Below are 54,554 nucleotides of genomic sequence, written 5' to 3' on the forward strand. Positions count from 1 at the left end.
CTCGCCGACGAGCACCTCGCCGTCCTTCGTGAATGCGACGACCGAAGGGGTGGTGCGGAAGCCCTCGGCATTGGCGATGACCTTCGGCTCGCCACCCTCGAGGACGCTGACGACGGAGTTCGTCGTACCGAGGTCGATTCCAACAGCACGTGCCATGTGATTCTCCTTAGTTGCTGAGGTTGATATGGGTCTGAAAATCCGGGGCGATCAGGGAAACCTGAGTCGCGATGACTCAACTGTACTCCGACCTCCGGAGGCTGTCAAATGAAGTTGATACGACCTGGCTCAACTTTATCCTCCGCCCGTCCGAGGTGGCAGACTGAGGCTGTGCGAACGCCTGACACGGACACCTACGACGTGCTCGTGATCGGCGGTGGCCCTGCGGGACTGTCCGCCGCTCTCAACCTGGGGCGTTCGCTCATGCGCGTGCTCGTGGTCGACGCCGACCGCCCGCGCAACGCCGCCACCCTGAACTCGCACGGCTTCCTCACGCGTGACGGGGTGGCCCCGCACGAGCTGCGCCGCATGGCCCGCGACGAGCTCGCCGCCTACCCCAACATCGAGGTGCGCACACGCGTCAGGGTGCTCGAGCTCCGCAGGTCGGCGGATGCAGGGGCTGAGGCTTCGGATGCAGGGGACGCCCTCTTCACGGCATCCATCGGCCGCAAAGATCCCACCGACATGGTCACCGCCCGGAGCGTGCTGCTCGCGACGGGTCTGCACGAGACCCTTCCCGACGTCCCGAACCTCCGCGGCTTCTACGGCATCAGCCTGTTCAGCTGCGCGGCCTGCGACGCGTGGGAGCTGCGGGGGCGGCGACTCGCCCTCATCGGAGAGACGCCCGACCTCGCCGACCGCGCTCGACTCATCTCGCGTTGGACCGAGAGCCTCACCGTCTTCACCCTCGGAGCAGACACGGTCACGCGGGAGGAGGAGGCCGACCTCGCCTCGTCGGGAGTCGCCGTGCTGCGGCATCCGATCGCCGAGCTCGTCGGAGACCGCGGGCGCATCGAGGCGATCAGGCTGACCGACGGCACCGTCGTCGCCGTCGAGGGCGGATTCGTGCGGCCCGAGTGGCAGACCGATCTGTCGTTCCTGCACGGCTTCGCACCCGCGATCGACCGCGACGGGCACCTCGTCACCGATCGGTCGGGGCGCACCGACATCCCAGGGCTCTACGCCGCCGGCGATGCGGCGATCCCCGGCCCCCAGCAGCTGATCGTCGCAGCCGGCGCCGGCGCGAGGGTCGCCTCCGTCATGGTGCACGACGCGGTCGGCATCGCCACGGCGCACTGACTCGGCCGCCTCACCCGCGGACTAGGCTGACCGGCATGACGCGCATCTCGCAGGTCTCTCCGCTGGTCCGCCTCGCCGCCGTGTCGGTGGTCGCCCTGGCGGTGCTGCCGCTGAGCGGGTGCCTGTACGCGCAGATCCCCGTGAACACGCCCGACGGCGACGGCCCCGACCCCTCCCCGACCGCGATCCCGTCGGAGCAGCCCTCCGACGAGCCCTCCGAGGAGCCCTCCGGCGATCTGCCCTCGACCATGACCTTCGCAGACGGCGCCGACATCCCGGCAGCGGCGTACATCCAGTGGGGCGACGGGCTGATCGCCGACGACGGCTGGAAGATCGTCAAGCCGGACGACGGCAACGGAGGCTGGACCTACGGCACGATCGACGACACCTGCACGGCTCAGTTCTGGCAGGGCCTCATCCCCGATGTGCCGACGGTGACCGGCGACGACAGCGTCAGATCAGATGCCATGCTTGCCATGCTCCTCGGTGAGGCGGACGCCGCCGCGATCACCCCGCTGGCGACGACCGGGTCATTCAGCTATCAGGTCGGCGGCAACACCGACGTCGAGAACCGGCAGGTCGTCGGCGAAGCAGCCGAGCGCCAGTGGGCGATGGCCACGCGGGCCTTCACCGCGACGGGGGTCGGGCTCTACGTGATCGTCGACTGCACCGGCGGTGACATGCAGGCCACGATGGCCGAGGTCATCGACAAGAACGCCGTCGTCATCCAGTGACGCCGGCCGCCCGACATCCGCTCTGCTGAGCTCGGGCGGAACTCACTTGCCGCCGGGCGGGCCCACGAGCAGCAGGATCACGTACAGCGCGACGATGCCGACGGCGAGCAGGATCGCCAGAACCCACGGGCGGCGCAGGAACCAGCGCATGAGCCGGTCGTACCAGCGCGCATCGCGCGGGTCCTGCGTCTGCTCCAGTCGCCACTCGCCCGCCAGGCGGCCGGTGCGGTGCAGCCAGATCTCCATCGGGATCGTCGCGTAGGGAACGATGGCGCTCGCCACGGCGAGGGTCGCGACGCCGAGGTGCCAGCGCTGGTTGAGCGCGACGAGCACCGCCGTCGCGGCGTACGCGAGGAACACGAAACCGTGGATGCCACCGCCGATGGTGACGACGACACCGGGTGCGCCGACGGCACGGGCGATGATCGCCGAGATCAGGATGGTCCAGGTGATCGCCTCCGCGATCGCGAGAACTCGGAACAGGCGGTCGGGTGTGCGGAACACGGGACTCCTCGGGTGGGGGTCCGTCCAGCGTATCCGGAATAGCTATGCGCCCCCGGGCGTTGCCGAAGGCATGGTGACCGTCGACTCCGCAGCCCTCGGGCACGTGCTCGACTCCGTCGACCTCCGTGTCGGCATCGTCCGCCGCGTCGCCCTCAGCACCGGTGGCCTGCTGCCGATCCCCTCGGGCGCGGCCACCCTCGTCTACATCGCCGCGGGCTCGGTGCACGGGCATCCTCCACTGACCACCGGATGCCGTCTCGACGTCGACCGTGCAGCGCAGATCGTGACCGTGGACGATCGCCCGCTGCACACGAACCTGGTCGCCGGAGACGCGTTCCTGACGCTCGGCCGCGCGTCGATCGCCCTCGAGGCCGGCGAGGTGACCGACCTCGTCGTCGTCGACCTCGAGTTCTCCGACAGCGCCGCGATGATCGCCGCGCTCCTTCCCGATCCGATCACCGTCATGTCGTTCGCCGCGCTCGAACCCGCTGCAGCCGCACTCGCCGGAAGCATGGGACCCACCGATCCCGCCACGTGCCCCTCACGCCAGGGCGACCCGGTGATCTGCCGGATGATGGCGCAGACCGTGCTGCTCTCGGTGATCCGCGCGTGGGCGGCGAACGGCTGCGCGCCGGCCGGCTGGCCCTCGGTCTCGAACGATCCCTTCCTCGATCGCGTCGTCGAGGCGATCCATGAGCAACCAGGGCGCGACTGGACGGTCGAGCGCCTCGCGAGCGTCGGGGCGATGTCGCGGTCGGTGTTCGCCGAGCGGTTCCGCAGCGCGATCGGCCGCTCGCCCGCCGACTACGTCACCGAGGTGCGCGTCGACGCGGCGAAGCGGATGCTGAGCGAGGGGCGCTCGGTCAGCGAGACGTCGCGCGAGTTGGGCTACGCCTCGGACGAGGGGTTCAGCCGCGCGTTCCGCCGCCGCACCGGGATGACTCCGTCAACCTGGCGCGCATCACAGCTCACCGCGGTCCCGGCCTGAGCCCACCGTCCCCGAGCCCCGGTCAGGCGAGCTTCGCCGCCGCGACGCTCCGGCGGTTCGACATTCCGAAGAGCACGGCGCCGACCAGCAGAGACACCGCCCCGAGCACGTAGACGAACTCCACGTCGAGCGTGTCGACGAGCAGCCCGCCGACACCGGCGGCGATCGTGATCGCTCCCTGGAATCCCACCACGACGAGGCTTCCGCCGGCTTCGAGACGGTCGGGCGTGCGGTGCCCCACCCACGTGTTGATCACGAGCAGCCACGACGAGAAGAAGAAGCCCCAGACGAGCACGACGATCGCGATGCCGAGCACCGAGCCCGACAGGAAGATCATCGACAGCACCGACACGGCGATCACCAGTGGGGCGAACACTGCGAAGAAGCCGAAGGTGCGGTCGATGAAGAACCCGAGACCGAGGTTGCCGGCAAGGCCTCCGAGTCCGAAGAGGGCGAGCAGGAGGATGATCGTCGACGGCTCGATCTCGGGGATGCGCTCGAGCGCGAGTCGCACGTATGTGTAGGCGAGGAAGTGACCGAGCACGACGAGCACGTGCCCGACCATGCCGAGCCCGATGCCCGGACGACGCAGGGTGTCGACGAGGAGCCGGATGCTGGCCCCCTGCTCGGCCGGGACCGACGGGAGCATGAACCGCAGCGCGACGGCCAGCAGCACCATGAGCACACCCGCGATCGCGAACACCGTCTGCCAGTCGACGATCTCGCTGAGCATCACGCCGAGCGGCACTCCGGCGACGGTGGCGAGCGAGACGCCGGCCGAGGTGAACATGACGCCCCGCCCGAGGTGTTCTGGGCCTGCCAGGCGTGCGGCGACAGTGATCGACATGGCCCAGAAGGCGCTGATCGCGGCGCCGAGCAGGAACCGCGCGAGCAGCACGATGATCAGGTTGGGTGCGATCGCGACGATGAGGTTCGACACCGCTGCGGCGAGCGCCATCCAGACGAGCAGCGAGCGGCGGTCGAGGCGGGGGAAGATCAGCCCCACCGTCGGCGCCACGATCAGACCGACGAGCGCGGTGACCGTGACGGTCTGACCGGCCTGACCGGGAGTCACGCCGAGGGCGTCGGCCATCTCGGTGAGCACGCCGTTGGGCAGGAACTCGGCCGTCACGAGCAAGAAGCCCATCAGCATCAGCACGATGAGGCCGCCATAGCGGATGCTCTCGGTGCGGGCGGTCGTCACGGGTACGGGCGCGGTCGTCGTCATGGTTCCACGCTCGCAGGTGTCGGGGGCGCTCGCCCGACGCGGCGTCCACGGCATCCGACCATTCGTCCGGACCGCGCGACCAGACGGGAAACCCGGGTCTGGACAGCATCCGACCGCACCCCCTAGGCTCGACGACGCACCGGGGTTCTCCCGGAAGGCCCAGCGAGAGGAGTGGATGACATGAACACCGTCTCTGTCGTGCCCCTCGCCGACATCCTTCCTCTCGAGGCCTCCCGCTCCTGATCCGCGCGTGGCCTCCCTCTCTCGGAGCCACATCGTGTCTGATCTCTTCGCTTCTTCAGAAGCATCCGCCTCTTCTCGTCTTTCCGCTGCGTCGACGTTCGACGCCTCTCCTTTCGAATCCGTTCCCACGTTCGCCGACGTCGAACCCGGCGACCAGCAGCGCTGGACCACCTGGCCGGCGATCACGCCGTCGGAGCGTGGACCGCTCCCCTGGCCCGACTGGGTCGTGACGAGCGCCGGCGCGCTCGACACCGAACTCGGCATCCTCAAGACCGGCAAGGAGGCCGACGTGTTCCTGCTCGAACGCGCCGTGCCGGACGACCCGACCCAGCGCACTCTGCTCGCGGCCAAGCGATACCGCGACAGCGACCACAGCAGCTTCCACCGCTCGGGCGTCTACACCGAGGGCCGCAGCACCAGGAACACCCGCGACACCCGCGCCCTCGCGAAGAAGTCCGAGCACGGCCGAGCCGTCGCCGCCGCGCAGTGGTCGTTCGCGGAGTTCGACGCGCTGAGCCGCATGTGGGAACTCGGAGCGCCCGTGCCCTACCCCGTGCAGGTCAACGGCACGGAGCTGCTGATGGAGTTCATCGGCAGCGATTCGGGGGTCGCGGCGCCCCGGCTGGCGGCCGTGCGCAGCGATCGGGCCGAACTCGACGGTCTCTTCGACCAGGTCGTCGACCTCATGCGCATCTTCGCCACGGCGGGCTTCGCCCATGGCGACCTCTCGGCGTACAACCTGCTCGTGCACGACGGGCGCGTGCGGGTGATCGACCTGCCGCAGATCGTCGACATCATCGCGAACCCGCAGGGACTCGACCTGCTGCATCGCGACTGCGTCAACATCTGCGACTGGTTCACCCGCCGCCGCGTCGAGCGCGACGCAGAGGAGCTCTTCGCAGAGATGCTCGCGGCGTCGTATGCGTGAGCGGCGCCGTCGACGTGACCCTCAGTCGCGGCCGATGCGGGCGGCGAGCAGCGACACCAGCTCGTACACGACGTGGCTCGCCGCGATGCCGGTGATCTGCGCGTGGTCGTAGGCGGGTGACACCTCGACGACGTCTGCGCCGACGATGTCGCGATCGCTCAGCGCACGCAGGATCCGCAGCAGCTCGCGGCTGGTGAGCCCACCCGCCTCGGGCGTGCCGGTGCCGGGGGCGTGGGCGGGGTCGAGCACGTCGATGTCGATCGACACATAGAGCGGCTTGTCGCCGACGCGCTGCAGGATGCGCTGGATGCCGGCCTCGACGCCGTGCTCTTCGATGTACTCGCTCGACACGATCGAGAAGCCCAGGCGCTCATCGTCTTCGAGGTCCTGCTTCGAGTACAGCGGCCCTCGGGTGCCCACATGGCAGCTCGCGGTGAGGTCGATCAGCCCCTCCTCGCTCGCCCTGCGGAACGGTGTGCCGTGGGTGATCGGTGCACCGAAGTAGGTGTCCCACGTGTCGAGGTGCGCGTCGAAGTGCAGCACGGCGACCGGGCCGTGCTTCGCCGCCACCGCCCGCAGCAGCGGCAGCGCGACCGTGTGGTCGCCACCGATCGTGACGATGCGCTGCACCTGCTCGCCGAGCGCGAGCGCGGCGCGTTCGACCTCGGTCACCGCCTCGGTGAGGTCGAACGGATTGACCGGGATGTCACCGGCATCCACCACCTGCGCGACCGCGAACGGCGACACGTCCTGCGCGGGGTTGTAGGGGCGCAGCAGGCGCGAGGACTCGCGCACGTGCGACGGGCCGAAGCGGGTGCCCGGCCGGTAGCTCACGCCGGAGTCGAAGGGGATGCCGACGACGGCGATGTCGGCGCGAGGCACGTCTTCGATCCGCGGCAGACGGGCGAAGGTCGCGATCCCCGAGTACCGGGGATTCACGGAGGCGTCGATGGGGCCCACGTTCTCTGTCATGTTCAGTCCTGTCTCTGCATGGGGATGTGCACGAGCTGCACTCCGCCGGCGGCGATGGCGTCGCGGATGCTCGGCACGATGTCTTCTCGGTCGTCGACCCGGCGCCCCGTGGCGCCGAACGCGGTCGCGAGGGCCGCCCAGTCGGGCTGCACGAGGTCGACGCCGACGGGCGTCATGCCACGGTCGATCTCGTTCTGGCGGATCTCGGCGTAGCCGCCGTTGTCGACGCACACGATGGTCACGTCGAGCCGCTGCTCCACGGCCGTCACGAGCTCGTTCACGCAGAACATCAGCGCGCCGTCTCCGATCACGGTGACCACGGGATGCTCGGTCTGCGCGACCCGCGCACCGATGGCGGCAGGCAGGCCGTAGCCGAGCGTCGCGTAGGTGGGTGTGTAGAGCAGCGAGTGCGGATGCTGCGAGCGCAGCACGCTGCCGAGCGCCATGTAGACGATCTGCGAGGAGTCGCCGGCGACGATCGCATCGTCGGGAAGCGCCTCGGCGATGAGCTCGGCCAGCGCGACCGTCTCGGGCGCGGTGTCACGCATCTCGGCGTCGATCGCGGCGCGCTCGACCGTGAGGTCGCGAGCGGGGCGACCGCCGTCGGGCAGGAGCGCGAGCAGCGCGGCGCCGACCGCCGCAGCGTCGCCGACGATGCCCACGGTCGCGTCGAGGTTCTTGTGCACCTGCAGCGGCGAGATGTCGATGCGCACGACCGCACCGCGCGCCTCCAGCTTCGGCGCCCACAGCTCGGCCTCGCCGAGCTTCGAGCCGATCACGAGCACGACGTCGGCGTCCTCGGCGACCTCGCGGGCCGCGGCGAGACGCAGGTTCGAACCCAGCGACAGCGGATGCCGCTCATCGACGACCCCCTTGCCGTTGAGCGTGGTGAGCACCGGGGCACCGAGGCGTTCGGCGATGGTCGTGACCTCGTGCGCGGCATCGACAGATCCGCCGCCCGCGACGATCACCGGCCGCTGCGCATCCTGCAGCAGACGTGCGGCCTCGGCCAGCGCTGTGCGATCACCCGACACCCGCGGGGGCATCGCCCTGGGGTGGCGCGCCTCCGCGGGGACATCGGCCGGGGTCTCGAGCACGTCGAGGGGGATCTCGATGTGCACGGGGCGGGGGCGGCCGGTCCGGAAGAGCGCGAACGCGTCGTGCACGGCCTCGACCGCTTCGTCGGCGCTGGTCACGCGACGCGACCACTCGGCGATCGCGCCGACCATGGCCGTGGCATCCTTCGTCTCGTGCAGCGTGCCGACGTCGGCGAACTCCGACCCGAGCGGCACGCCCGGCGACAGCACGATCATCGGCCGCGACTCGCAGAACGCCGTGCCGATCGCGCTCATCGCGTTCTGCAGGCCGGGTCCGGACGTCGTGATCACGACACCGGGCAGCCCTGTCTGCTGCGCCCAGCCGTCGGCACCGTAGCCCGAGCCCTGCTCGTGACGGTTCGTCACCGCGCGGATGCCGAGGTCGGCGAGCGGACGGTACAGCTCGAGGTTGTGCGTGCCGGGGATGCCGAACACGGCGTCCACTCCGTAGCCACGGATGGTCTCGAGCACCGCGCGGCCGGCGGTATCGGCATAACGGTCGTCGCTCATGCTCGCACCCTCGCTCATGCCGTCGCTCATGCCGTCGCTCATGCCGACGCCATCGCCGCGGCAGCCACGTGGCGACGGGCACCGTCGACCCACGTCTCACGCACGGCGATCGACGAGATGTCGTCGGCGTCGACGGCCAGTGGGTCGTCGGAGAGGACGACGAAATCGGCGTACTTGCCGATTTCGAGCGACCCGAGGTCGTCTTCACGGCCGATCGAGACGGCACCTTCGATCGTGTGCGCGCGCAGAGCCGAGAGGGCGGAGACGCGCAGGTCATCAGGTCCGAGCGTGTGGCCACGACGGGTCACGCGGGTGACAGCCGTCTGAATCGCCTCGAGCGGGATGGGCTCTGCCACGGGTGCGTCCGACGAGATCGTGAAGGGCACCCCCGCTCGCTCGAACTCGCCGAGCGGGTTGAAGCGCTCGCCCGGAGTGCCGATCGCCTCTTCCACTCCCTCACCCCAGTTGAAGTAGTGCTGGGTCTGGTTGACGGGGCGGATGCCGGAGGCAGCCATCCGGTCGATCTGCTCGGGCGTGGGCAGGCCGCAGTGCTCGATGCGGTGACGCGCATCGGAGTCGGGGCGTTCGGCGAGCGCCGCCTCGATCGCCGACACGACCATCTCGATCGCGGTCGGCGACTGCGCGTGCGTCGCCGTCTGCAGACCTGCGGCGTGCGCCCTGCTGATCAGCGCCGCGTATTCGGCGGGCTCGTGGTAGAGCTGACCGGTGCGGCAGGGGTCGCCCACGTACCCGTCGGGGAAGTACGCGGTCCAGCCGCCGAGCGTGCCGTCGGCGTAGAGCTTGATGCCGGCGAAGCTGAGGTGGGCGTTTCCGAACTGGCCGACGAGGCCCATCTCGAGCGCCTCGTCGAGCAGGTGCGACAGCAGGTACATCGACACACGCAGCTCGAGGCGGCCCGCCTCGGCGAGGCGCAGGTACATGTCGAACTCCCGGCGCGTCACCTGGCAGTCGCCGATCGAGGTGACTCCCCCCGCGAGGAACCGCTGGGTCGCAGCATCCAGCTGACGGAGGTGCTCCTCCGGCTCGTCGGCGAGATGGAAGTTCGGTCCGTGGTGGCCGATCTTCACCCCGTGCACGCCCGTGAGGATGTTGCACGCGGCATCCGAGAGCTCGCCCGTCAGCTCGCCGTCGGCGTCGTGGAAGAACTCGCCGCCGTCCGTGTTGGGGGTGTCGCGGTCGACGCCGTTCTTCGTGAGCGTGTACGAGTTGACGACGCCGCCGTGGCCCGAGGCGTTCATGAGGTACACCTCGCGGTCGGTCGCGACCTCGTCGAGCTCGAAGCGGGTGGGATGCCGCTTCTCGGCGAGGTTGCGCTGCTCGTAGCCGTAGCCGCGCACCGGCCGACCGGCCGGCGCGTCGACCGCCGCGGCCTTCAGCAGCGCCACGATCTCGGGGATGCTGTCGGCCTTCTCGGGTCCGCAGTCGACCCAGGTCATCAGCTGCCCGAACATCAGGGGGTGCGCGTGCGCATCGACGAACCCGGGCACGACGACCGCGTCGCCGAGGTCGACGCGCTCGGGCACGAGCCCCGCACGGTCGGCGGCCGCCTGGCACTCGTGCGCCGTGCCGATCGCGACGATGCGGCCGCGGTCCGTGAGCATGGCGGTCGCGGTCGTGGCATCCGCATCCACCGTCTGGATCACGCGAGCCGTGACCAGCTGTGGCGTCGTCTGGGCGGAGCGGTCGAAGGGAGTGAGCTTTCTCATGGCAGCCTGTTCGCGGTCGTGTCGGTGCGGGCGGTGAACGATGCCGTGACCGGGGCCTCATCCGAGTGCTGCGGGGCGAGCTTCGTGCAGATGCCGGCGATCACCGCCATACCGGCGAACATCGCGAGGACCGACCAGATGTTGCCTGTCCAGGCGATCAGCTGCGTCGCGAACCAGGGCGAGAAACCGGCCCAGATCGCGGCACCGACGCCGTAGGCCAGCGCGATCGACGTGTACCGGGACTGCGGGCGGAACATCTGCGCCAGCAGGGCGGCGATCGGGGCGTAGGTCGCGCTCATCGCGATGCGCACCAGCGAGGCGAAGAGGAAGATCAGTGGTTCGACGCGCCCCGGGAGGATCAGCAGGAACGGGACGAAGGTGAGCACCGAGGTGATCAGACCGATGTACATCACGTTCTTGCGGCCCCACTTGTCGCCCAGCCAGGCGACCGGCAGAGTCACCACGAACTCCACGAACGAGGCGATCGTCATCGCGTCGAGGATCACGCGCTCGTCGATCGCGATCGGGTCGCCCGTCGCGTAGGCCGTCGCGAAGGTCGTCGCGAGGTAATAGCCACCGGTCGAGATGGGCAGGATGCCGATGCCGAGGAGAATCGGGCGCCAGTTGGTGCGCAGGGCGTAGGCCAGAGGCATCGACTGCTTGCGTCCCTCGATCTTCGCCTCGAAGACCGGGGTCTCCTCGACGCGGTAGCGCACCCAGAACCCGACGCCGACCAGCACGATCGACAGCAGGAACGGGATGCGCCAGCCGCCGTTGATGATGAAGTCGTCGCCGACGCGCGACATGATCGCGAAGATGCCCGAGGCCAGCAGGGCGCCGGCCGGGTTGCCGAGCTGCGTGAAGCCGCCGTAGAAGGTCTTCGACTTCTCGGGTGCGTGCTCGACGCTCATCAGCACCGCGCCGCCCCATTCGCCGCCGACCGCGAGTCCCTGCACGGCGCGGAGCAGTATCAGGAGGATCGGAGCGAGGATGCCGATGTTCTCGTACGTCGGCAGGCAGCCGACGAGCACGGTCGCCGCGCCCATCAGCAGCAGCGTGATGACGAGCGACGTGCGCCGGCCGAGCTTGTCGCCGATGTGACCGAAGATGATGCCGCCGAGGGGGCGGACGAGGAACGCGACGGCGAAGGTCGCGAAGGCCGCGGCGGTCTCGGCGAGCCGGTCGCCGCTCGGGAAGAACAGCGGGCCGAAGACGAGGGCGGCGGCGGTCGCGTAGACGTAGAAGTCGTACCACTCGATGGTGGTGCCGACGAAGGCGGCGAAGCCTGCGCGTCGCGCCTTGGTGTGGGTGGAAGTCATGTGTGACCCGCTCCTTTGCGGAAGATGTCGGATAGCGAAGGATGCTACGGACGCGTCGACGAGAGGACAAGGGCAGAACTCCAGCGTGAGGGTCGATTCACTGACGTTGTGTTCGCAGAGTCGCGCACAATGGGCCTACCCAGCCGTCGCGATGACTTCTACACTGCATTTATGCACCTGCGACAGCGCGTTCGCGGGAAACTGACGAATGTGGGCTGAACCATGGATTTCGACGCCGAACTCATCCGTGCTCTCCAGGAAGACGGTCGCGCCAGCATCCGTTCGCTGTCGCTGGGTCTCGGGCAGTCGAGAGCCGCGGTCGCGGCCCGTCTGCGTACGATGCTCGACGATCGCACCGTGCGCGTCGTCGCCGCGGTGGATCCGGTGTTCCTCGGCCAGCATGTGCTCGCGCACGTGTCGATCCGCACCGATGGAGCCGTCGAGATCGTCGCCGAGCACCTGCGCGACATGAGCGAGACCGTGCTCGTCTCGGCGGTCGGCGGAGCCCACGACCTCGTCACCGAGGTGCGACTGGGATCGATGGCCGATCTGCACGACCTGCTGGCGCAGATCCGAGCGATCGACGGCGTGCTGGACATCAACACGATCATCTACTCCACCGTCGTGAAGGGCTTCTTCGTCTCTGAGTACCACGGCGACGTCACGCTCGACACGGTCGACGAAGACCTCATCGAACGGCTGCAGTCCGACGGGCGGATGAGCTTCCGCGCGCTGGGCGAGGCCGTGCGCCTCTCGCCCTCGGCCGTCGCGACGCGGGTGCAGCGGCTGATCGACGGCGGGGTGATCAAGATCAGCGCCGTGGAGGCCAGGGGCCTCGCGCACCGACAGCTGTCGATGGGTGTCGGGCTGAACCTCAACCACGACGACGAGGCGGTGATCGAGGAGCTGAAGACCGGGCGAGGGATCGACTTCGCCGCCCGCACCCTCGGGCGCTTCGACGCGGTGGCCACACTCGTCGAGCCCTCGGCAGGGGCGCTGTACGCGAGTCTCGAGCGTCTGAGGTCGCTCGCCGGCGTCACCCGCATCGAAGCATGGCTGCACCTGGCCGTGCTCAAAGAGGACTACGCGCGGACGCTGCGCGAGCCGATGCCCCACCCCTGACGTGCGGCGCGCCGTCACCGTCCGTTCACCGCGCGCCGCCAGACTGCGAGCATGAGCGATTCCTCCCAGAGCAGCGAGGTGCCCGAGCCCGCCGCGACGGCGAACAGCGGCGCGGTCGGCGTGATCGGCCTCGACCTGCGTGGCGAGACCCCCGCGCCGAAGAAGCAGGTCTACTCGTGGGCGCTGTGGGACTGGGCGACGCAGCCCTTCAACACGGTCATCCTCACCTTCATCTTCACCGCCCTGTACCTGACCACCGAGGCGTTCCTGCCGGCGGAGATCGCCGGGCTCGACGCGAAAGACCCGATCCGCGAGGCCGCCGAGGCAGACCTCGCCTCGGGCCTGGGGCTCGGGTCGACGATCGCCGGAATCGCGATCCTGCTGATCGCACCGGTGCTGGGCCAGCGGGCGGATGCCGCGGGGCGCCAGAAGCTCTGGCTCGGGATCGGCACCGGAGCCCTCGTCGCGTGCATGTTCGGCCTGTGGTTCGTCGAGCCGACACCGACGCTGTTCTGGCTCGGCGTCGCGCTGATCTCGGCCGGATCCGTGTTCGGCGAGATCGCCGCGGTCAACTCGAACGCCATGCTGATCGGGATCGCGAATCCGAAGACCGTCGGGCGCATCTCGGGTCTCGGCTGGGGGTTCGGCTACATCGGCGGCATCCTCGCGCTCGTCCTCGTCGTCATCTTCTACACGTTCGACTGGTTCGGCCTGCCGGACGACGCGGGTCTGCCGTTCCGCATCATCGCTGTCGCGTGCGCGATCTGGGCCATCGTGTTCTCGATCCCGATCTTCCTCAACGTGCCGGAGCCGTCGCTCGGGCGCCCCGAGCGCAAGGTGGGCTTCTTCGCCTCCTACGGCCTGCTCGTCAAAGACGTCGTCGGCCTCTACCGCAACCCCGACACGCGCCAGACGTTCTGGTTCCTGCTGTCGAGCGCCGTGTTCCGCGATGGACTCGGCGGCGTCTTCGCATTCGGCGCGATCATCGCGGGTCAGGTCTTCGACTTCGCGTTCCTCGACCTCGTGATCTTCGGCATCGCCGCGAACCTCATCGCGGGTGTCTCGACGATCATCGCGGGGCGCTATGACGACCGGTTCGGCCCGAAGCGGATCATCCTCGTCTCGCTCGCCGCCATGGTGATCGCCGGACTCGCGGTGTTCTTCCTGGTGGATGCCGGAACGATCGTCTTCTGGATCGGCGGCCTGGTGCTCTGCGCCTTCGTCGGCCCCGCCCAGGCGGCGTCGCGGTCGTTCCTCGCCCGCATCACGCCTGCCGGCCGCGAGGGCGAGATCTTCGGCCTCTACGCGACGACCGGCCGCGCGGCGAGCTGGATGGCATCCGGCGCCTGGACCCTGCTGATCGTGCTCTCGGGCTCGACGTCGTACGGCATCCTCGGCATCGTGCTGGTGTTGGTCGCCGGCTTCCTGCTGCTGCTGCCGGTGAAGGCGACGCAGCGCGGCTGAGACGCGATGCGGGAGTAGCCTGACCGCGTGACGGTCATCATCGCTTTTCTCGCCAACATCCTCGTCGCGATCGCCAAGACGATCGCGGCGGTGATCACGTCTTCGGCGTCGATGGTCGCCGAGGCGGCGCATTCGTGGGCGGATGCCGGCAACGAGGTGTTCCTGCTCATCGCCGACCGGCGCGGCGCACGGGCGAAGGATGAGCGGCATCCGCTCGGATACGGCCGCGCGGCGTTCGTGTGGTCGTTGATCGCGGCGTTCGGGATCTTCACCGCCGGCTCGATCGTGTCGATCATGCACGGCGTGCAGGAGCTGTCGGAGACGGGCCCCGTGGAGAGCCCCGGAGTGGCATACACGGTGCTCGGCATCGCTTTCGTGCTCGAGGGGGCGTCGTTCACGCAGGCCATGGTGAAGTCGCGGCGACTGGCGCGCGAGCGCGGATCGTCGACCTGGGACTACGTGCTCGATACCAGCGATACGACGCTGCGGGCGGTGTTCTTCGAGGACATGGCCGCTCTGATCGGGCTGGTGATCGCGGCCGGTGCGATCGCGATGCACCAGATCACCGGGGTCGCCACGTGGGATGCCGTGGGGTCGATCCTCGTCGGAGCGCTGCTGGGCGTGGTCGCGATCATCCTGATTCGCCGCAACATCGCTTTTCTCGTGGGTTCGAATGCGTCGCCCGCGCTGCGCGATCGGGTCGGGCGCGCTCTGCTCTCGTCGCCGCAGATCCAGCGGCTCACCTATCTGCACATCGAATACGTGGGCCCGAACCGGCTGTTCATCGTCGCCGAGGTCGATCTGACCGGAGACGCCCGCGAACACGATGTGGCCCGGAGCCTGCGCGCGATCGAGCAGCAGATCGAAGCGCACGCGGCGGTCGAGACAGTGGTGCTGTCGCTCTCGGTCGACGATGAGCAGTCGCTGGAGTTCGGCGCAGCTGTCTGACCTCATCCGGCGCGCGCGAGGGCCAGCTCTTCCGGAAGGCTGAGCCGCGGAGTGCGCCATCGCTGTGCCGGGTCCCACCATCCCGGCCCCCGCACTTGCGGAATGCCGTCGTTCATGCGGATCTCCCACCCGGACGTGCCCAGACTTCGGTGGTGCCACCAGCACAGCGGAACTCCGTTGTCCGTATGCGTCGGCCCACCCCTGGCGTGCTCGGTGACGTGGTGGATCTCACACCACGACGCCGGAACATGACACCCCGGGATGAGACATTCCTTGTCGCGAGCGATGATCGCCCGCCGCTGATGCACGGTGAACACCCGATCCGTGGTCGTGATCCCGATGATCCGACCCTCATCGAAAACGACCCGTTGGATCGTCCCCGAGCATCCGACGTGTGAGGCGACACTCAGAGGCAACTGCCCCCATGCCCCGCTGACGCTCGCTTTGCCGGACCCGTTGACCAGATCCTTCGCGTCGACCGTCACAACCAGTGTCGGACCCGCGCCGCCGGGAGTGGGCATGTCTCTGTGACGGGCGGCGATCCCCAATGCGGCGGCGAGTGCGTCATGCCGCTTCTGCGCTGCCGTGCGGTCATCGATGACGGCGCGGGGATCCGAATTGTAGGGATCTTCGTCTCGGGATTCTGCCGCGTCGTCGTCGGCTGCGCTGCCATCGGTGGGGGTGAACGCCACCCCCGGCATCGGCGGCCCGTCACCCTTGGGGTTGTTCAGTGCATCGAGGATCAGCTCGAGCTGGGCCGCGACTTCGGGCGTCAGGTATCCCTTGATCGACCGCAGTCCGTCGCGCACCCGCCCGAGGGTTATCCCCCGGCGGCGGGCAGGCTCGTCGCCGGGCTCCTCTCCGTCGGGGTCGAGCAGCGCGACCAATGTCTCTGCAAGGAGGGTCAGCTCTTCCAGCGTCGGCGCCGGGCCCTGGACCTCCGCGCCGGGGCCGGCCTCTGGGTCGGGCCTGATGCCCCGCGCCGCACGGGCGAGACACTTGTCGGCGTTGAGTCGATCGGCGGCGCTGATGCGATACGACACCTTCTCGATCGGCTCCGTCGCAGCGAGCATCCCCGCTACTCCGATCGCACCGTCGAGCATCGCCTCTCGCAGCGCCGGCCACCGTGCAGGCAGTCGATCGCCGGAAACGATGTTCATCCTCCGCCGCACCAGATCGACGACCTTGCCGACGCGCGTCGCCCCGCGCATGTCTGTCAGCAGCGCGCGCTGCAGCAGTTCGTTCTGCGTGCGGCATCCCGTGGAATGGGGAAACTCCACCGCATCCCCCGTGGCGATCGTCTCGACCACCAGGGCCTCGACCCGCCGGAATGCTGCGCCCGCCGCCTGCAGCACCTCCACCCGTTCGGCGTCGGACAACGCGGCCAGCGCGTCGTCGGACAGCACCCGATCGAGGTCGGAGACGACCTGATCGATAAGGAAGCGAGTGCGGGATGACATGACTCCATCCAATACGGGGTCACCGACATTCACGCCGCAGAATCAGGCACTTTTTGACCAGATCAAAAGCACATTCCGGAACACTGGACTCGCGTTCCGGAACACCGGTGAACGATCGCGGAACGTCGATCGGCTGACCGCCCCTCGGTAGCCGCTCACCGACCGCCACTCACCGGCCGACACCGCACGCCATCTGAGGAAGTCAGCTCTCCCAGTTGTCGGCGAGCTTGTTCAGCAGCGTCGCGAGCTGCTCGCGCTCATCCTCCGTGAATGAGGCGAGCGCCTTGCCGAGAGCCTCGCGTCGCTCGCCCCGCATGCCGCGGGCGACCTTGCGCCCCTCATCGGTCAGCGCGATGCGGGTGCGTCGCGCGTCGTCGGGGTCGGCCTCGCGGCGCACGAATCCGTGCGCGACTCCCTGCTGCACGAGCCGCGACGCCCGGGGCTGGTCGACGCCGATGGCCGCGCCGAGATCGCTGACGCTGAGCGGAGCGGACGCCGCGGCGAGCGCCTCGAGCATCCGCAGGCGAGCCGGTCCGCCGAAACGTCCGGACGGGTCGTTCATCCAGGGCGGCATCCCCGGGTGCCCAGGGCGCCCATGCCCGGGATGCCCGTGGTCGGCGCGGCCGTCGTGGCCAGAGCGGTCATCGTGATCAGAGTGCTCGGAGTGGTCGGAGTGCGGCCCGCCGTGCCAGCCGTGCGGTCCACCCATGCCTCTCGAGCCGCGTCCACGCTCGCCGGGACGTCGTCCGCGCAGTCGGGACAGGGCGCGGGCAATGGCCTCGGTGGGGTCGTTCTCAGCGGCGCTCACAATTCGACTTTACATGCGACTTGACATGGATCATCACTGCATGTCACACTACATACACATGCATAGTGACAAGCACTTGCTCCATGACATCCAAGGACTTCACCCATGAACACCTCTGACACTCAGAACACAGACACCACCTCCCGCCCCTTCGGCTACTGGCTGAAGGCCGTCGACCGCCTGATGGCGGCCGAGTTCGCCTCCGCATTCGAGGGCGAGCACGCAAGCCGCCGCGACTGGCGGATCCTCAACATCGTCGATGGCACCGCACCTGCCCGTCGCCCCCTGAACGCCCACAAGCTGCGCGGCCTGGTCGAGCGCGGTTGGGTCGTCGCCGACGGCGACGGCTGGACGCTGACCGACGACGGCCGTGCCGCCAAGGAGCGCCTCGGCGGCATCGTCGACGGCATCCGCGCCAAGGTCACCGACGCCGTGAGCCCCGAAGACCTCGACACCACGCTGACCTCGCTCGAGCAGATCGCCCGCGCGTTCGGCTGGGACGAGGAGACTCCGCTCCCCCGCGGACGCGGTCGTCGCCACGGCTTCGGACCCCGCGGCTTCGGTCGCGGATTCGGCCCGGGACGCGGCTTCGGTCGCCGCCACGGCCGCCCGTTCGGACGCGGTCGCGGCTTCGCACCCGGGTTCGACTCCGAGCACGAGAACGGAGCGGATGCCGAACTCGGCGGCCACGACTGCGGGCACCGCGGGCACCCGAAGCACGACCGCTTCGCGGATGCACGCGCAGACCACGGTCACGGCCGCGCAGATCATGGCCACCGCCACGGCAGTCACGAGCATGGCCACGGCGGTCGCGAGCACGGCGAGCACCGCGTCGCACGGGCAGCGCAGCACGCCTACGAGCGCGGCTTCGATGCCGGCTTCTCCCGGGGTCGCGACGCCTGACGGCATCCGATCATCGAGAACGCTCCGCCTGACTCAGGTCAGGCGGAGCGTTTCTGCCTGCTCAGCCCGGTTCGTTCTGCTGCGGGGTCAAATGCGCATCCGAGAACACGGAAACCGATTCGTTTTTGACCCCGCTCGGCGTTTCCGCTGCTCTATTGACCCCGCCGGTCCTCCGCACGAAGCAACGCGGATGCTCCGAGGATCTCGACCCCGAGCAGGTGACCGTCACGATCGAAATCGAGGATCAGCTCGCCCGGCAGATCGTCGGGCAACGGCACCGGTACCTGACGCACAGCCTCACCCGCTCGGATCGGTCGCCCGATCGTCACGTAGGCGGCATTCGCCTCGGGGTCGTATCTCAGCTCACCCATGCCACAGCGAACCGGCGATTGCGCCGGGCTCACCGGCCGGCAGCGCGAAAGGCACGTTCGTACCGAGGTAGATCGCTCCCGCGATCGCCGCCCCGAGCAGCACGATGAGGAAGGCGAAGATCACGACCGAGAACGCACCGTACCCGCCGGACGTCGGCGCCTCGGGCGCGACCGACGGCTGCGCCCAGTCGTCTGCCACCGGCGCGGGCTGGTCGCCCGTGAGGATCGCCGGCTTCGGTCGCGATCGGCGCGTCGACGGAAGCATCGCCTCCGGCGGAGGCGGCGGGATCACCGCATCCGGAATCGCAGATTCGGCGGGAGGCGGCGGAATGACAGCATCCGGAATCGCAGACTCCGACGGGGGCGGCGGAATGACGGCATCCTCCGACCGGATGTACGGATCTCTGCTGTCACCGCTCATGTCAGCCCCCTACGGCTCCGACATCGGTCGTGCCGACGTCCGTCTTGTGGAAGTTCTGGAACGAGCGGGATGCCGTGGGCCCGCGCTGTCCCTGGTAGCGGTTGCCGTACGGGCCGGAGCCATACGGGTTCTCTGCGGGAGAGGTCAGCCGGAAGAAGCACAGCTGCCCGATCTTCATGCCCGGCCACAGCTTGATCGGCAGCGTCGCGACATTCGCGAGCTCGAGCGTCACATGCCCCGTGAACCCGGGGTCGATGAATCCGGCGGTCGAGTGCGTGATCAGCCCCAGACGGCCCAGCGACGACTTGCCCTCGAGGCGGGCCGCGATGTCATCGGCCAGCGAGACCTGCTCGAAGGTCGCGCCGAGCGCGAACTCTCCGGGATGCAGGATGAACGGCTCGTCGGGGTCGACCTCGATCAGGCGAGTCAGCTCCGGCTGATCGACCGACGGGTCGATGAACGGATACTTGTGGTTGTCGAACAGCCGGAAGTAGCGGTCGAGGCGCACGTCGATGCTCGACGGCTGGATCATCTCCGGCTCGTGCGGGTCGAGACCGATGTGGCCGGAGGCGAGTTCTGCTCTGATGTCGCGGTCGCTGAGAAGCACGGCCCCAGCCTAGTCACCACACGCCGCCGGCACTTTGGCCATGACGGGTCGTGCGGGTAGGCTTGCGTTCACCCGCTCCTCGGATGCGGGTACGGGGCTGTAGTTCAATGGCAGAACTTCTGCTTCCCAAGCAGATAGCGCGGGTTCGATTCCCGTCAGCCCCTCCATATATGTGACGCCCCGCTCGCTGTTCCCGCGACGCACTCCGGCACCTCCTCGTAGATCCATCACGGGTTCGCCTGCGCGTGATCAAGGGTGATGACGAGCTTCCTTGCCGATACGCCGCGGCGAAGGGTGTCGATGGCTTCTTGGATGACCGGAAGCCCGTGTCCTGCGATGTGGGCCTCCGGGTAGAGGTGGTGGCTGCCCGAGGCGAGCGCGGCAGGGAGATACCCGCCCCAGACGGCCGGCCCCACGGGAGAGGTGGCGATGGCGCTTCCCCAGATGAACGTTGCCCTGATGCCGCGAGTGCGACTGCGCACCTGCATGAGCGCCGTTCGCGTGCCGAGCGTCACGAAGAGGCGGATGCGGGCGAGGGAGAGACCGCCGCGGCGGGGTTGTTCGTAGAACGAGACGGGAGGGCTCGCCATCGCGATCCGTGTGGCGCCGGTGGCGCGCGCGATCCTCAGGCAGGGCTCGGCCGATCCCACCGCGACGGCGAGGATCCCCGCCAACGCGGAGCCGCCCACCGCTTCGATGATCCGATTCGCCGCTTCCGGGTCGCGATAGTCGAAGGCGGCTTCTGCTCCCAGCCGCCTCATCCGGTCATGGTTCTTCGCAGAGGCTGTCGTGATGACGCGATAACCGGCCGCTCGGGCGAGCTGGATCGCATTGCCTCCGACGGCTGTCGCGCCGCCCCAGATCACGACGACCTCATCGCGATGCGCCGCGTCTCCGAGACGGGAGTAGTCCAGTCCCAGCTGCTCCTTCTCGAACAGACCGGCCGCCGCTGTGGACAGCGCCAGCGGCAGGACGGCGGCATCCTCGAAAGCGGTGGTGGCCGGCAAAGCGGCGGCAAGGCTCGCGTCGACTGCGACATAGGTCTGGAAGCCGCTCTCGGAGACGGCATCCCGACCCTTCTCCAGTCCCATCGCATACGCCACGACTCGGTCTCCGACGACGAAGTCCTCCACGCCCGCTCCGGTCTCGACGACCACACCCGCGACGTCCTCCCCGAGGATCACCGGGTAGCGCAGCCATCCGTACATGACAGTGCCGTTGGACTGGATGATCGCGTCGAGCGGATTCACCGCCACCGCATGCACCGCGAGCAGCAGCTGCCCCGCCCCCGGCTTCGGCATCGGGGCATCGCGAATCGTCAGGTCCGCATAGGCGGAGTCGATCCACGCCGCAGTGTTGTCGCTCATTTCCTCTGTTCTCCGAATCTGATGACATCTCGTGTCATCACGCTCGAGCTTACGACAGTTCGTGTCATCATTGCTCTATGCCTCGTTGGTCACCGGATGCTGCGTTGCGGTTGGAAGCTGCAGCGATGAACCTGTTCACCGACCAGGGGTACTCGGGAACCACGGTTCCCCAGATCGCCGAGGCGGCGGGACTCACCACACGGACGTTCTTTCGCCACTTCTCCGACAAACGCGATGTGCTGTTCCTCCGAGATCGCGAGTTCCCCCGAGCCGTGAGCGACTTCATGGAGTCCATCCCGCACGAACGCGGCGGGACGGCGACCGTGCGCGCAGGCCTCGCATCCGCATGCCGAGGCCTCCAGGACTGGCGAGAGCAGATCGCACGTCGACGCAGCATCGTCCGCAGCGAACCCGCGCTGCACGAACGCGATCTTCTGCGCAGTCACTACCTCGCGAGCGCCATCGAACGGTCACTGAACCAGCGCGGCATCGCCCCTGAGCACGCACATACCTTGGCCGCCCTCGCCGTGACCTGTTTCGACCTCGCGATGGACCGATGGCTGGAAGGCCCCTCCGATCTCTCGCTCGAGGATGCCCTCGCTGCAGTGTGGACCGACATGCAGGGATGGATCAACGGGTGACATCGCCGGCTGGAGCGAGCGTGCTTCCGCGCGGCACGCATCGGTAGGTCAGAGGTCGTCCCAGGGAATGAACTCGACCGTCACGTCGTCGCCGTCGATCGTGTACGTGCCGATGAGATCAGTCGTGTAGTCGGCTGTGCCGGATCGGGACGAGGTTCCCCCCTCCGGCCGGTACCAGAAGATGACGTCGACCATGAACCGGTGCTCGGTCCGAAAGGTCACGTTGTACGGCGCCTGGATGACCCCGGTCGTCGACGGATCCTGTTGCCTCAGGAGCAGCGGGCAGACGGCATCCGCCGAGGTCCCGGGTTCGACACAGGCGTTAGCTTGCACGTTCGCCGCGTCCAGCAGAGCCGTCTGCAGCGTTTCCGTCGCCGCCACCGCGAGTTCGGCAGTCGACGCCGGCGGGATGGCTGCCAGCTCATCGGGCGCGACGGTGAAGTAGACACCCAAGTCGGGGCCGGTCAGGCCATAGACGGCGGGATACACCTGCAACGACTCCGACCGGGAGTCCGCCGACACTCCGGCGACATCTTTCACGGCGAGCTCGACCTCGGTGCCGGCGAGATCGACCTGCTCCACACCCGTGAGGGAGATGCTGTCCCGCACGGCCACGGTCGCCTCGACCGTCAGCGGCTCGTCTGGGCGCCATCCCGGCTGCAGCAGCCAGTAAGAACCTGCATCTCTCGTCATCGTGAACGTATGGGTGAAGGTCTGTGAGGCGAGCTCCATGACAGCCGTCACCTCCGCGGTGTCACCCTCATGCTTCTTCGTGGTGACAGACACCACCTCGATGCGCTCGGTGGCGGCACTGAGGACGTCGTCGGTCAGGTACGCCGCGTCGATGCCGGATGCGTCCGGGTCGACGATCTGCGCGGCGGTGGAGGCATCGCCGTCGGCGATCGCCGCGAGGTACGAGCGCACTGTCTCCGACGGATCACTGGAGTTCGCCACCAGCGCTGCGGCGGTCAGATAGCCACCGATCGCAAGCGCGACCGCACCCGACGTGGTCCAGACACGTCGCTTGCGACGTGACGCAGGCGTTGTCGGCGAACTGCTCGTCGTCGAAGTCGTCGTCACTGGTCCGATCCCCTGTCCCCCGCGGTAGTCATCGCACTTTCCGACTCAGACTACGGCGTCACCCGGATGCCGACGGGAGCGCGGGCGAACGCGCGAAGCACGTGCGCGTTCGTCGACCATGACGACCATGACGACCATGACGACCATGACGACCATGACGACCATGACGACCATGACGCCAGCCCCGTGACATCTAGGCTGATACCCAGCATGACCCGGGGGGAAAGATGATGGCGAATCGCGCACGACGATGGATCGCGGCCGGAGCAGCACTGGTGGCATTGGCGACCGCGGCAGTGGTTCCGAGCGCGGCATCCGCGCAGGACTTCTCCGGCGGCGGGCCCAACTGGTACATGGACGCGATGAAGATCGCGCCGATCCACGAGGCCGGCATCACCGGCGAGGGTGTGACGATCGCGGTGTTCGACGGTGGTCTTTACCTCGACGCGCCGACGCTGCAGGGCGCGGACATCGAGGTCCCCGACTTCGATGGATGCCACGACCCGCTGGATTATGCGCCGACCCAGTACGAGGAGTTGAAGCACGGCACCTCGGTGACGTCGCTCATCGTCGGCAACGGCACGTCCGAGAGTGGCGAAGGGCCGAAGGGCATCGCACCGGAGGCCCACATCTTGTACTACGGAGCGCTGCAAGGCGGGGACAGCCTGGGTCAGTCTCCATATACGTGCAAGGCCCCGTTCGAGGATGTCCTTGACGATGCCGTCGCCCGCGGGACGGACATCGTGACGATGTCTGGCGGCTCGGCGAAGCTCGCCGAGGAACTTTCCGAAGGCGCGTACGAGAGTGTCGCGAAGGCCCTGAGGGCCGGGGTCGTCATCGTCGCAGGCCTGCCCAACGACGACACCGTATGGACATTTGAGTTGGACGAAGGCAATGGGGTCATCAATGTCGCCTCGGTCGACGCCACCGCTGCTCCCGCGAAGAAGAGGTACTCAGAGGAGGACATGGCCGACCCGAACACCGACGTCACTGCCCCCGGAATCGGCGTCGCGGGCGTCGGGTTCAACGACACGTGGGGCATGACCACCTGGCAGGGAAACTCCGCAGCGACACCCCTCGTCGCGGGGCTCATCGCTCTCGGCATGCAGAAGTGGCCCGATGCGACAGCCGCGCAGCTGACCCAGTCGCTCATCCACAACACCGGATCGAACCCCCATGAGCTCGAGCGGTCCGACAGATACGGATACGGGATCGTCAACGCCACCCGGTTCATCGCCGAAGACCCGACGCAGTACCCGGATGAGCACCCCCTCTTCGTTGAGGAGCGCTCTCCGTCCTTCGACGCGGTCTACAACCCGCCTTCTCCGACCCCCACCCCGGAGCCGGTCGCGGCCCCGCAATCGGAGCTGCCGATGGTGCTGGTCAGCCTGGCGCTCGTCGTCGTCCTCGCCCTCGTCGCCGTCGCTGGCGTCATCATCCTCATCGTGGTCGTCGTGAAGCACAGCCGTCGGGTGCCTGACGCCAGCTGACACGAGGCACGTCTCTCGTCCGCATCCCATCCGATTCCTCGCCTGCTCCGAACAGGTGCAGATGGGCCCGTTCTCGCGCGCCCGAGAGGAGTTCCGATGATCGAGTCGTCGACCCCGCCGCTTGCCGACCTCGACGGGTATCGCAACGTCACCGACCTGCTGGTCGCACGCGCAGCCGTCGCTCCCGATCACGTCGCCTTCGAGGTCACGGGAGCGAATGCCGGTGACGCGTGGCGCCCGATCACGACTCGGGAGTTCCTCACCCAGGTGCGCGCTCTGGCCAAGGGCTTCATCGCCCAGGGCGTGCGGGCCGGCGACCCCATCGCGATCATGGCGCCGACGCGCTACGAATGGGCCGTCGCCGACCTCGCCTCCTGGTTCGCCGGCGCCGTCGTCGTGCCGATCTACGAGACGTCGTCGCCGTCGCAGGTGAACGCCATCGTCGCCGATGCCGGCGTGCGCCTGGCGATAGGCGGCACCACAGAGCACGCGGTGCTCCTGCAGGCGGCGCTCGCGCAGACCGAGCGGATCACACTCGGCGCCTGGACGATGGATGCTGCGGCATCCGGCACCCTCCCCGACCTGGTCGCGCGCGGCGTCGACGTCACCGACGACGAGCTCGAGGCGCGCAGGACCTCCGCCACGCAGGACGACCCCGCGACGATCGTCTACACCTCGGGCACCACGGGCGAGCCCAAGGGCGTGGTGCTCACTCATCGGAACTTCCTCGGTCAGGTGCTCAACATCGCCGCCGCGTATCGCGAGATCGTGAACGAAGACGGCAACACCGTCATCTTCCTGCCCCTCGCCCACGTGCTGGCGCGCGGGCTCCAGCTGATCTGCCTCGCCAGCGGCATGCGCATCGCGCACCTCTCCGACCCGTCGACGGTCGTCGCGACCCTCGACACGCTGCGCCCGACGTTCCTCGTCGTCGTGCCGCGCGTCCTGCAGAAGATCCAGGCGGCCGCCGCCGCCAAGGCTGCCGACAAGGGCCTGTCGGGAGTCTGGGCCAAGGCCTGCTCGACCGCCATCGCCTGGGGCCACCGCGCCGAGCGGATCGACGCCGGACGGCGCATCTCCAAGGACCACGGGCTCAGCCTGCGGCACCGCTTCTTCGACGCCCTCTTCTTCCGCCGCCTCCGCTCCGTGATGGGTGGGCGCGTCGGATACATCCTCTCGGGCGGAGCAGCGCTCGATGCCGACCTCTCGCTCTTCTTCCGCGGCATCGGGGTGCCCGTCATCGAGGGCTACGGACTCACCGAGACGACGGCGCCCCTCACCGGCAACCTGCCGGGGCGCATCGCCTCGGGCAGCGTCGGCTCCCCGTTGCCCGGGCTCACCGTGCGCATCAGCGACGAAGGAGAGGTGCTCGCCCGCGGTATCGGCGTCTTCAGCGGTTACCGGAATCCGGCTCACGACGAGGCTGCCTTCGTCGACGGCTTCTTCCGCACGGGTGACCTCGGGCGTCTCGACGACCAGGGCCGGCTCATTCTCGACGGTCGCCTCAAAGACGTGATCGTCACCTCGAACGGCAAGACGATCGTGCCCACGCGGTGGGAGAATGCGGTCGAAACCGACCCGCTCATCTCGCACGCGGTCATGGTGGGCGAGGGCAAGCCGTATCTCTCGGCGCTGCTCGTTCTCGACCCCGAGCAGACCCTGGCATGGGCGGATGCCGAAGGCGTCAGCATCCCTCCGATCGCTGACGCCGACCTTCGCGCCGTGACCGACCCGACGCTGCACACTCGTCTGCAGCGTGCCGTCGACGCCGCCAACGCGCTCGTGGCGCGCAGCGAGCAGGTGCGCCGGTTCAGCGTGGTCTTCGCCGACCTCGACGACCGCGCGCTGGTCACACCGACCATGAAGCTCAAGCGGAGCGTCGTGCTCGATCGCGCCGCCCTCACCGTCGAAGACCTGTACCTCTGAGAACCGGAAAGAACACCATGTCCTCCCCCACCTCCTCCACCCCCAAGTCCTCGCGATCGTCTCTGATCGCGATCATCGTCGCGCTCGTCATCGGAGCCCTCGTCGCTCTCGCGGGCACCCAGGGCGGTGCAGCACTCGGCGGCATCCCGCTGTTCGCCCTCGCCGTCGCCGCGGCGTTCGCGATCCAGGTCATCGCGTTCATCCCGGCGATGATCCTGCGCACCGAGCGTTTCTTCGACCTCACGGGCAGCCTCACGTTCCTGGCGATCTCCGTCGCCCTCGTGCTGCTGACCCCCATGCCCGACGCGCGCAGTTGGATCCTCGCGGCGATGGTGATCCTGTGGGCCGCCCGCCTCGGATCCTTCCTCGCGATGCGCGTGCACAAGGCCGGGTCCGACGGACGTTTCGACGAGATCAAGGGCTCGCCCGTGCGGTTCCTGCAGGTGTGGGTGATCCAGGGTGCGTGGGTGTCGATCACCGCGGCAGCCGCGTGGAGCGCGATCAGCACGGATGCCGCGGCACGCGCGCCCATCGGATGGCTGACCGTCGTGGGCATGGTCGTGTGGCTGCTCGGTATGACCACCGAGATCGTCGCCGACGCGCAGAAGTCCGCGTTCCGCGCCGACCCGAGCAACAAGGACGAGTTCATCCGCACCGGTCTGTGGTCAAGGTCTCGTCACCCCAACTACTTCGGCGAGATCGTCATCTGGGTGGGAGTGTTCCTCACCGCCGCACCCGTGCTCGCCGGGTGGCAGTGGGTCGCGATCCTGTCGCCACTGTTCGTGATCCTGCTGCTCACCCGCGTCAGCGGCATCCCACTGCTCGAGGCACGCGCCGAGAAGAAGTGGGGCGACCGTGCCGACTACGTCGAGTACCGCGAGAACACGCCGTCGCTGATCCCGCGACTCACCCGGCCCGTCGTGCGGGAGCGAGCTGCGTAGACCCGCGCACTGCGCGGCGCGCCCGCTCAGGCGAAGTCGAGCTCTCCCCGCACGATCGAATCTCCCGAGTGCGCCGGATCGCCGTCCACCGGCTCGAACGAGATGTCGACCAGGCGGTACTCGTCGAGGTCGACGCCGTCGGGCACACGGAATGTGCCGGACGCGTCGTCGAGCACGCCGAGGCTGATCAGCGCCTGTCCGTCTTCGCGGATCAGCCACACCTCGCGGTAGTCGCCGTCTGCGAGCTCATCGCCTTCGAGCGTCACCGTGAGGGTGCGCCGGCCGTCGCCGTCATCGTCGATCTCGGCCTGCCCGACCGCGTCGGGGTGATCGGGGAACGCCGCGAGCTCGGCCGAGGCGATCACGGCAGACGAGGGCGTCAGCGAGCGGGCGATCCACACACCGGCTCCGATCGCGACGACGAGCGCCATCGACGCGGCGAGGATCCAGACGGATGCCGAGGAGCGCCGACGCGAGCGTATACGAGTGCGATTGCGGTGCCGCTCGCGCTCGGCATCCACCGCATCCGGTTCGGAAACCGGCTCGGGATCGGAAACCGACTGGGGCGCGGGAATCGACTCGGACTCCGGCTCGGCCTCCACGGACGCGGGATCGGCCGCGGGATCCGCCGCGACCGCATCGCTCAACCTGAGCTCTCCGTGGATCCGCGACCACACGTCCGCCGGCGGGGCCTCGAGGTCGCCCTCGACCACGCTGGAGCGCGCCACCAGCGCGACCCTGGACATGTCGGCGACCTCTGCCGCGCAGGACTCGCACTCGACGAGGTGCTGCGTGTCAGCGTCGGAGCCGGCCGGTTCACCCATCGCGATCAGGGCGATCTTCTCGTCATCGAGATGTGACATGGTTCACCTCCAATCGGTCGCGCATTCGGGCAAGGCTTCGGCGGATATGGCTCTTCACGGTGCCGAGCGGCATCCCCATTCTGCGTGAGATCTCTTCATGGGTCAGGTCATCGTAGAAGGCCAGGCGCATGACCGCCTGCGCATCGGGCGCGAGCTGCTGCAGCTCGCTCGAGAGCAGCAGAGTCTCGGACAGATCGATCGACTCGGAGACGAGTGCGTCGGGTGGGGTGAGGCGCTCCATCTCGGCCTGCAGCTGCTGCACCTTGGCCCGCGCCTCGAACGTGTCGGCGATCCGGCGCCGGGCGATCGTGATGAGCCAGGTCGACAGGCGCGCCTTCGACGAGTCGTATCCGGCGCGCGAGTTCCAAGCCGACACGAAGGTGCGCTGCGTGACGTCCTCGGCATCCCCTCGGTCACCCAGCGAGCGAAGCGCCAGGGTGAAGACGACAGGCGACCAGCGTCGGTACAGCTCCGCGAGCGCCTGCTCGTCGCCCGCGACGAAACGGCGATCGAGCGCCGCCTCGGCTTCGGTGGTCTCATCCACCCGGAGTCTCCTCTCCATGGTGATCACCCCGCCTCATCGCGGGACCGCCACAGCCACCACGTTATCGCGGTAGTGGCCTGTCTGGCTGTCGAAGGGGCCGCCGCAGGTGATGATCACCAGGGCCGAGGGGCCCCCGCGCTCGAAGAGCTCGGCCGTCGGGAGCGCCGCCTTCTCGTAATAGGTCAGCGACTCGATCACGAACTCGCGGCTCGTGCCGTCGGCCGCGGCGATGCGGACGGTCTCGCCTGCGGGCACGTCCCGCAGGCGAGCGAGCGGTCCGATCGGATAGTCGACCGCGTCGACGTGCGCTGCGATCAGAATCCGGCCACTCGTGCTCGTGGCATCCGCCCCGTATCGATACCACCCGGCGACGGCCGGGTCGACAGGCAGCTCCATCTGTCCGGTGTCGGCCACCCCGACGTCCGTCACCGGCATATCGATGGCGAGCGACGGGATGGCCAGACTCACGGGAGCGACGGATGCCGCCGGGGTGGGGAGAGCACCCGGCCGCACCTCGACGTCTCTCGTGGGAGTGGGAGGGACAGGCGCTGGAGTCGTGGGGGGCGACTCCGTGGAAGGAGGGAGTTCCGCGCCCGCCCCTCCCGGTGTGCATGCCACGAGGCACGCCGCGGTGACCAGGGCGCCGAGCGTCAGGATGACGCGGCGCAGACCGGACTCTCGCGGCGTGCCTCGGAGCATCAGCGCACCGTCTGGCGACGACGGACGATCAGGCCCGCACCGACGGCGGCCGAGATCGCGAGGGCGACGAGACCCGCCGAGAGAAGCGTGGTCACCGATGCGTCCTGCTGGGCGAGGTAGCCCGCGGTGCCCGAGGGCACTCCGTCGGGGTTGGAGTGGAGTCCCGAGATCGTCTGAGCGGCGATCGCGAGGTTGCCTTCTTCGGCACTGCCCCAGGCGTAGACGATCGTGTTGACGCCCTCTTCGATCGCGACGTCAGCCGGGCCGATGACCGGGTCGGTCGTGCCCGTGAGTGCCACGGCGGCCGACACGGTGCCCGCCGGCAGGTCGAGCTTCGCCTCGTTGGGGTTCGTGAGGTTCTCGATCACGGGCGAGCCGCCGGCGAGGATGTCGACCGCGGGGGCCGCAGCCGTGTGACGCACCGTCAGCCTGCCCTGGCCGGGTGCCGTCTGCGAGATGTCGTTCGTGAAGAGGTTGAGGCCGGGTTCGCCCGCTTCGGTCAGGTGGGCCACGGCGGTGTAGTTCGCGCCCGCTTCGAGAGCGATCGTCGCGGGTCCGAGGACGGGAGCGCTCGCGTCAGCGGCGTCGGGAGCCGTGAGGGCGACCTCGTACGAGCCGGCCGGCAGCTCGAGCGGACCGGCCAGGTCACCGGGGGCGAAGTCGTCGAGGGTCAGCTCGCCGTTGACGTACACGTCGACCGGGGTGTCGGGGATCGCGTGCAGCACGGAGAGCTGGGCCGCCTGGGTGGTGGCGGCGCTGGCCGGCAATGCCAGGCCGAGAGCGGTGATCATTCCGACGGCGAGGCCGGCGGCGACTGTCTTGCGCATCTGTTCCTCCTGTACCCGGACCGCCCTGTGCGGCCCTTCATAGGAGTTGTTCTCCGGGAACCGGGGTTTTGGATGCAGGTGGATGAAGATTTTTCGCAGATGACTCCCAGCCCCGTCACTCTGCTCTCGCGGCGCGCTTCGCCTCTTGGAAGACCCGGATCGCCTCGTACCTCTCCGCCGAGCGCGCCTGTCGCTTCTCGCGCTGCTCGTCGCGGTTCTTCGGAGGCGCCGACGTCACGAGACCGTCGAGCAGATGGCGCACCGACAGCTCGATCTCGGCGACGGCCCGGTCGAACACCTCCGTGTTCGCCCGCGAGGGAGAGTTGGTGCCCGAGATCTTGCGCACGAACTGCACGGCGGCCTCGTGGCACTCGTCGTCGGTCGCGGGCGGTGCGAGGTTGTTGAGCGGAATGATGTTGCGGCACATGACTGTCAGGCTAGATCGCTGAGCGCGGGAGTCAAGAGGATGCGACGGAGTCAGTCCGAGCTGTTGTCAGTGGCGTCCATCCCTCGCATCGTCTCACGACACGGGGCCGCAGGCCTCAGACCCGCGCCTGCGCGTCACACGCCGCTCGCGAGCACTCGCGCATTCACCCTCCGCTGCCAGTCGCGCAGCTGCCACATCGGATGGTGGGGCGCCGCGTTCGAGCACAGCACCACTCCCCAGACCCCGGCGCGCAGCGCGGCATCCACTCCGCATTCGGCGAACTCGAGCCCGTGCTCGCTCTCCTCATACCAGGCGTTCAGGGGCGTGTAGCCGAGCCAGCCCTCGCCGATCACGGCGGGCACCCTCTTCCAGTGCGCCCACGCCGCGACCGCCGAGACGCGCGACTCGATCTCTCGACGCATCATCAGCCGGTAGGGGGCGGCGTGCTCGGAGAGCCATGCATCCCACAGTCCCGGATCCACCCAGTCGTAGCCGTAGATCATCTGGTCGGTGACGACCGTGGCCCGCAGCTTCCACTCGGCGGGCCGGCCGTACTCGGCAAAAGTGGGCGCATCGTCGACCAGCAGCGACCGCAGCATCGCATTCGGGAATCCCTCCGACTGCTCGGAACGGATGTCGATGAGCTTCTGCAGCGCGTCGAGGACGCCGTAGCTGTAGACGTGGAACTGCGCGGCACCGAGGGCATCCGACACCTGGTGCATCGCCAGATGCGGCGGCTTGCCGTAACTCGCGGTGATCAGAAGATCAGGATGCCGCCTGCGCAGCGCCCGCAGCGCGCGCTCGCCCGACCCGGCGAGCGCCGGGAGGATCGAGAAGTCCACCTCGTTGTGCAACTCCACCATCGCGATCTGCGAGCGCAGCCCGAGATCCGTCACCCAGTCGATGAGCCGGCCCCACGCGGCGGCCAGGTGGTCGTACCGCTCGGCGAGAGGCACGGCGTCGATCGCCTCGAACCATCTCGGCGACCGCGCGAAGCTCGTCGACTGCTGATATTCCCAACTGGCGAGGATGACGACGAGTCCGTGGCGCTTCGCCGCCTCGAGCAGCTGATGCAGGCGCTCGAGCACGTCGATCCGATACCCGCCGGGCACGTCGTACCAGCGCGTGCCACGGCCGTAATACCCACCGTCGGGCGCTGCGCCGAGACCCTCGATCTCGAGGTCGCGCGCGAGTCCCGAGAGTTCGGGATGGCCGAAGAGCAGCAACGGGGCGGCGCAGATCCGGATGCAGTTGTAGCCCAGATCCGCGGCATCGGCTCAGGCGCGATCGAGGTCGTCGTACGGCTCGCCCTCCCCGGCCCTCGTGTACCAGGAGAAGTCCCAGAGCGTGATCGACAGCCGCGCGGGCAGATGCGCGGGCACGCCGAGCGGCACCGGGCGCCAGGCATCCGAATCGTGTCCGGTGCCCAGATAGCGTTCGGTCATCGAGATGCTCCCGCGTCAGTCGTCATCGGTCCCCCGGGTGAACAGCAGCAGCTCGGGCAGGCTCGTCGCGAAGTAATCGGTCTCGCCCGACTCGTGGCGTGCCGCGGGCGGTGTGTACGGGCTGCGGGCCTCGCCGAGATTCGGCGGTGGGTCGGCCCGCGGCAGGTCGAGCGTCGCCCGAGTCGCGTCCCATGCGGCGAGCGCCTCGCCTTCACCGCCCTCCCACGGCCGGAACTCGCGCTCGGTGAGGATCGCGTATGCCCGCGTGGCCTCGCCGACGGTCAGCAGCAGCCGCACATAGGCGATCGCGAAGTCGTCACGGGTCAGGACGAGCGGTTCGATCGGTCGCAGTCGCTCATACCTCGATGCGGCGTCGTGCCCCAGGCGCAGGGCCAGCTGATCCTGCTCGTATCGCAGACGGGCGTCGCCGGGCGCCGCCTCGACCGCCTGCCCGTACAGGGTCCAGGCACGGTCGTCGTCGTGCGTCACGGAATAGGCGGCGAGCGCCGCATCCCGAAGGAGCACGGGGTGCCGCAGGCCCGACTCGATCGCCGCGTTCCACTCGGACGCGGCCTCGACGCGTCTGCCTGAGGCGTAGAGCAGGGTTCCGCGCAGCATCCGGGCGGTGGCGTCGTCGGGTTCGGCGGCGACCGCGAGGCTGAGGGCGTCGAGCGCGTCGAGTCCTGAGGGGAAGGCCCAGGTGAGATCGACTTCGCGTGCGCTGCGTCTGTGTGCGGTGGCCTCGGCCGGCCGACCCTCCGCGTCGTGGATCCCCGCCGCGAGGTAGTGGGCGATCGGTCGAAGATTGCCGCTCGGCGTCACCGCTGCCGACTGCACCCGGTCGAGCAGCAGCAGGGCGGATGCCGTGTCACCGGCGTCCCTCAGCTCCAGCGCCACGTCGAGCAGGATGCCCGTGTCGCCGATCGCGTGTCCGGCGAGGAACCGGATGGTGGCCGCGAGAGGGTCTGCGCGGAGGGCGGCGTCGAGCATCTGCTGCGCCTCGGCGTCTCGCCCGGAGCGACGGAGGAGGATCGCCCGCAGCGCGATGCGGCGCGGGTCGTGCGCGGCGACGGCGTCGAGCTCGTCGAGCACGCGCATCGCGGAGCGATCCTGGCCCTGGTGCGCGAGTGACTGGGCGAGCGCGAACCCGGCGGGCGCGGCCCAGGTGCCGTCCCATCCGGCCTTGCCGAACGCCTGCTGCGCCTCGACCACCTGGCCGAGGCGGGACTGCACGAGACCGAGCAGATAGAACGCCTCTGCGTCGGCCGGGTTCGCGTTGCGTCGGGTCAGGCGGGCGACGGCGGTGCGCACGTGCGCGAGCGCCTCCTCGTACCGCCCCTGCCGATAGAGCCGATCGGCCACGGCGATGTTGGTGCGGGCATCGCCGGGATCCCGTTCGAGCGCGGTGCGCCAGTAGGGCATCGGCGACCGCGTCGGATGCCGGTACTGGCTGAGGTGCAGACCGGTGAGATACAGCTCTTCGACCGACTCGGTGGCTTCCGGCGTCGGCGGCTCCTCCGCGACCCAGGGCTCTGAAGCCGCCACGACCGGCGGAGCCCAGCGCACCAGCACGCGCCCGTCGGCGTCGAGCACCCGCACCTCGAGGTCGTCGTCGTGAGAGAGTCCCCGCGTGCGCACGACCGTGGGCACACCCGGATCGAGGTCGACCGTGTGACACCCGACCGTCTCGCCCGCCGACACGACCAGCACCCGCGCGCCCCGGCGGCGGGCGGTCGCCGCCACCGACACGACCAGGTCATCGCCCTCGCGGTCGATGTGCACCGCGGCATCCGGCGTCGCCTGGTGCACCACTCCGATCGCGGGGATCGGATACCAGCACTGCGTGAAGGTCTTCGTCTCGCCGGGCAGAAGCCACGAGAAGTCCGGCTGGTTGTCGGTGTAGACGCCGGCCATCAGCTCGACGTACGGGCCGTCGGCGTCGGTCAGCTGCGCGTCCCATGCGTGCCCGAAGGGCGCATCGCCCCAGGTCCACATCTTCTTGCCGGGAGAGACGCGATGCTCGGCCCAGTGCACGAATCCCGCTCCCGCGGCATGGTCGTACCCTCCGAAGAAGTCCTGGTGCGAGTCGACGATCATGTACGACGTCGGCACGGGGATGTTGCGATACCAGTCGATCCGATCGGCGCCGGGGGTCTCGGCGGCGCGCGCGGGGTAGTCGACGCCGTAGTACGGGCGGTCCGCCGCCGGGAAGGAGGTGAGAGCGCGTCGGGCGTGATCGGCGACGAAGCGGACGTCTGGGGGGAAGAACGCCTGGTAGTCGTCGTGCACCCGCGCGGCGACGTTCGCCCACCAGAGGAAGCTCTGCCGCTCCTTCGTGCGGTTGTGCAACCGCACCGCGAGCTCGACCACCGAGCTGCCCGGTCGCAGGCGCACGCCGTGCTGCGCCGACATGCGGGCGAACGGGTCGTGGTCGTGGCACCAGACCGTGACAGTGCCGTCTGCGTCGGTCTCGATGCTCGTCTCGACAGGCAGGTGGGTCGCGGGGCGGTGGTGCTGCGGCCAGTTGAACTCGACGCCGCCGCTGATCCAGGGCCCGGCGAGCCCGACGAGCGCCGGCTTGATGACGTTGTTGCGGTAGAAGAAGTCGTATCCGGTGACCTTGTCGTACCCGACGTGGATGCGACCGCCGAGCTCGGGCAGCACGACGAGGCGCACGTACTCGTTCTCGAGGTGGATCGCGTCCCACTCGCGCGGGCTCGCCTCATGGTCGACGCTCTCGATGAACGGAATCGGGTACACCGCTCCGCTCGACCCCTGGTAGACCCGGTGGTCGAGGAACATCGGGTACGGGCTCGGCGCCCCGGCCTCGTAGGTCGCGATCGTGAGCGGTTCGCGCCAGGCGACGGGTCGACCGTCGTCGAGCGTGGCGCGCAGCCTCTGCGGCACCGCGGGAAGATCGACCGTCATGGTTCTCCTCGGAATCGGCGGCGCACGTCGGCCGCTCTTCGAGGCTAGAAGCGCCCCGAGACTCTCGGTATGGTGAGACCGAGGGACGACATGGACGAAACAACGGGTCGCGACATCGCCGCGCACTCACCGGGCCTCGCGCGCCGCGCGGAGGGCTTCGCCGATCAGCGACTCTGCGTGGTGCCGCGCCCCCAGGTCGAGCTCGCGCTCGCCGCGCCCGTCACCCGGCGCCTCACGGTCACCGATGCGGGACTGTTCCCCCACGCCGAGGGCCACCTGCGCCGGCGTCCGCACGGAGCATCCGAGACGATCGTGCTGGTCTGCGTGGGCGGCGCAGGAGTGGTGACGTTCGGCGGCGACGAGTACACGCTCAGCCCCGGTGCGAGCATCGCGATCCCGGCGGGCACCCCGCACGAGTACCGCAGCTCCGACCGCGACCCATGGACGATCTGGTGGCTGCACGTGCGAGGCACAGATGCGGCAGAGCTGACGACACCGGCCGGTGTCTCCCGTCTGGTGCGGCTGCGCGCGGCCGATCGGGTGGTGGCGCTGTTCGACGAGCTCCTCACGCTGCTCGAGCGTCGCATCTCGCCCGCGCACCTGCTGGCGGCATCGGGCATCGCCTGGAATCTGCTCACGCGAATCACGGTCGACAGCACGCTTCCCGCCGAGGGCTCGCCACTCGAGCGGGCGATGCGCTACCTCGAGACGCGCATCGACGGCAGCATCCAGGTGGCCGATCTCGCCGCCCTCGTCGACCTCTCGCCCTCGCACCTGAGTGCGCTGTTCCGTCAGGCGACCGGCGGCGGGCCTGCGGCGTTCCACACCTCGCTCAAGATGGGCAGAGCGCGAGCGCTGCTCGACGCCACGAACCTGTCGATCGCCGAGATCGCCGCGTCGGTGGGATACTCCGATCCGCTGTACTTCTCGCGTCAGTTCCGCCGGGTGCACGACGTGAGCCCCACGGCCTACCGCGACCAGCACAAGGGCTGAGCGCGTCGTCACGGGGTCGTCGTACGCGTTCGCGTCCGCGTCACGACACCCGGGCGTATCGGCGCACGAGCAAGGCCGCCGCATCCACCCGCAGCACGGGGTCGTCGGCCCTCGGTCTGACTCGAGGGTCGACGTGCACTCGAGTCGTGGGATCCCAGGCGAATGCGGTGAGACGGATCGGATGCTCGGTCAGCCGATCACGATACCCGCTGAGGTCGACCTCGAGCGGACGCCCCGACCAGAACTGATCCGCGATCAGGTCCTCGCCGATATGCAGGCGGATCACGTCGCCGACCCAATCGAGACGCAGCACGACCTGGGCGGCGCCGTCGCCGATCCCGCTCGGGATGCGGATCGCAGCCGTCGCGGCGTCGACGAAGTCGTCCTCCGTCGGGGCGGCGAAGCGCGATGCCGGCCCACCGATCCTCGGCGCGAACACCGGCGCAGCCGGGAAGACCGGCGGCTCCAGGTCGTGACGAGCGTCTGTCCCCTCGACGACCCGGCGTCCGAACTCGACGCCGCGTCCATCGCCGCTGTCGGTCAGGACGAGCAGCTCCTCGTCGGCGTCCTGCCTCTCGGCCACGAAGCCCCGGTCGTCGAACCAGCCGCCGTGCGGCCAGATCACCACGCTGTCGATCCCGTTCACGGGTCCGCGCCAGACGGTATCCGCAGTGCCGCTGTCGAGGATCACGAAGGTCGTGCGACCGACCTGCACGCGGCAGTCGACTCCCGGCGCCGAGTCGGGGCGGATCACGAGACGGCCTTGCTCGCTCACCGCCGCGCTCGCTCCCCGGACGACGGGCGGTTCCCCTCCATCGAGCTGGATCTCCACCTCGATGCCATCGCTCGCGGCCAGGAACACCACATCGTGGTCGCCGACGCGGATCTCGGTGATCGGCTGGGCCGTCGCGCTCACGGCGGACAGATCTCCGAGGGGCTGCCGGATCGGCCAGAAGAAGGAGGAGCCGGCTGGCACGGTGATCCGGTCGCTCGGGATCCGCACGGCGGCATCCGGCCCCACGATCTCGAAACCCACGGCCTCGACCGCATCGAGTGGCGCCAGCGCCGGTTGATGGGTGTTCACGAACAGGAACCCGCGGTCGCCGTCGCCTCTCACCGACCAGCGCAGGTCGCCGGGCTCCTGCGATCCGATTCGCGCGGGGTAGGTCGCGAGCCGGTCGCCGAACGCCGAGAGGAACAGATGCTGGCGACGCAGCTGGTGGAAATGCCGTCGTTGCGTGCCTGCGGCCCCGATCGGCGCGAAGAAGTCGTAATCGCGCACCGGGACGTCGTTCGGATACCCGGTCGCCTGCGACTCCTGCGTCGTCGACAGCGCCCCGTCGAAGTGGAGTCCGCCGTGGAACATGTAATAGCCCTGCCAGGCCGATCCGCTGCCGAGCTTGGTCAGCGCGAGCGCCGCGACATCCTCCGCATCGACGAGCGGTCGCCGGTGATACGCGGTCGCCATGCCGCTGCCCAGCTCGCAGGTCGCGTAGGGCCAGCCATCATTCGTGCCGCGGTCGTCGGCCGCGGATGCGTCGGCCGGGGTGGCGCGCAGGTCGGCGCCGACCGAGAGGTCGTCTCGCACATCGCTGAACGTGAAGTGCTGGCGCCCGAACTCCGGCCACCCCGTGTCGGACTCCTCCCAGAATCCGTCGGCGTATCCCGCGTAGACGGGCAGGAAGCGCCCTGGTGGCAGCTGCGCGCCGCCCCACCCCGTGGCCGTGAACAGACTCGCTGCGAGTCCGACCGACTCGGCGAGCGCGCGCAGCGTCGACAGGTGCTGGGGCTGGTCGTACAGCTCGTTCTCTATCTGGATGCCGATGATCGGCGCCTCCGGAGCATCGGGCCGATGCACGAGGTCGGCCACCTGCCCCGCGATCGCCGAGTACCAGCGCCGCACCACCTCGAGATAGGCCGGGTCGTCGGTGCGGTGGGCGATGTCGCGAGCCTGCAGCCAGTCGGGGAAGCCGCCGTTGCGCGTCTCGCCGTGCGCCCACGGACCTATCCGGACGACGACGTCGAGCCCCACGCGGGCGGCCGTCTGCACGAATTCCCGCAGATCGCGATCGCCTTCCCAGCGGAATTCGCCCTCGACCTCTTCGTGCGCCAGCCAGAAGACGTAGGTCGCGAGCACGTCGATGCCGCCGGCGCGCATCTTGCGCAGTTCGCGCTCCCACACCTCGCGCCGATCGCGCACGAAGTGGTACTCCCCCATCACCGGTATCCAGGGCCTGCCGTCGCGGCTCAGGTACCGGTCGGTCACCTCGAGGCGTCGAGCGGTGTCCACGCCGTCGCCCAGGTCGAGAGCCGCGGGCACCGGATCCGTCGGTCGGGGGAGCTCGACGCGGTATCGCGCTCCGGTCGAAGTCGAAGTCGTCGTCGCGGAGGTCATCACTCGACCGTACGCACCGACGCCGAGAGAGCGACAGGGGTGATGCGACGGAACGGCTGGAGAGAACGACGGATGCGGCGGCATCCGACCAGCGCACAGCAACGGGCGGGGGGAGCGTGATTCCGCTCCCCCCGCCCGCGCCGGGGGTCTTACTTCTTGAACGCGTCCTTGACGTTCTCGCCGGCCTTCTTCGCGTCGGCCTTGACCTGGTCGGCCTTGCCTTCGGCAGCGAGCTTGTCGTTGTCGGTCGCGTTGCCGATCGCTTCCTTCGCCTTGCCCGCGATGTCCTGGGCGGCGTTCTTGATCTTGTCATCGAGTCCCATGAGGAGCTCCTTTCGTGAGGGGTGATCGTGACGACGGGAGGATTCCCGGCGTCTTATCGTCGTTGCTCTGCGCGACCGACGATAAGTCTCTGCATCACGACAGCCGACGCTGGTCGTGAGCGAGCCGTGCCCGAAGACCGGTGTGGATCGAGACGTACGTCTCGGTGTCGCGGCCGGTCAGGGTGGCGAGGTTGGTGAGCAGTCGGTCGACGTGGTCGACCAGCTCGCGGGGGTCGGTGTTCTGCCGAGGCGTGACCGACACGTGCAGCACCGGCGTGGTGCGGATGTCGTTCGCCGTGACCTGCGCCGAGAGGATCTCGGCACGTGTCGCGAGCGAGTTCTTGACGGCATCCGACACGAACGATTCGGTGACGGTGACTCGGCCGAGCGGGTTCTGCGCTCCCGACGAGCGGAGAGCCGTCTTCGACCGACGACCCGCGACGCTGGTGAGCGCGAGGATCAGCAGCACGATCACGACGACGATCGCGACGACCGCGCCCACGCCGATCCACGACAGGCTTCCGCCTGCGATCGCGGTGGCGGCGATCGCCTGGTCGAGCCACGAACGGGCGTCCTCGCCGCCCGACGTCCAGATGTCGGTCGCGGTCGGCCAGCTCATGATCGCGATGCCGAGGGCTCCGAGACCGAGGAAGAGCACGCCGATGATGAACAGCAGGGTGCGGTTCAGGGCACGGTTCGTGTTGTTCACAGCTCGCCTTCCTTCTCGTTCGCACGCTCGATGCGCACGCGGGTGCGCACGCTGCGCGTCAGCCGGTAGGTCTGCAGCTCGGCCTCGGCGGCGGACTGCACCGCGTTCTTGTCGAGTGGGATGCCGACACCCGGACGCACGGTGACGTCGACGCTGCGGTGGCCGACCCCGACGGTGATGCTCTCGCGCGCCAGAGCCGTCTCCTCCGAGAGGTGCTGGGCGAGAGCGCTGGCGATCACGCCGTTGTCGACGACGACGGCGCGGTCACCGGACTCGAGGGTGTGCTTCGACAGTCGCCCCGGTGTGAGGGCGAGCACCACGAAGACGATCCCGATCAGCGCCAGCACGACGCTGCCCGCGATCACGAGGCCGGCGGGCTGCGCGGTGGGCAGGCCCACGAGCCATCCACCCGCTGCGGCCGGTCCGAGCAGGAGCGCTGGCTGCGCCGCGAGGCTCAGCACGATCTCGAGCCCGATGTAGGCGAGAGCCAGGACGAGGAGGATGACCGCGATGAACATCGCGACGGTGCGCGGTGAATGCGTCTCGCGTCGGACGACGCGACGAAGAACAGGGGTGCTCATCGCACTCGTCTCCTCTCTGGGATGGTGGCACCGGTGATGGTGAGGGTGATTCGGGTGACGTCCCGGCCGATGATTCCCGTCAGACGCTGCTGCAACTGCTCCTGCAGCTGACGGGCCCGATCGAGCACGGGGACGCTCTGGGAGATCGCGACGGTGTCGTCGAGATCGGGGATCGGAAGCGGCGTCGCGATGCGCACTGCTATTCCTCCCGGGTGTTCGGTGACATCGACCTTCACGTCACCGCGCGGCACACCGATCAGGGTTGCGGACGCCTGTTCGGTGACCGTGCGGTAGACGCGCTCTTTCACGTCGATGCGCCCAGGGACGGTGGTCTCTCCGGTGGCGACCCGCGAGGAGCCGCCACCGGTGGCGAGGTTCTGGTCGATGCGCATCAGGAGGTGCGCCGCCCCGTGAACGCGTCTGCGAGACCGCGGACGTCGAGCTTGCCGGAGGCGATCCTGCCGATGATCGCCCCGATACCTGCGAACAGGGCCATGAGGAGGAAGCCCCAGAACCCGAACAACAGAGCTGCGAGGGCGAGGAGCGCACCGATCAGGGCGCCGGTGGTGGTGGGGGTCATGAGACTCGCGACTCCTCGTTCTCGTTGCTGTCGTCGCCCGGCACGTGCACGTCGTTGACCTCGACGTTGACCTCGACGACCTCGAGACCGACGAGTCGGCTGATCGCACCCGCGACGGCGGCGCGCACGTTGTTAGCGACCTCCTGGATGGGGGCGGGGTACTCGACGACGATCGTCAGGTCTGCGGCGGCCTGCGTCTCGCCGACCTCGACCTTGACGCCCTGCGACAGGTCGGTCGCGTTGACCGCGTCACGGATCGCGCCGAAGGCGCGTGCTCCGCCGCCGCCGAGTGCGAACACGCCGGGAACCTCACGGGCGGCGATGCCGGCGACCTTGGCCACCACTCCCTCGGCGATGGTGGTCTTGCCCGCGGCATCCGAGTCGGCGGGGATCCGCGTCGTCGAGAACGTCGAAGAGCGGTCGACCCGCGAGCCCGATGCAGCCGGCTTGGGTGCGGCGGTGGTCTGGGCCAGCTCCTTCTCGGCGGGGCTGGTGGGGGTGTTCTGGTCCTGGGTTGCCATGTCGATTCCTTTGCCTGAAAGCGGATGCCGGCTACGAGACCCTTCCGGCCTCACCGGGAGCGTGTCGGTCGCTCACAGATAGGACGTGCGGGGGTTCGCATTCGTCACAAACTCGTCGCGGAGAATCGGACAAGCAGGATGACGTCGGCGGAAATCGAGCGACTATTGACTGCTCCCGGTCTGGCCTCCGGCGCCCCCGGACGCGAGGATGAGCGGATGAACAGCGACTCGCCCGCCACCGCCCTGCTCGTCATCGACGCCCAGGAGTCCTTCCGCCAGCGGCCGGACGAGTGGGCGGCCACCGCCAACCCGGACGCCATCGCCAACATCTCGCGGCTGGTCGATCACGCTCGCGAGGTCGGCGACCAGGTCGTCTGGGTCACGCATTCCGAGCCGGGCAGCGGCGGGGTGTTCGACCCGGCCCACGGCTTCGTCCGAGTGATCTCAGACCTCGATCCGCAGGACGACGAGATCGCCGTGACGAAGACCACTGTCAACGCCTTCACCTCGACAGACCTCGAAGAGCAACTGCGCAACCTCGGCGTCGGGCGCGTGATCGTGTGCGGCATCCGCACCGAGCAGTGCTGCGAGACGACGGCTCGGATGGCGGCCGACCTGGGCTTCGCAGTGGAGTTCGTGACGGATGCCACGACGACCTCGGCGATCGCGGCGAATGACGGGCTCGCCGCCGTCTCGGGCGACGAGATCATGCGGCGCACCGAGAGCATCCTTGCTGCGCGCGGATTCGCGACCGTCATCCGCACGGCTGATCGGGTCGGCATCTCCGCCTAGGTTGGAGGGCATGCCCTCCTCGCTCGCGCTTCCCGATCTCACCGGCCGCACGATCCTCGTCACCGGTGCGAACGCGGGCATCGGCTATTGGTGCGCCGAGATCCTCGCGTCTCGCGGCGCCAGGGTGCTGCTCGGATGCCGGTCGACCGAGAGGGCGGAGGTCGCGGCATCCTCGATCCGGGCGCACGCGCCCGGCGCCGACCTCGGCATCCTGCCGATGGATCTCGCTTCGCTCGCGAGCATCACCGAGGCCGCGGCATCCGTCGGCGAGCGCATCGACGCCGTGATCTGCAACGCGGGAGTGAAAGCGGCGGATCGCAGCGCCCGCACCTCTGACGGCCTCGATCTGATGGTCGGCACGAACTTCGTCGGGCACTTCGCCCTGCTCGGCCGGCTCGGCGACGTGCTGGCCGACGATGCCCGAGTCGTGGCGGTGGGTTCGCTGGCCCATCGATTCGCCGAGATCGCCCCCTCCGCGCTCGCGCAGCCGTGGACGGGGCCGTCGCTGCGGCAGTACGGCCGGTCGAAGGCCGCGCTGATGGCCTTCACGTTCGAGCTGAACCGGCGCTGGAGGGGCTCGGCGCGGTCAGCGCTGTGTGCGCACCCCGGCTACGCGGTCGACCCGCTGACTCCGCACCGCGACGGCCTCGCCGAGGTGTCGGCAGTGACGCGCGCTCTCGCCTCGCTCAGCCGCCCGCTCGTGCAGGGCAAGGATGCGGGCGCGGCGCCCATCGTGCACGCGACGGTCGCCGCCGATGCCACGGGCGGCGACTACTGGGGGCCCGGCGGTCTGCTGGAGTTCCGCGGGGCGCCGAGACGCGTGGCCGCGAGCGCGCAGGTGCGCTCGGTCGACGTGGGCGCTGAGCTGTGGGCCGTCGCCGAGCACATGGCCGGCGTGCGGTTCAGGGTCTGACGGTCGGCGCGTCGGTCAGGCTCAGTCCGCCTCGAGCACATAGGCGCCGGATGCGTCGGTGAACAGCCCGGTCTGACCGGGGCGCGCCTCGCGTACGAAGTCCGCGACCCAGGGGAAGCGGGCGACGAACGAGTCGACCGACCACACCTCGTGATTGGCCGAGTCGTTCATGTACTCCTCGGACTCCAGCCCGGTGACAGACTGCAGGTCGCGCCCGGTGAACGTGATCCACCGCGGCGGGTGCTCGGCATGCAGCTTCGAGAGGAAGACCGGGGCGTTGCCCTTCAACCCCGGGGCTGCGACGGCGTCTTCTCGCGTGACGTCGAGCAGCGCGTCGACGGATCCGGCCGCGGCGACCAGCGCCTCCCACCCCTGGGCTGACGCGAACGACGCCTCGGCGTCGGTCAGCATCCGGAGTGTGCGCACGTGGCCGACCAGCGCGCCTTCGTCAGACCGCACCTCGTCGAAGGATGCACCCCATCGCGACGGACTCACCATGATCGCCGAGATGCGTGTGCCGGTGAGGAAGGACTCGCTGTTGCGCCACGGGGCGCCCACCGGAGGCACCCGCCTGTTCGTCGCGATGTCATCGCAGACGATCCCGAGTGCGACCCGCGCCGCACCCTGCTGGCCGTCGAGCACCTCGACGGCCAGCTCGACGCGTTCGCCCGAGTCGGTCGGCATCAGGGAGACGCCCGATGTCATCACCGTGATGGGGCCGCCCGCCGGCCGCTTCTCGACCACGCGGATAGACCCGCCGATGCGGTCCTCCCACGCGATGGGATCGGCACCGAGCGAATCGAAGACGTGTCGGGGAAACTCCAGGCCATCGGTCATCGCCCCAGTCTCACAGTCGGCCGTCGGCCCCGGCAACCGTCGCGGCAGCGGTCTCGAGGCCTGTCGCCTACGCCGCGGCGATCTCGCGCGCAGGGATCTCGTCGATCGACCGATACACGGGCAGGCCGCGCTCGAGGGCGATCTCGACGTCCTTGTCGGCACCCGCCGAGTCGCCGGGCAGGCGCAGCACCGCGTCGCAGTGCTGCAGCAGCCGGTGCGCGGTCTCGTACATGACGTCGCCATCGGCGACATCCGCTTCGTCGATCCCCCGGAGGATCGGCAGGGCGACCCACTCGCCGATCATCGGCACGTGACCGAGACGGTGGATCGGCGCCGCAGCCTCTTCGAGTCGTTCGAGGTTGCGGGCGATGAGGGCGGGGTCGCCGCCGGTGCCCGAGCGGTAGGGGCCGGCGATCAGAATCAGGAGTGGAGTTGTCATGGAGAAGACTGTAACGTTAACCGTGCAAGAACGTGCAACTTCGTGAATGAATAAGATTCGGAGAGTCGGATGCTGGGCGCACAGCGCAAGGACCACCTGCGAGAGATCCTGCGCAGGGATGGCCGCGTGGTGGCGAAGGACGTCGCCGCCGATCTGGGCGTTTCAGAGGACTCGATCCGCCGCGACCTGCGCGAGCTCGCCGACGCCGGTGAGATGGTGCGGGTGTACGGCGGCGCTCTGCCGATTCCGCCGGCCGATCGTCCCGTCGATCAGCGCGCGTCGCTCGCCACCGAGAGCAAAGAGCGCGTCGCCCGCCGCGCCGTCGAGCTGATCGCCCCCGCGTCGACGATCGTGCTGGACGCCGGCACCACGACCCTCGCGATGTCCCGGATGCTGCCGCACGGCACCGACCTGACCGTGATCACACCCAGCCCGGCGATCGCCCTCGCGGTCGCCGAGCACTCCGACGCTCGCGTCGTGATCATCGGCGGCGAGCTCGCTCGCTTCTCGATGGTCGCGAGCGGTCCCCTCGCGATGGAGGCGGTGCAGCACCTCCACGCCGACGCGTTCTTCCTCGGCGCGACCGGCATCGACCCGGCGCGCGGCCTGACCACCGGCCACCTCGACGACGCCGTCACCAAGCGCGCGATCGCCGCCCGCTGTGCGCAGACGTACGTGCTCGGCAGCGAAGAGAAGATCGGCGCGACGTCGCGCTACCCCGTGCTCGACCTCGAGGCCGTCGCCGGCGTGGTCGTCGACCCCGTCGACGCGAACCCCGTGATCGACGAACTCGCAGAGCGGGTGACCGTGCTGCGCTGAGCCGCATCAGGCCTCAGGTGATGGTCGCCGCCACGATCGTCGGGGTCATGATGGCCACCATCGCGGCGGTGATCGCGTCGTAGACGGCCTTGGCTACGGCATCCCCCGCGGGCGACCCCGCCGTGAGCTCTTCGATCCGTTTCTTGAGGTCCCGCGCCGACAGTCCGCCGCATTCGTCGCGCAGGATCGCGTGCGCCGAGTTCAGGTTCTGCAGGATCGACAGCAGCGCCAGATCGGCCTGCGTCGGAGCAGCGGCTCCGGCCAGCACGGCGGACAGGCGGGAGCGCAGCATCTGCTCGGGTGCAGAGTCGGATTCGGGAGTGCGCACCGACCCCCAGCCGAAGAATCCGCGCTCGCCACGCACGAGCACGCCCTGCACGACGAGCGACTCGACCACGACCTCGAGCGGGTCGAGCTTGGGCCGCACCACGAGAGACTGCAGTCGTTTGCCGCGCAGCGGCACGAGGCGCTGCAGCGTCGTGTCGAGGATCGGGTTGCCGGTCGGCTCGGTCGACACGATGTCGACGACCGGGTTCTTCTCGTCCGACACCGAGATGCGTCCATGCAGGGCGAGGTCGACGATGACGGCGGCGACCTCGCCGTAGAGGCGGTTCACGCTCACCGCGCTCTCGACGCGGCCATCAGGCCGCAGCAGCAGCATGTGGAGTTCTTCGACGATCAGCATGCACCCACGCTATGACGGCATTTCGCGTCTGGGCATCCCCCGAACGGATGACTTCGGGATGCCGAGCACTGCGCCCCGTCGTGTCAACCCCGTCGCCGTGCGAGCGCCGATTTCGTACGGTTTCGGAATGACTTCCGACACTGCCGCGACCGCGGAGGAGCCCACCCGGCTGCGTCGCGCCATCACCGGCCCCCTGCTGTTCGCCTTCATCCTGGGCGATGTGCTCGGCGCCGGGATCTACGCGCTGATGGGAGTGCTCTCCGAGAAGGTCGGCGGGATGCTGTGGGCACCGCTGCTGCTCGCGCTCCTGCTCGCCCTGTTGACCGCGGGGTCGTACGCCGAACTCGTCACCAAGTACCCGCGCGCGGGCGGGGCATCAGTCTTCGCCGAGCGCGCCTTCCGCAGCCCGATCGTGTCGTTCCTGGTCGGATTCAGCATGCTCGCGGCGGGTGTGACGAGCGCCGCCGGTCTGGCGATCGCCTTCGCCGGCGACTACCTGGGCACGTTCTTCGACCTGCCGACGATCCCCGTCGCGATCGTCTTCCTCGCCATCGTCGGAGCGCTCAACGCCCGCGGCATCCGCGAGTCGCTCGGCGCGAATCTCGTCATGACCGCGATCGAGTTGAGCGGTCTCGTGATCGTCATCGTCGTGGTGGGTGTGTTCGTGGCCGGTGGCGGTGGCGACGCCTCGCGGCTCACGCAGACTCCTGAGGGGACTCCCGCGGCGATGGCTGTGCTCGCCGGAGCGGTGATCGCGTACTACTCCTTCGTCGGGTTCGAGACTTCGGCGAACATGATCGAAGAGGTCAAGAACCCGCGGCGCACCTACCCGCGCGCGCTCTTCGGCGCACTCTTCACCGCCGGCGCGGTGTATGTGCTCGTGGGCGTCGCCAGCTCGATCGCGTTGCCGGCATCCGAGCTGCAGGAGTCGAGCGGCCCGCTGCTCTCGGTCGTCGAGGCCGCCGGCGCCAGCATCCCCTCATGGCTGTTCAGCCTGATCGCCCTGATCGCCGTCGCCAACGGTGCGCTGCTGACCATGATCATGGTCAGCCGGCTGACCTACGGGATGGCCGAGCAGAACCTGCTGCCCCCGGTGCTCGGCCGCGTGCTGCCGAACCGCAAGACCCCCTGGGTGGCGATCCTCACCACGACCCTCGTCGCGATGGGCCTGACGCTGGTCGGCGACCTGGCGACGCTCGCTGAGACCGTCGTGCTGCTCCTGCTGTTCGTCTTCGTCAGCGTCAACGTCTCGGTGCTCGTGCTGCGGCGCGACCGGGTCGAACACGACCACTTCCGCATCTGGACCGTCATCCCGGTGCTCGGCATCGCGTCGTGCATCCTGCTGCTCAGCCAGCAGCGCCCCGTCGTCTGGCTGTTCGGCGCGATCCTGCTGGCCGTCGGCGGCGTGCTCTATCTGCTCGCCCGCTGGAGCCGGAACCGTGCCCGGACGCACAGCACTGACGAAGACCCCTCATCCCCCACCACGAAGGAGAACCATGAGCACGCCTGAGCACACCCACGAGTCCGACGACGCCATGACCAGCGAAGAGAAGCGCCACGATCAGCTGACCTCGGCACCGGACGCGACCGATGCCGACGCCGCGCCCCGCATCGAGGTCTCCGAGCACGACGGCAACACCCGCATCGACATCGCCCCCGACGCTGCGGTGCGCCCCGGCCCCGGGCCCGGAGTCGAGACCGACGACCAACCGGAGCGGTGACCGGCGCGGGTTACAGCCAGCCCTTGCGTTTGAACGCCCAGTAGAGGCCGAAGCCCATGCCGACCATCAGCGCGACCGCCATGGGATAGCCGAGCGTCCAGTGCAGCTCGGGCATGTGGTCGAAGTTCATGCCGTAGACCGTGCCGACGAGGGTCGGAGCGAACAGGATCGCCGCCCAGCCCGAGATCTTCTTCACCTCGTCGTTCTGACGGATGCTCAGCTCGGTCATCCGCCGCATCTCCTCGTTCTGCCGGCGCGCGACGATCGTCGACTCGACGGTCAGAGCGTTGTCGAGCACGGTGCGGAAAGTGTTCGCCCGCTCTGAGACACGCAGGGTGTGGTCGAGCACATCGCGCAGATACCGCTGCAGCTCCTCGTCGACCTGGTACTTCGCAGACCCGCGCAGCAGCGAGTCGAGCATCCCGGCCAGAGGCTGCACCGCCCGCTGGAAGTCGATCACCTCTCGGCCCAGCTCGTAGATGCGCTGCGTGGCGTCGACTCCGTCTTCGAAGAGCTGGCTCTCGATCTCGTCGATGTCGTTCTCGAGCCCGGCGAGCACCGGTGCGTACTCGTCGACCACCTCGTCGAGGATCGCGTAGAGCACGGCCTCAGGGCCGAGCTTCAGGAGTGCGGGGTCGTCTTCGAGGCGGCGCCGAACGCGTCCGAGGTCAGGAGACTCCGCGTGACGGATCGTCACCACGAAATCCGGCCCCACGAGCACGTGGATCTCGCCGAACTCGACCTCCTCCGCGGCATCCAGGTACCGAGCGGAGCGCAGCACCATGAACAGCACGTCGCCGTACCGCTCGAGCTTCGAGCGCTGGTGCCCCGAGAGCGCATCCTCGACGACGAGCGCATGGATGCCGAACTCGTCGGCGACCTCGCGGATCTCAGCTTCACTCGGTCGGTACAGGCCGATCCAGCTCATGCCTCCGCGCTCGCGCAGCACCTCGAAGGTCTCGCTGAGGCTCCGCGGATTCTCGGTACGGATGCCGCCGACGTAGATCGCGTTGTCGATGATCGCCATCGGCGCTCCCTCCATCAGTCGGGCCGCGGACCGGTCGTCCGCCTCCGAGGTCAGCCGGCGGGCGGCGCGACGCAGGGGATCGCAGAGTCGGTGATCTCCTGGTGGTACTGCTCGGCCGTGAACGGCAGTCCGAACTCGGGGGCCGTCTGGCCAGCGGCTGCGGGAGCCTTCGATGCGATCGCGGCGAGCTCCCATGCCAGGAACATCGCGGTCAACCCGCCGGTCGTCGAGTCGTTCAGCGACACCGCGACCGTGAAGCCGGTCTCCGGGTCGGAGAACGCCGACGTCTGGTACCCGGGAGTCCATCCCGACTGTCCGACCATCGATCCGACGAGCAGGGCTCCTCCGGTGGCCTGGAACCATGAGGGCGCCTCGGGGCTCTGCGGCAACGGAGCTCCGAAGCGATTCGGCTCTTCCTTCGTCCGCAGCTCCTGCGCAGCCTCGGCCTGGGCGTACCGGCCGAGCTCCTCGATCGTCGACACGACGCCGGAGTCGGTGTACCCGGTGCTCGACGACAGCGTGGTGATGTCGGTCGGGGCCGCACAGTTGTATCCGCCCTCGATGGGCGTCAGATAGTGCCCGTTCATGACCGGCCCCGTCGAGGGCGCAGCTGCGGCCGGCGAGGGTAGCGACGTCTGGGAGAGACCGAGCGGCTGGGTCACGTACTCGGAGATCAACTCGGATGCCGTGAGGCCCGATGCCCGCTCGAGGGCGAGTCCGAGCAGCAGGTAGCCGGCATCGGAGTTGGTGTAGGTCGTCTTCGGCGTGGCGCGCGGGGCGCCGAGGCCGTAGGCTGCGAGCTCGAGCGGCGCCCACACGCGCTCGGGAGTGGTGAACCACGCCGCCTGTGCGGTGGCCTCGGACGAACCGATCCCGCTGGTGCTGTTGCACAGGTCGAGAAGCGTGGTGTCCTTCATATCGGCAACGCCCGAGACGTATTCGGTCACGGGGTCGTCGAGGTCGACCACGCCCTCATCGACCAGGCCGTAGAGCACATCGCACGTCATGAGCCGTGTCATGTCTGCGACGCGGAAGGCCATGTCCGTGCTGATCTCCTCATCGGAACCGGGCCCCTGCGTGCCGACTCCGGCGACCCAGCTGCCACTCCAGGGAGCCCACACGCCCACGACAGCACCCGACGCCCCCGACGCGGCGAGCGCGTTGGCGACGGCTGCCTCCATGGCGGCGACGGTGTCGTCGGGCAGTGCGCCATCGACTTGAGACGGCGGCTCGTAGCTGAACTCCGGCTCGGCTGTGCAGCCGGTGAGGAAGAGCCCGAGCACGGCGACGCCGGCCGCTGCTGCGCGGAACGTGCGCGACGAGAGAAGCTGCATGAAAGGGGACCCCCGGAAGACGTGTCTCCCGAGTCTAGAACGCCGTTCCTGAAAGATCGCATCGCCGGGGCCCCTTTAGGGTGATCAGCATGCCCCACATCTTCGACGCCGAGGTCGTCTCCGCCATCCTGCGCCACATGAACGGCGATCACTCCGACGACAATCTGCTCATCACGCGCGCCTTCTCAGCCGTCGAGGACGGCGAGATCAGCGATGCCGTGATGACGGACCTCGACGGCGACGGCGGCGTCTGGACGGTCACCCGCGCGGGTATCGCCTCCGAGGTGCGCATCGCATGGCCCTCGGGCCCCATCACCGAGCGACCCGCCGTGCGCCGCGAAGTCGTCGCGCTGTACGATCTCGCGTGCGAGAAGCTCGGGGTCGAGCCGCGGCCGCACGCATGACTCTCTGAGATATCGGGCTTTCGCTCCAGGTTAGGTCACCCTTACACTTGGCACATGTCCGAGATCCTCTCCTTCTCCGCAGCCCTCCGTGAGCGCTCCTCCGGTTCGCACTCGCGCAGCGAGGGTGCCGGCTTCATGTCCGACCTGCTCAAGGGCGAGGGCTCGCGCGAGGACTACATCGCGCTCGTCGCACAGCACTACTTCATCTACGAGGCCCTCGAAGGCGCGGGCGAGCGCATGCGCCGCGACCCCGTGGCATCCGTCTTCCTCAGCGACAAGCTGACCCGTCTTCCGGCACTCGAGGCCGACCTCGAGTTCCTGCTCGGCGCCGGCTGGCGCGACGAGATCGTCGCACTGCCCACCACGCAGCGCTACGTCGAGCGCATCCGTCAGGTGGGCGCGACCTGGGCCGGAGGCTTCGTCGCGCACCACTACACGCGCTACCTCGGCGACCTGTCGGGTGGCATCTTCATCGGACGAGTGATGGCACGCCGCTTCGGCTTCGAGACCAACGGCATCGGCTTCTACCTGTTCGACGACATCGCCGACCCGTCCGCGTTCAAGGACGTCTACCGCGAGCAGCTCGACGCCGCGCCGTGGGACGACGCCGAGCGCGAGCGCGTGATCGACGAGGTGCTCCTCGCCTACCGCTTCAACACCGAGCTGTTCGAGGACCTCGACCGCGCACGCGTCGCCGCCTGACACGCGCTCACGCCTCAGGCCTTCCCCACCTCAGGGGTGGATGCCGCGAGCCACGCGTCGCGCATGAAGCGGCGCACGTCTTCGTCGACGCGGATGTCACTCGGGCGCAGCGCCCTCGAGAGGTAGAGCCCGTCGAGCGATGTGAGCCGTGAGAGCGCGACGTAGGTCTGCCCCGGTGCGAACGCGCCGGACCCGAGGTCGATGATGGCGCGGTCGTAGGTCTTGCCCTGCGACTTGTGGATCGTGACGGCCCAGGCGAGACGCAACGGGAACTGCGTGAACTCCGCGACGACGTCGCGGGACAGCTTCTTGGTGCTCGCCTCATACGAGTAGCGGAAGCGTTCCCAGACCGCGGGCTCGACGTCGACCTCGTCTCCGTCGATCTCGACGCGCACGGTCTCGCCGAGGATGCGCACGACAGTGCCGATCGTGCCGTTCACCCACCGCGGCGGCTCACCCGACATCGAGGTGTCGTTGCGGAGGAACATCACCTGCGCACCGATCTTCAGCTTGAGCTCCGGCTCGGCGGGCAGCGATGCTTCGCCCCTTCCGAACTCTCCGCTGACCTCGGCCTTCGCGGTCTGCTCCTTGCCCGGAAGCGCCGCGAGGTGTCGGCTGTTGATGGTGTTCACGATGTCGTTGCGCGTGGCGAGCGTGATCATCGGCACCTCGCCCGGCTCCGGGTCGGGTGGCGTGCGCGCGCCCTGCGTGTTGAGCACTCCGGCGATCTCAGCCGTGACCCGGCCGTACCGCACCGCGTTCAGCATGGCCTTGAAGCCGTCATCCGACTGCCGGTGGATCTGCACGAGCTCGCGCACGTGCAGCTCGGCGCGGGTGTCGACGGCGAAGAGACCCTCTTCCTCCTCCGGCGCCTCGCCTCCGGCGGAGCCGGCCCAGACCTTGGCGTCGAAGAACCAGAACGACCGGTAGTGGTCCTTCACATAGCGCAGCTCGTCGCCGCGCGGCGGCACGGGGGCCAGCTGATACGGATCGCCGAACATCACGATCTGCACTCCGCCGAACGGGATGCCGCGCTTGCCCCGTGCCTGACGGAGCGAACGGTCGATCGCATCCATCAGGTCGGCGTTGACCATCGAGATCTCGTCGATCACGAGAGTCTCGATCGCGTTGAGGATCCGTCGCGTGTTGTCGTTCTGATCGATGTCCGAATCGCCGATCAGACCGATCGGCAGGCGGAACAGCGAGTGGATCGTCTGGCCCTCGACGTTCAGCGCGGCGACACCGGTGGGTGCGCAGATCGCGATCTGCTTCTTCGTGTTCCACGAGAAGTACTGCAGCAGGGTCGACTTGCCGGTGCCCGCGCGACCGGTGATGAAGACGTGCTCGCTGGTGTCCTCGATCAGCCGGAACAGCTCTTGCTGCTCTTCGGACAGGGCGGGAAGCGACACGGTTCTCTCACACGGCTGGGAGGCGGGAGTGCACGTGGAGATCGTGCCTCCCCATGCTACGTGGCGGCGCGCACCCGGCATCCGAAGGACACAGCGATCACCGCCGACGCACGGCGACCCGCGCACGGCATCGTCCCAGGCCGCGCTTCTAGACTGACGCCATGCAGCAGGTCGAGACGAAGGCGCCCCGGCGTTCGCGCCTCGCTGCCGATCTCGCGATGCTCGCGGTGGTCGGCCTCGTGCTCGTCGCCGCCCTCGGCGCAGGCGGGGCCACCCTCTACCAGCAGTTCTACGGCCCGTCGGCCTTCGTCGTGCGCTACCTCGATCTGCTCTCCGAAGGCCGAGCGGCCGATGCCCTTCGCGTACCGGGTGTCGCGATCGATCGAGAGACACTCGAGGTCGCGGGCCTCGGAGCCACAGCGTCCGAGGCTCTGCTGCGCCATTCGGCGCTCGCCCCGCTCACCGACGTCGAGGTGACGTCGGAGGAGCGTGACGACGCCGGCAAGACCGAGGTGACCGTCTCGTACACGGCGAGCGGTTACGCCGGCACGACCACCTTCACCGTCGAGCAGGACGGCTGGGCGGGCGTCACCCCGAACTGGCGCTTCACGACGAGCCCTCTGGCCGTGGTCGAGCTCACGCTGCGCGGAGCCGACCAGTTCGCCGTCAACGGATTCGAGATGGACCGCCGCCAGGTGTCGGCCGCGGGTGCGCAGGCCGCCCCCCTCGATCCCCTGCCGCTGCTGGTCTTCACGCCCGGGGTCTACTCGGTCACCGTCGACACGGCGATCGCCTCCTCCGACGGTGTCGGAGTGCTGGCAGACACCCCGCTCGCCACCACCCCCGTCGACGTGCAGACCGAGCCCACGCCCGACTTCGTCGCCGTGGTGCAGCAGCGCGTCGAGGAGTTCCTCACAGAGTGCACCACGCAGGAGGTGCTGCAGCCGACAGCGTGCCCGTTCGGCCTAGAGGTCCGCAACCGCCTCGCCTCGCTGCCGAAGTGGTCGATCACGGTTCAGCCCCAGGTGAGTGTCGTTCCCGACGGCGGGCACTGGAGGATCCCTCCGACGGATGCGGTCGCACACGTCGACGTCGAGATCCGGTCGCTCTTCGACGGCTCGGTTCAGGAGGTCTCGGAAGACGTCCCGTTCCAGGTCAATGGGTCGATCACGATCCTCCCGGACGGAAAGGTGTCGATCCGGGTCGGTTCTCCCGACGAGGAGTCGACGGGCTGATCCGCCCCGTGCAGGGTCAGCGCGCTTCGCGCTCGGCCTGACGCAGGTCGCGCGCTGCGAGGGCCGCGAGCTTCTCGTTGTACTCCTCGAGCTCCGCCTCGCCCGTGCGATCGGCATGCCGGTCGCGGCGCTTCTGCAGTTTGGTGTCACTGCGGCTCCACTGGATCGCCACGGTGATCGCGAGGATCAGGGTCGGGATCTCACCGATCGACCACGCGATGCCACCGCCGATGTACTGGTCTTCGAGCGGCGTCGGGCCCCACGTGCGCCCCATCGACCCGAACCAGTCGGCGACCATGAGCCCCTCCTGCATCATGATCGCGACGCCGAAGAAGGCGTGCATGGCCATGATCGCGATCAGGGTGATGAGGCGTCCGGGGTACGGCAGGCGGTACGGCACGGGGTCGGCGCCGACCAGGCTCAGCACGAACAGGTATCCGGAGATGAGGAAGTGGGCGACCATCCACTCGTGGCCGAGGTGCTCGAACATCGACCAGCGCACGAGGTCGGTGAAGTAGAAGGCCCACAGCGACAGGATGAAGATGCCCGCCGCGACGAACGGGTGGGTGACGACCTTCGAGAACGGCGAGTGCACCGCCCACATGATCCATTCGCGGCCGCCACGGGTGCCGTCGTCGCGCTTGTGGATCGCACGGAGGGCGAGGGTGACCGGCGCGCCCGAGACCAGCAGCAGCGGGATGGCCATCGACAGCATCATGTGCCCCAGCATGTGCACGCTGAAGAGATATTCCTGATAGGCGTTGATGGGGCCGCCGGTGACCCACAGCAGCATCAGCATGCCCAGCACCCAGAAGACGGTGCGGTGGATCGGCCAGCGGTCGCCCCGCAGGCGCAGACGGCGCACCCCTGCGAGATAGAGGAAGAGACCGAAACCGGCGGCCACCAGCCAGAGCACGTCGATGTCCCACGCCGTGAACCAGCGGTCGATCGTGAACTCGGGAGGCAGCGGTGAGCGCGTGAGGTTCTCGGCCGGCGTCTGCACGAACGCGGCCTCCTCGCCGGTGGGCGGAGGGGTGCGGGCGAGCGCGGCGGCCGCACCTGAGGCGAGCCCCATCAGCGCGACCTCGCACAGCACCAGCATCCAGAACCAGCGTGCGGCTCCAGCCCCCTCGAGACGAGGGATCAGGCGGATGCGGTACCAGGCGCCGAGCAGGCCCATACCGACCAGCAGCACGACCTTGACGAGCAGGATCGTGCCGTAGGGCGTCCAGAGCTGAGAGATGTCGCCGAAGGAGACGATGGAACGCGCCAGGCCCGAGATCGCGACGACCGCGAAGGCGGCGATC

The 54,554-nt window shown here is 68.9% G+C and carries 59 protein-coding genes and 1 tRNA gene (2 of these 60 cut by a window edge); 22 read left to right on the forward strand and 38 right to left on the reverse strand.

Annotated elements, in window-relative coordinates:
- Positions 1-156, reverse strand: the 5' end (the start) of a protein-coding gene (gene dnaK / locus FIV50_RS16385; RefSeq protein ID WP_140038354.1) for a molecular chaperone DnaK. The gene continues 1,707 nt to the left of window position 1, outside the view; only the first 156 of its 1,863 coding nucleotides appear in the window; it begins with the start codon at positions 154-156; its stop codon lies off the left edge, out of view.
- A gap of 171 nt (positions 157-327) precedes the next feature.
- On the opposite strand from dnaK, the gene FIV50_RS16390 reads away from it, so the two are divergent.
- Together FIV50_RS16390 and FIV50_RS16395 are read left to right on the forward strand one after the other, a co-directional pair.
- On the forward strand, positions 328-1,296 hold the full coding sequence (locus tag FIV50_RS16390; protein ID WP_258184316.1) for an NAD(P)/FAD-dependent oxidoreductase: 969 nt from the start codon (positions 328-330) through the stop codon (positions 1,294-1,296).
- Positions 1,297-1,331: 35 nt separating this feature from the next.
- The gene (locus tag FIV50_RS16395) at positions 1,332-2,030 is read left to right on the forward strand and encodes a hypothetical protein (protein ID WP_140038356.1); all 699 of its coding nucleotides are present in this window, start codon (positions 1,332-1,334) and stop codon (positions 2,028-2,030) included.
- A 42-nt stretch (positions 2,031-2,072) separates the two neighbouring features.
- On the opposite strand, the gene FIV50_RS16400 is transcribed toward FIV50_RS16395, so the two are convergent.
- Positions 2,073-2,534 (reverse strand): DUF3817 domain-containing protein, encoded by a 462-nt coding sequence (locus FIV50_RS16400; RefSeq protein ID WP_140038357.1) that lies wholly within the window; start codon positions 2,532-2,534, stop codon positions 2,073-2,075.
- 70 nt (positions 2,535-2,604) lie between these two features.
- Here FIV50_RS16400 and FIV50_RS16405 point away from each other — a divergent pair, with 70 nt between their 5' ends.
- Positions 2,605-3,522, forward strand: a complete 918-nt coding sequence (locus FIV50_RS16405) for a helix-turn-helix transcriptional regulator (protein ID WP_140038358.1) — start codon at positions 2,605-2,607, stop codon at positions 3,520-3,522.
- A gap of 22 nt (positions 3,523-3,544) precedes the next feature.
- On the opposite strand, the gene FIV50_RS16410 is transcribed toward FIV50_RS16405, so the two are convergent.
- Positions 3,545-4,750 carry an MFS transporter gene (locus tag FIV50_RS16410; protein WP_140038359.1) on the reverse strand — a complete coding sequence of 402 codons (1,206 nt, stop codon included), beginning with the start codon at positions 4,748-4,750 and terminating at the stop codon, positions 3,545-3,547.
- Between the two features lie 277 nt (positions 4,751-5,027).
- Here FIV50_RS16410 and FIV50_RS16415 point away from each other — a divergent pair, with 277 nt between their 5' ends.
- On the forward strand, positions 5,028-5,921 hold the full coding sequence (locus FIV50_RS16415) for a serine protein kinase RIO (protein ID WP_140038360.1): 894 nt from the start codon (positions 5,028-5,030) through the stop codon (positions 5,919-5,921).
- Positions 5,922-5,942: 21 nt separating this feature from the next.
- Here FIV50_RS16415 and speB read toward each other — a convergent pair whose 3' ends face one another.
- From speB to FIV50_RS16435, 4 genes are read right to left on the reverse strand one after another with little or no spacing between them, the layout of a single operon-like run.
- Entirely contained in the window at positions 5,943-6,893 is a 951-nt protein-coding gene (gene speB / locus FIV50_RS16420) for an agmatinase (protein WP_140038361.1), read from the reverse strand.
- A gap of 2 nt (positions 6,894-6,895) precedes the next feature.
- Positions 6,896-8,542 (reverse strand): thiamine pyrophosphate-binding protein, encoded by a 1,647-nt coding sequence (locus FIV50_RS16425; RefSeq protein WP_308810378.1) that lies wholly within the window; start codon positions 8,540-8,542, stop codon positions 6,896-6,898.
- On the reverse strand, positions 8,539-10,227 hold the full coding sequence (locus FIV50_RS16430) for an amidohydrolase (RefSeq protein ID WP_140038362.1): 1,689 nt from the start codon (positions 10,225-10,227) through the stop codon (positions 8,539-8,541). The genes FIV50_RS16425 and FIV50_RS16430 overlap by 4 nt, the downstream gene beginning before the upstream one ends.
- The gene (locus FIV50_RS16435; protein WP_140038363.1) at positions 10,224-11,546 is read right to left on the reverse strand and encodes an MFS transporter; all 1,323 of its coding nucleotides are present in this window, start codon (positions 11,544-11,546) and stop codon (positions 10,224-10,226) included. The genes FIV50_RS16430 and FIV50_RS16435 overlap by 4 nt, the downstream gene beginning before the upstream one ends.
- 222 nt (positions 11,547-11,768) lie before the next feature.
- Here FIV50_RS16435 and FIV50_RS16440 point away from each other — a divergent pair, with 222 nt between their 5' ends.
- From FIV50_RS16440 to FIV50_RS16450, 3 genes are read left to right on the forward strand one after another with little or no spacing between them, the layout of a single operon-like run.
- Complete coding sequence (locus FIV50_RS16440) at positions 11,769-12,668, forward strand: Lrp/AsnC family transcriptional regulator (RefSeq protein WP_140038364.1); 900 nt, start codon at positions 11,769-11,771, stop codon at positions 12,666-12,668.
- Positions 12,669-12,719: 51 nt separating this feature from the next.
- Entirely contained in the window at positions 12,720-14,132 is a 1,413-nt protein-coding gene (locus FIV50_RS16445) for an MFS transporter (RefSeq protein WP_140038365.1), read from the forward strand.
- A gap of 27 nt (positions 14,133-14,159) precedes the next feature.
- Positions 14,160-15,080, forward strand: a complete 921-nt coding sequence (locus tag FIV50_RS16450) for a cation diffusion facilitator family transporter (RefSeq protein ID WP_140038366.1) — start codon at positions 14,160-14,162, stop codon at positions 15,078-15,080.
- Between the two features lie 2 nt (positions 15,081-15,082).
- On the opposite strand, the gene FIV50_RS16455 is transcribed toward FIV50_RS16450, so the two are convergent.
- From FIV50_RS16455 to FIV50_RS17735, 3 genes are all read right to left on the reverse strand, one after another.
- Positions 15,083-16,540, reverse strand: a complete 1,458-nt coding sequence (locus FIV50_RS16455; RefSeq protein WP_140038367.1) for an HNH endonuclease signature motif containing protein — start codon at positions 16,538-16,540, stop codon at positions 15,083-15,085.
- A 202-nt stretch (positions 16,541-16,742) separates the two neighbouring features.
- Positions 16,743-17,102: a MarR family winged helix-turn-helix transcriptional regulator gene (locus FIV50_RS16460; protein ID WP_258184317.1), complete on the reverse strand. Its 360-nt coding sequence runs from the start codon at positions 17,100-17,102 to the stop codon at positions 16,743-16,745.
- Positions 17,099-17,245 carry a hypothetical protein gene (locus FIV50_RS17735; protein WP_181164393.1) on the reverse strand — a complete coding sequence of 49 codons (147 nt, stop codon included), beginning with the start codon at positions 17,243-17,245 and terminating at the stop codon, positions 17,099-17,101. Before FIV50_RS17735 ends, FIV50_RS16460 begins: the two co-directional genes overlap by 4 nt.
- 208 nt (positions 17,246-17,453) lie before the next feature.
- On the opposite strand from FIV50_RS17735, the gene FIV50_RS16465 reads away from it, so the two are divergent.
- The gene (locus FIV50_RS16465) at positions 17,454-18,251 is read left to right on the forward strand and encodes a hypothetical protein (RefSeq protein ID WP_140038368.1); all 798 of its coding nucleotides are present in this window, start codon (positions 17,454-17,456) and stop codon (positions 18,249-18,251) included.
- A 152-nt stretch (positions 18,252-18,403) separates the two neighbouring features.
- Here the strand turns inward: FIV50_RS16465 and FIV50_RS16470 are convergent, their stop codons facing one another.
- The 3 genes from FIV50_RS16470 to dcd are packed head-to-tail and all read right to left on the reverse strand — an operon-like array spanning position 18,404 to position 19,650.
- Positions 18,404-18,622, reverse strand: coding sequence for a DUF2283 domain-containing protein (locus tag FIV50_RS16470; protein WP_140038369.1), 219 nt, complete (start codon positions 18,620-18,622; stop codon positions 18,404-18,406).
- Positions 18,615-19,043 carry a hypothetical protein gene (locus tag FIV50_RS16475; RefSeq protein ID WP_140038370.1) on the reverse strand — a complete coding sequence of 143 codons (429 nt, stop codon included), beginning with the start codon at positions 19,041-19,043 and terminating at the stop codon, positions 18,615-18,617. The genes FIV50_RS16470 and FIV50_RS16475 overlap by 8 nt, the downstream gene beginning before the upstream one ends.
- A 1-nt stretch (position 19,044) precedes the next feature.
- Positions 19,045-19,650, reverse strand: coding sequence for a dCTP deaminase (gene dcd, locus FIV50_RS16480; protein WP_042536862.1), 606 nt, complete (start codon positions 19,648-19,650; stop codon positions 19,045-19,047).
- A gap of 93 nt (positions 19,651-19,743) precedes the next feature.
- Here dcd and FIV50_RS16485 point away from each other — a divergent pair.
- Positions 19,744-19,817: transfer RNA gene (locus FIV50_RS16485), tRNA-Gly, on the forward strand.
- 60 nt (positions 19,818-19,877) lie between these two features.
- Here FIV50_RS16485 and FIV50_RS16490 read toward each other — a convergent pair.
- A complete protein-coding gene (locus tag FIV50_RS16490) occupies positions 19,878-21,017 on the reverse strand; it encodes a zinc-binding alcohol dehydrogenase family protein (RefSeq protein ID WP_140038371.1) in 1,140 nt (379 codons plus the stop codon).
- Positions 21,018-21,142: 125 nt separating this feature from the next.
- Between FIV50_RS16490 and FIV50_RS16495 the strand changes: the two genes are divergently transcribed.
- Positions 21,143-21,658: a TetR/AcrR family transcriptional regulator gene (locus tag FIV50_RS16495; protein WP_181164257.1), complete on the forward strand. Its 516-nt coding sequence runs from the start codon at positions 21,143-21,145 to the stop codon at positions 21,656-21,658.
- A gap of 48 nt (positions 21,659-21,706) precedes the next feature.
- On the opposite strand, the gene FIV50_RS16500 is transcribed toward FIV50_RS16495, so the two are convergent.
- Both FIV50_RS16500 and FIV50_RS17965 read right to left on the reverse strand, forming a co-directional pair.
- On the reverse strand, positions 21,707-22,738 hold the full coding sequence (locus FIV50_RS16500; protein WP_140038373.1) for a hypothetical protein: 1,032 nt from the start codon (positions 22,736-22,738) through the stop codon (positions 21,707-21,709).
- A gap of 45 nt (positions 22,739-22,783) precedes the next feature.
- Positions 22,784-22,912, reverse strand: a complete 129-nt coding sequence (locus FIV50_RS17965; protein WP_258184318.1) for a hypothetical protein — start codon at positions 22,910-22,912, stop codon at positions 22,784-22,786.
- A gap of 56 nt (positions 22,913-22,968) precedes the next feature.
- Here FIV50_RS17965 and FIV50_RS16505 point away from each other — a divergent pair, with 56 nt between their 5' ends.
- The 3 genes from FIV50_RS16505 to FIV50_RS16515 all read left to right on the forward strand — a co-directional run bounded on the left by FIV50_RS16505 (position 22,969) and on the right by FIV50_RS16515 (position 27,095).
- The gene (locus tag FIV50_RS16505; protein ID WP_181164258.1) at positions 22,969-24,228 is read left to right on the forward strand and encodes a S8 family peptidase; all 1,260 of its coding nucleotides are present in this window, start codon (positions 22,969-22,971) and stop codon (positions 24,226-24,228) included.
- A 96-nt stretch (positions 24,229-24,324) separates the two neighbouring features.
- Positions 24,325-26,154, forward strand: coding sequence for an AMP-dependent synthetase/ligase (locus FIV50_RS16510; protein ID WP_140038375.1), 1,830 nt, complete (start codon positions 24,325-24,327; stop codon positions 26,152-26,154).
- Between the two features lie 17 nt (positions 26,155-26,171).
- Entirely contained in the window at positions 26,172-27,095 is a 924-nt protein-coding gene (locus FIV50_RS16515; protein WP_140038376.1) for a DUF1295 domain-containing protein, read from the forward strand.
- Between the two features lie 26 nt (positions 27,096-27,121).
- On the opposite strand, the gene FIV50_RS16520 is transcribed toward FIV50_RS16515, so the two are convergent.
- The 8 genes from FIV50_RS16520 to FIV50_RS16550 form a co-directional block, all read right to left on the reverse strand.
- Positions 27,122-27,958, reverse strand: a complete 837-nt coding sequence (locus FIV50_RS16520; protein ID WP_140038377.1) for an anti-sigma factor — start codon at positions 27,956-27,958, stop codon at positions 27,122-27,124.
- Positions 27,942-28,502: an RNA polymerase sigma factor gene (locus FIV50_RS16525; RefSeq protein WP_140038378.1), complete on the reverse strand. Its 561-nt coding sequence runs from the start codon at positions 28,500-28,502 to the stop codon at positions 27,942-27,944. The genes FIV50_RS16520 and FIV50_RS16525 overlap by 17 nt, the downstream gene beginning before the upstream one ends.
- A gap of 33 nt (positions 28,503-28,535) precedes the next feature.
- Positions 28,536-29,201: a class F sortase gene (locus FIV50_RS16530; protein WP_140038379.1), complete on the reverse strand. Its 666-nt coding sequence runs from the start codon at positions 29,199-29,201 to the stop codon at positions 28,536-28,538.
- Complete coding sequence (locus FIV50_RS16535) at positions 29,201-30,028, reverse strand: DUF4397 domain-containing protein (RefSeq protein ID WP_140038380.1); 828 nt, start codon at positions 30,026-30,028, stop codon at positions 29,201-29,203. The genes FIV50_RS16530 and FIV50_RS16535 overlap by 1 nt, the downstream gene beginning before the upstream one ends.
- Before the next feature lie 115 nt (positions 30,029-30,143).
- Complete coding sequence (locus FIV50_RS16540) at positions 30,144-30,455, reverse strand: DUF2277 domain-containing protein (RefSeq protein ID WP_140038381.1); 312 nt, start codon at positions 30,453-30,455, stop codon at positions 30,144-30,146.
- Between the two features lie 134 nt (positions 30,456-30,589).
- Positions 30,590-31,681: a cellulase-like family protein gene (locus tag FIV50_RS16545; RefSeq protein ID WP_258184319.1), complete on the reverse strand. Its 1,092-nt coding sequence runs from the start codon at positions 31,679-31,681 to the stop codon at positions 30,590-30,592.
- Positions 31,682-31,732: 51 nt separating this feature from the next.
- The gene (locus FIV50_RS17970; protein ID WP_258184320.1) at positions 31,733-31,900 is read right to left on the reverse strand and encodes a hypothetical protein; all 168 of its coding nucleotides are present in this window, start codon (positions 31,898-31,900) and stop codon (positions 31,733-31,735) included.
- 15 nt (positions 31,901-31,915) lie between these two features.
- Positions 31,916-34,828: a DUF5107 domain-containing protein gene (locus FIV50_RS16550; protein WP_140038382.1), complete on the reverse strand. Its 2,913-nt coding sequence runs from the start codon at positions 34,826-34,828 to the stop codon at positions 31,916-31,918.
- Positions 34,829-34,918: 90 nt separating this feature from the next.
- On the opposite strand from FIV50_RS16550, the gene FIV50_RS16555 reads away from it, so the two are divergent.
- Positions 34,919-35,821, forward strand: a complete 903-nt coding sequence (locus FIV50_RS16555) for a helix-turn-helix domain-containing protein (RefSeq protein WP_140038383.1) — start codon at positions 34,919-34,921, stop codon at positions 35,819-35,821.
- Between the two features lie 40 nt (positions 35,822-35,861).
- Here the strand turns inward: FIV50_RS16555 and FIV50_RS16560 are convergent, their stop codons facing one another.
- The 7 genes from FIV50_RS16560 to FIV50_RS16590 form a co-directional block, all read right to left on the reverse strand.
- A complete protein-coding gene (locus tag FIV50_RS16560; protein WP_181164260.1) occupies positions 35,862-38,216 on the reverse strand; it encodes a beta-galactosidase in 2,355 nt (784 codons plus the stop codon).
- A gap of 149 nt (positions 38,217-38,365) precedes the next feature.
- Positions 38,366-38,539: a CsbD family protein gene (locus tag FIV50_RS16565; RefSeq protein ID WP_053098095.1), complete on the reverse strand. Its 174-nt coding sequence runs from the start codon at positions 38,537-38,539 to the stop codon at positions 38,366-38,368.
- Positions 38,540-38,633: 94 nt separating this feature from the next.
- Entirely contained in the window at positions 38,634-39,248 is a 615-nt protein-coding gene (locus FIV50_RS16570; RefSeq protein WP_140038385.1) for a hypothetical protein, read from the reverse strand.
- Positions 39,245-39,829 carry a DUF6286 domain-containing protein gene (locus FIV50_RS16575; protein WP_140038386.1) on the reverse strand — a complete coding sequence of 195 codons (585 nt, stop codon included), beginning with the start codon at positions 39,827-39,829 and terminating at the stop codon, positions 39,245-39,247. The genes FIV50_RS16570 and FIV50_RS16575 overlap by 4 nt, the downstream gene beginning before the upstream one ends.
- A complete protein-coding gene (locus FIV50_RS16580) occupies positions 39,826-40,221 on the reverse strand; it encodes a hypothetical protein (RefSeq protein ID WP_140038387.1) in 396 nt (131 codons plus the stop codon). Before FIV50_RS16580 ends, FIV50_RS16575 begins: the two co-directional genes overlap by 4 nt.
- Positions 40,221-40,409, reverse strand: coding sequence for a DUF2273 domain-containing protein (locus FIV50_RS16585; RefSeq protein ID WP_140038388.1), 189 nt, complete (start codon positions 40,407-40,409; stop codon positions 40,221-40,223). The genes FIV50_RS16580 and FIV50_RS16585 overlap by 1 nt, the downstream gene beginning before the upstream one ends.
- Positions 40,406-40,930, reverse strand: coding sequence for an Asp23/Gls24 family envelope stress response protein (locus tag FIV50_RS16590; RefSeq protein ID WP_140038389.1), 525 nt, complete (start codon positions 40,928-40,930; stop codon positions 40,406-40,408). Before FIV50_RS16590 ends, FIV50_RS16585 begins: the two co-directional genes overlap by 4 nt.
- A gap of 216 nt (positions 40,931-41,146) precedes the next feature.
- On the opposite strand from FIV50_RS16590, the gene FIV50_RS16595 reads away from it, so the two are divergent.
- Positions 41,147-41,722: an isochorismatase family protein gene (locus FIV50_RS16595; RefSeq protein ID WP_140038390.1), complete on the forward strand. Its 576-nt coding sequence runs from the start codon at positions 41,147-41,149 to the stop codon at positions 41,720-41,722.
- Between the two features lie 10 nt (positions 41,723-41,732).
- Complete coding sequence (locus FIV50_RS16600; RefSeq protein ID WP_140038391.1) at positions 41,733-42,635, forward strand: SDR family NAD(P)-dependent oxidoreductase; 903 nt, start codon at positions 41,733-41,735, stop codon at positions 42,633-42,635.
- Between the two features lie 21 nt (positions 42,636-42,656).
- On the opposite strand, the gene FIV50_RS16605 is transcribed toward FIV50_RS16600, so the two are convergent.
- Entirely contained in the window at positions 42,657-43,472 is an 816-nt protein-coding gene (locus tag FIV50_RS16605) for a suppressor of fused domain protein (protein ID WP_140038392.1), read from the reverse strand.
- Positions 43,473-43,539: 67 nt separating this feature from the next.
- Positions 43,540-43,911: a DUF4406 domain-containing protein gene (locus FIV50_RS16610; protein ID WP_181164261.1), complete on the reverse strand. Its 372-nt coding sequence runs from the start codon at positions 43,909-43,911 to the stop codon at positions 43,540-43,542.
- A gap of 69 nt (positions 43,912-43,980) precedes the next feature.
- Here FIV50_RS16610 and FIV50_RS16615 point away from each other — a divergent pair, with 69 nt between their 5' ends.
- A complete protein-coding gene (locus tag FIV50_RS16615) occupies positions 43,981-44,730 on the forward strand; it encodes a DeoR/GlpR family DNA-binding transcription regulator (RefSeq protein WP_140038393.1) in 750 nt (249 codons plus the stop codon).
- A 13-nt stretch (positions 44,731-44,743) separates the two neighbouring features.
- Here FIV50_RS16615 and FIV50_RS16620 read toward each other — a convergent pair whose 3' ends face one another.
- Entirely contained in the window at positions 44,744-45,415 is a 672-nt protein-coding gene (locus FIV50_RS16620) for a GOLPH3/VPS74 family protein (protein ID WP_140038394.1), read from the reverse strand.
- 127 nt (positions 45,416-45,542) lie between these two features.
- Here FIV50_RS16620 and FIV50_RS16625 point away from each other — a divergent pair, with 127 nt between their 5' ends.
- Together FIV50_RS16625 and FIV50_RS16630 are read left to right on the forward strand one after the other, a co-directional pair.
- A complete protein-coding gene (locus FIV50_RS16625; RefSeq protein ID WP_140038395.1) occupies positions 45,543-46,925 on the forward strand; it encodes an APC family permease in 1,383 nt (460 codons plus the stop codon).
- Positions 46,912-47,136 carry a multidrug transporter gene (locus FIV50_RS16630; protein WP_140038396.1) on the forward strand — a complete coding sequence of 75 codons (225 nt, stop codon included), beginning with the start codon at positions 46,912-46,914 and terminating at the stop codon, positions 47,134-47,136. Before FIV50_RS16625 ends, FIV50_RS16630 begins: the two co-directional genes overlap by 14 nt.
- 10 nt (positions 47,137-47,146) lie before the next feature.
- On the opposite strand, the gene corA is transcribed toward FIV50_RS16630, so the two are convergent.
- Both corA and FIV50_RS16640 read right to left on the reverse strand, forming a co-directional pair.
- Positions 47,147-48,163 carry a magnesium/cobalt transporter CorA gene (corA, locus tag FIV50_RS16635; RefSeq protein ID WP_140038397.1) on the reverse strand — a complete coding sequence of 339 codons (1,017 nt, stop codon included), beginning with the start codon at positions 48,161-48,163 and terminating at the stop codon, positions 47,147-47,149.
- Between the two features lie 50 nt (positions 48,164-48,213).
- A complete protein-coding gene (locus tag FIV50_RS16640) occupies positions 48,214-49,497 on the reverse strand; it encodes a serine hydrolase domain-containing protein (protein ID WP_140038398.1) in 1,284 nt (427 codons plus the stop codon).
- 89 nt (positions 49,498-49,586) lie between these two features.
- Between FIV50_RS16640 and FIV50_RS16645 the strand changes: the two genes are divergently transcribed.
- Both FIV50_RS16645 and FIV50_RS16650 read left to right on the forward strand, forming a co-directional pair.
- Positions 49,587-49,901, forward strand: coding sequence for a DUF2470 domain-containing protein (locus FIV50_RS16645; RefSeq protein ID WP_140038399.1), 315 nt, complete (start codon positions 49,587-49,589; stop codon positions 49,899-49,901).
- Positions 49,902-49,955: 54 nt separating this feature from the next.
- Positions 49,956-50,603, forward strand: coding sequence for a biliverdin-producing heme oxygenase (locus FIV50_RS16650; RefSeq protein WP_140038400.1), 648 nt, complete (start codon positions 49,956-49,958; stop codon positions 50,601-50,603).
- A 14-nt stretch (positions 50,604-50,617) separates the two neighbouring features.
- Here FIV50_RS16650 and FIV50_RS16655 read toward each other — a convergent pair whose 3' ends face one another.
- Positions 50,618-52,012, reverse strand: coding sequence for an ATP-dependent DNA helicase (locus tag FIV50_RS16655; RefSeq protein ID WP_140038401.1), 1,395 nt, complete (start codon positions 52,010-52,012; stop codon positions 50,618-50,620).
- 161 nt (positions 52,013-52,173) lie between these two features.
- On the opposite strand from FIV50_RS16655, the gene FIV50_RS16660 reads away from it, so the two are divergent.
- Entirely contained in the window at positions 52,174-53,247 is a 1,074-nt protein-coding gene (locus FIV50_RS16660; protein WP_140038402.1) for a hypothetical protein, read from the forward strand.
- 16 nt (positions 53,248-53,263) lie between these two features.
- Here FIV50_RS16660 and FIV50_RS16665 read toward each other — a convergent pair whose 3' ends face one another.
- Positions 53,264-54,554: the 3' portion of a cytochrome c oxidase assembly protein gene (locus tag FIV50_RS16665; protein ID WP_140038403.1), read on the reverse strand. Its footprint extends 719 nt past the window's final position; the window shows 1,291 of its 2,010 coding nt (coding positions 720-2,010); the start codon falls outside the window, past its right edge; the stop codon is at positions 53,264-53,266.

The organism is Microbacterium foliorum (assembly GCF_006385575.1).
In the GTDB taxonomy this organism is placed as follows: Bacteria; Actinomycetota; Actinomycetes; order Actinomycetales; family Microbacteriaceae; genus Microbacterium; species Microbacterium foliorum_B.

Bases quoted from the DNA above. Each gene is read 5' to 3' on its own strand.
- FIV50_RS16395 (WP_140038356.1), top strand. From the start codon at position 1,332: ATGACGCGCATCTCGCAGGTCTCTCCGCTGGTCCGCCTCGCCGCCGTG.
- FIV50_RS16405 (WP_140038358.1), top strand. From the start codon at position 2,605: ATGGTGACCGTCGACTCCGCAGCCCTCGGGCACGTGCTCGACTCCGTC.
- FIV50_RS16410 (WP_140038359.1), bottom strand. From the start codon at position 4,750: ATGACGACGACCGCGCCCGTACCCGTGACGACCGCCCGCACCGAGAGC.
- speB (WP_140038361.1), bottom strand. From the start codon at position 6,893: ATGACAGAGAACGTGGGCCCCATCGACGCCTCCGTGAATCCCCGGTAC.
- FIV50_RS16425 (WP_308810378.1), bottom strand. From the start codon at position 8,542: ATGAGCGACGGCATGAGCGACGGCATGAGCGAGGGTGCGAGCATGAGC.
- FIV50_RS16430 (WP_140038362.1), bottom strand. From the start codon at position 10,227: ATGAGAAAGCTCACTCCCTTCGACCGCTCCGCCCAGACGACGCCACAG.
- FIV50_RS16435 (WP_140038363.1), bottom strand. From the start codon at position 11,546: ATGACTTCCACCCACACCAAGGCGCGACGCGCAGGCTTCGCCGCCTTC.
- FIV50_RS16440 (WP_140038364.1), top strand. From the start codon at position 11,769: ATGGATTTCGACGCCGAACTCATCCGTGCTCTCCAGGAAGACGGTCGC.
- FIV50_RS16445 (WP_140038365.1), top strand. From the start codon at position 12,720: ATGAGCGATTCCTCCCAGAGCAGCGAGGTGCCCGAGCCCGCCGCGACG.
- FIV50_RS16455 (WP_140038367.1), bottom strand. From the start codon at position 16,540: ATGTCATCCCGCACTCGCTTCCTTATCGATCAGGTCGTCTCCGACCTC.
- FIV50_RS16460 (WP_258184317.1), bottom strand. From the start codon at position 17,102: ATGAACGACCCGTCCGGACGTTTCGGCGGACCGGCTCGCCTGCGGATG.
- FIV50_RS16465 (WP_140038368.1), top strand. From the start codon at position 17,454: ATGAACACCTCTGACACTCAGAACACAGACACCACCTCCCGCCCCTTC.
- FIV50_RS16470 (WP_140038369.1), bottom strand. From the start codon at position 18,622: ATGGGTGAGCTGAGATACGACCCCGAGGCGAATGCCGCCTACGTGACG.
- FIV50_RS16475 (WP_140038370.1), bottom strand. From the start codon at position 19,043: ATGAGCGGTGACAGCAGAGATCCGTACATCCGGTCGGAGGATGCCGTC.
- FIV50_RS16490 (WP_140038371.1), bottom strand. From the start codon at position 21,017: ATGAGCGACAACACTGCGGCGTGGATCGACTCCGCCTATGCGGACCTG.
- FIV50_RS16495 (WP_181164257.1), top strand. From the start codon at position 21,143: ATGAACCTGTTCACCGACCAGGGGTACTCGGGAACCACGGTTCCCCAG.
- FIV50_RS17965 (WP_258184318.1), bottom strand. From the start codon at position 22,912: ATGGTCGTCATGGTCGTCATGGTCGTCATGGTCGTCATGGTCGTCATG.
- FIV50_RS16505 (WP_181164258.1), top strand. From the start codon at position 22,969: ATGGCGAATCGCGCACGACGATGGATCGCGGCCGGAGCAGCACTGGTG.
- FIV50_RS16510 (WP_140038375.1), top strand. From the start codon at position 24,325: ATGATCGAGTCGTCGACCCCGCCGCTTGCCGACCTCGACGGGTATCGC.
- FIV50_RS16515 (WP_140038376.1), top strand. From the start codon at position 26,172: ATGTCCTCCCCCACCTCCTCCACCCCCAAGTCCTCGCGATCGTCTCTG.
- FIV50_RS16520 (WP_140038377.1), bottom strand. From the start codon at position 27,958: ATGTCACATCTCGATGACGAGAAGATCGCCCTGATCGCGATGGGTGAA.
- FIV50_RS16530 (WP_140038379.1), bottom strand. From the start codon at position 29,201: ATGCTCCGAGGCACGCCGCGAGAGTCCGGTCTGCGCCGCGTCATCCTG.
- FIV50_RS16535 (WP_140038380.1), bottom strand. From the start codon at position 30,028: ATGCGCAAGACAGTCGCCGCCGGCCTCGCCGTCGGAATGATCACCGCT.
- FIV50_RS16540 (WP_140038381.1), bottom strand. From the start codon at position 30,455: ATGTGCCGCAACATCATTCCGCTCAACAACCTCGCACCGCCCGCGACC.
- FIV50_RS17970 (WP_258184320.1), bottom strand. From the start codon at position 31,900: ATGACCGAACGCTATCTGGGCACCGGACACGATTCGGATGCCTGGCGC.
- FIV50_RS16550 (WP_140038382.1), bottom strand. From the start codon at position 34,828: ATGACGGTCGATCTTCCCGCGGTGCCGCAGAGGCTGCGCGCCACGCTC.
- FIV50_RS16555 (WP_140038383.1), top strand. From the start codon at position 34,919: ATGGACGAAACAACGGGTCGCGACATCGCCGCGCACTCACCGGGCCTC.
- FIV50_RS16560 (WP_181164260.1), bottom strand. From the start codon at position 38,216: ATGACCTCCGCGACGACGACTTCGACTTCGACCGGAGCGCGATACCGC.
- FIV50_RS16565 (WP_053098095.1), bottom strand. From the start codon at position 38,539: ATGGGACTCGATGACAAGATCAAGAACGCCGCCCAGGACATCGCGGGC.
- FIV50_RS16575 (WP_140038386.1), bottom strand. From the start codon at position 39,829: ATGAGCACCCCTGTTCTTCGTCGCGTCGTCCGACGCGAGACGCATTCA.
- FIV50_RS16580 (WP_140038387.1), bottom strand. From the start codon at position 40,221: ATGCGCATCGACCAGAACCTCGCCACCGGTGGCGGCTCCTCGCGGGTC.
- FIV50_RS16585 (WP_140038388.1), bottom strand. From the start codon at position 40,409: ATGACCCCCACCACCACCGGCGCCCTGATCGGTGCGCTCCTCGCCCTC.
- FIV50_RS16590 (WP_140038389.1), bottom strand. From the start codon at position 40,930: ATGGCAACCCAGGACCAGAACACCCCCACCAGCCCCGCCGAGAAGGAG.
- FIV50_RS16595 (WP_140038390.1), top strand. From the start codon at position 41,147: ATGAACAGCGACTCGCCCGCCACCGCCCTGCTCGTCATCGACGCCCAG.
- FIV50_RS16600 (WP_140038391.1), top strand. From the start codon at position 41,733: ATGCCCTCCTCGCTCGCGCTTCCCGATCTCACCGGCCGCACGATCCTC.
- FIV50_RS16605 (WP_140038392.1), bottom strand. From the start codon at position 43,472: ATGACCGATGGCCTGGAGTTTCCCCGACACGTCTTCGATTCGCTCGGT.
- FIV50_RS16610 (WP_181164261.1), bottom strand. From the start codon at position 43,911: ATGACAACTCCACTCCTGATTCTGATCGCCGGCCCCTACCGCTCGGGC.
- FIV50_RS16615 (WP_140038393.1), top strand. From the start codon at position 43,981: ATGCTGGGCGCACAGCGCAAGGACCACCTGCGAGAGATCCTGCGCAGG.
- FIV50_RS16620 (WP_140038394.1), bottom strand. From the start codon at position 45,415: ATGCTGATCGTCGAAGAACTCCACATGCTGCTGCTGCGGCCTGATGGC.
- FIV50_RS16625 (WP_140038395.1), top strand. From the start codon at position 45,543: ATGACTTCCGACACTGCCGCGACCGCGGAGGAGCCCACCCGGCTGCGT.
- FIV50_RS16630 (WP_140038396.1), top strand. From the start codon at position 46,912: ATGAGCACGCCTGAGCACACCCACGAGTCCGACGACGCCATGACCAGC.
- corA (WP_140038397.1), bottom strand. From the start codon at position 48,163: ATGGCGATCATCGACAACGCGATCTACGTCGGCGGCATCCGTACCGAG.
- FIV50_RS16640 (WP_140038398.1), bottom strand. From the start codon at position 49,497: ATGCAGCTTCTCTCGTCGCGCACGTTCCGCGCAGCAGCGGCCGGCGTC.
- FIV50_RS16645 (WP_140038399.1), top strand. From the start codon at position 49,587: ATGCCCCACATCTTCGACGCCGAGGTCGTCTCCGCCATCCTGCGCCAC.
- FIV50_RS16650 (WP_140038400.1), top strand. From the start codon at position 49,956: ATGTCCGAGATCCTCTCCTTCTCCGCAGCCCTCCGTGAGCGCTCCTCC.
- FIV50_RS16660 (WP_140038402.1), top strand. From the start codon at position 52,174: ATGCAGCAGGTCGAGACGAAGGCGCCCCGGCGTTCGCGCCTCGCTGCC.